Here is a 57671-nt window from a genome sequence, read left to right as displayed (position 1 = left end):
CCGCTGGGTGGCACCGATCCTGACCTTCACCGCCGACGAGCTGTGGGGCTACCTGCCGGGCACGCGCACCGGCCACGTGCTGTTCACCACCTGGTACGAGGGCCTGGCGCCGCTGCCGGCGGATGCCCAGCTCAACGCTGCCGATTTCGACCAGCTGCTGGCCGTGCGCGAGCAGGTGGCCAAGGTGCTCGAGCCGATGCGTGCCAACGGCGCGATCGGCGCCGCCCTGGAGGCCGAGATCACCGTGGCCGCCAGCGAAGAGCAGGCGGCGCGCTGGCAGCCGCTGGCCGACGAACTGCGCTTCCTGTTCATCAGCGGTGACGTACAGGTGCGTCCGGCAACCACCGACGAGGTGTTCGTCAGTGCCCAGCCGACCACCAAGGCCAAGTGCGTGCGCTGCTGGCATCACCGCGCCGACGTCGGCAGTCATGCCGATCACCCGGAACTGTGCGGCCGTTGCGTGAGCAACATCGACGGCGCTGGCGAAGTTCGGAGCTGGTTCTGATGAGCGCCGCCCGTCCGCATCCCAACGCTCTGGTCTGGCTGCTGCTGTCGGCGGCCATCATCGGCCTGGACCAGTGGTCCAAGGCCTGGGTCCTGTCGAGCCTGCCGGAGTTCCAGCCGGTGGTGGTCATCGATGGCTTCTGGAACTGGTATCGCACCTACAACACCGGTGCCGCATTCAGTTTCCTCAGCGACGCCGGTGGCTGGCAGAAGTATTTCTTCACGGCGCTGGCGATCGCCATCAGCGGCCTGATGGCATGGTGGCTGCGTGGCACCGCCCGTGGCAACTGGAAGGCCGCCGTTCCCTATGCGCTGATCATCGGCGGGGCGATCGGCAACGTGATCGACCGCCAGGTGCACGGTCATGTCGTCGATTTCATCCAGTGGTACGTTGGCAGCTATACCTGGCCGGCGTTCAACATCGCCGACTCGGCCATCGTGGTCGGTGCCATCGGCATCGCCCTGACCGGCCTGTTCGACGGCAGGTCCGCCAAAAAGGCGGATAATGCCACTCCGAAACCGTAAGCCGGCCGCTGCCGGGAGATTGAACTGATGGATGTGCTGCTCGCCAACCCGCGTGGTTTCTGTGCCGGTGTCGATCGTGCGATCGAGATCGTGAAGCGCGCGATCGAAACGCTCGGCGCGCCCATCTACGTCCGTCATGAGGTGGTGCACAACCGCTTCGTGGTCGATGATCTGAAGCAGCGCGGTGCGATCTTCGTCGAGGAACTGGACGAGGTGCCGGACAACAACACCGTCATCTTCAGTGCCCACGGTGTATCGCAGGCAGTGCGCCTGGAAGCGGAGCGTCGTGGCCTGAAGGTATTCGATGCCACCTGTCCGCTGGTCACCAAGGTGCACTTCGAAGTGGCGCGCCATTGCCGTGCGGGCCGCGACGTGGTGCTGATCGGCCACGCGGGCCATCCGGAAGTGGAAGGCACGATGGGGCAGTGGAACCAGGAAGCCGGTACCGGCCAGATCTACCTGGTGGAGGATGTGGAGCAGGTCGCCACGCTGCAGATCAACCAGCCCGAGAACTTCGCCTACACCACCCAGACCACGCTGTCCGTGGACGATACGCGCGGCATCATCGACGCGCTGCGCGAGCGCTTCCCGGCCATGCAGGGGCCGAAGAACGACGATATCTGCTACGCCACGCAGAACCGGCAGGACGCGGTACGTGACCTGGCCAAGCGCTGCGATCTGGTGCTGGTGGTCGGGTCCCCGAACAGCTCCAATTCCAACCGGCTGAGCGAGCTGGCACGGCGCGAAGGCGTCGAGAGCTACCTGATCGACGGCGCCCATGAGATCAACCCGGCCTGGGTGCAGGGCAAGCAGCACGTCGGCGTCACCGCCGGTGCGTCGGCACCGCAGGTGCTGGTCGATGGCGTGCTTGCGCGCCTGGCCGAACTGGGCGCGGGCAGTGTGTCCGAGCTTGATGGCGAGCCGGAATCGATGGTGTTCGCGCTGCCGAAGGAACTGCGCCTGCGCCTGATCGACTGACCGGGAAAGGCCTCGTCCACGCACGGCGTGGATCTACTGAAACCGCTCTGGTGGGTGCAAACCAGCACAAGGTGGGTGCGAACCTTGGTTCGCACGCTTTTGGGCATGCGCGGATGGGCAGCCCGCCCATGACCTTTGGCCATGGGGCCGCGCACCACACAGGCCTAGCATCGGAGGATTCTCCGCTGTTGGAAGCCGCCCGATGAAGACCCGTGCCCTGGTGATGTCCGTGCTGTTCGCGCTGGCGGCCACACCCGCGCTGGCGCAGAGCCCGCCGCCGGCCGATGCCGCTGCGCACGGCCTGCTGCGCATCGACGTGGACGCGCGCGATCTGGCCCGGCGCATCTTCAAGGTGACCGCCACCGTGCCGGCAAAACCCGGCCCGATGACCCTGCTGTACCCGCAGTGGATTCCCGGCAACCATTCGCCCACCGGCCCGATCGACAAGCTCGCTGGCCTGCGCGTCACGGCCAATGGCAGGCCGCTGGCCTGGCAGCGCGACCAGTACAACGTCTATGCGTTCAAGGTCGATGTGCCGGAGGGCGTCAGCGAGATCGTGGCGCAGTTCGATTTCCTGTCCTCGCAGGGCGGCAACCAGGGCCGCGTGGTGATGACGCCGGAAATGCTCAACCTGCAATGGAACGCCAATGCGCTGTATCCGGCCGGGATCGATGCCCGCCATCTGCAGGCCCAGGCCAGCGTGACCCTGCCGAAGGGCTGGAGCTACGCCACCGCGCTCGAAACAGTCCGGCGCGACGGTGACACGGTGGTGTTCAAGCCGATCACTTTCGACCATCTGGTCGATTCGCCGCTGTTCGCCGGTGAGCATTACCAGCGCATCGATCTGGACCCGGGCGCCAAGGCGCCGGTGCACCTGAACGTGTTCGCCGATGAAGCGAAGTCGCTGAAGCCGACCGAGGCACAGATCAAGGCGCACCGCGCCCTGGTGCAGCAGGCTGACCGCTTGTACGGCGCGCGCCACTACGACCATTACGAGTTCCTGCTGGCATTGACCGACCGTCTGGGCGGCATCGGGCTGGAGCATCATCGCTCCAGCGAGAACAGCGCTGCGCCGGGCTACTTCACCGAGTGGGATGACTCGGCATGGATGCGTGACCTGCTGCCGCACGAGTACACGCATTCCTGGAACGGCAAGTATCGCCGTGGCGCGGACCTGGCAACCGACAACTTCAACGTTCCGATGGGTGACAGCCTGCTGTGGGTGTACGAAGGCCAGACCCAGTTCTGGGGCCAGGTGCTGGCCGCCCGCTCGGGGTTGTGGTCCACCGATCAGGCGCGCGACATGCTGGCCAATGTTGCGGCGACCTATGATCGCGGTCGCCCGGGACTGGCCTGGCGGCCACTGCAGGACACCACCAACGACCCGACCATCGCCCAGCGGCGCACACTGCCGTATCGCAACTACCAGATGAGCGAGGACTATTACTCCGGCGGCCAGATGCTGTGGCTGGAAGTGGAGGGCAGGCTGCGCGCGCTGACCGGAAACCGGCGCAGCCTGGATGATTTTGCCCGTGCCTTCTTTGGCGTAGGCAACGGTGACTGGGACGTCAATCCATATACGTTCGACGACGTGGTGGCGACCTTGAACGCCATCGCTCCGTACGACTGGGCCGGATTCCTGCGGCAGCGCCTGGACGGCCACGGATCGCTGACCGGCGGTCTGGAACTGGCCGGCTGGAAGCTGGTCTACCGCGACGCGCCGAACGATGCCTACAAGGCACAGGAAAAACGCGCCAAGGCGGCGCTGCTGGCGTACTCGCTCGGTGCGACGGTGATGGACAGCGGTGTGGTCGGCGACGTGATCTGGGACAGTCCCGCCTTCAATGCAGGCCTGGCGCCGGGCATGAAGGTGATCGCCATCGGTGACCGCGAGTACAGCAGCGAGCGGTTGAAGGACGCGGTTGCCGTTGCCGCCACCAACAAGGCGCCGATCACTCTGCTGGTCAAGCAGTTCGACCGCATCGTGCCGATCCGGATCGACTATCACGGTGGCCTGCAGTATCCGGTGCTGGAGCGCATTCCCGGCCGCCCGGATCAGCTGGCCGAGCTGTGGAAGCCGCGATGAGACCACGCCTGGGCGGCAGTGCGGTCCTGCTGCTGGCGGTGCTGGCCATCGTCGGTGCATTCCTGCCCGGCGAAGGCCGCTGGCTGCACTGGCTGGCAAAGCCGGCAGCGACCCTGCTGATCGCGGCGATGGTATGGCAGGTGCATCCTGCTGGATCGCCGTCGTACCGGCGCGCGGTGCTGGCGGGCATGCTGCTCTCGTGCGCAGGCGACATCGCGCTCATGCTGCCGATGGATGCCTTCGTCCCCGGCCTGCTGGCGTTCCTGCTGGCCCACCTCTGCTACATCGTCGCCTTCCGCGATGGTCTGCGCGCGGGTCGCGGCCTGGTCGCCGCAGGGGGACTTCTGGGTGTGTTCGCCGCGCTCAACGTGTCCGGTCTATGGCCGCATCTGCCGGCGCCGATGCGCATCCCTGTGCTGGCCTATGTGGTGGTACTGGCGTGCATGGCGATCCTGGCGCTGGCGCGGCAGTGGACCCGCCAGCGACCGGACGCTGTCGAAGCGGGCAGTGCGCGCTGGGCAGCGGCCGGCGCCCTGCTGTTCGTCGCCAGCGATTCACTGCTGGCCTGGGACCGCTTCGCCGGTGGCCTGCCGCTGGCAAGCCTGCTGGTGCTGTCGACCTACTACGCGGCGCAGTACGCGATCGCACGATCGGTGCGCTAGCTACTCGCAACCCTGCGTCGTTATGATTTCCTGATGGATAGGGAAATCAGCGCGCTGGCTGCGATCATCGACATCATCCGGGCGGAGTGGTCACATCCTCGGATCGCGACGCATCAGCATGGAAATTGCCCGTTCCTGCTTCGATCCTCCTTTGTACGACGCAGTGCTGCAGCGCCAGAAGATCATCAATTACAGGGCTGTCCAGCGCAGTTGCTCGCCTTCTGGAGACTGTACGCATCGGCGGAATTGTTCAAGGACGATCAATTCGGTCAATGGGGCGTTGAGATGCTCAGTGCAGAAGAGGCGCAGGTTCAGACGGCCTGTCTCGCTAGTTTGCGACCAGTCGATATGCGGGATGGCGATGTCGTATTTGGCCGCTTTTATGGTGATGCAGATCTACTCGTGATGGATGCCTTTGGCGCTGTGCTGGTTTGTCTGCCATTGGACGAGCGAGAAGACTGGCCCGAAGTAGCGGGTTCGCTCGCAGGATTTCTGCTGTTGCTGCTTGACAATCAAGGCGCCAAGTACTGGGAGATCTAACTCGATGGGTGTGCCGCATTGGTCGCCTGCGCGGTCAGCGAAAGGCTGACCAGCAAAGGCGGTGCTGGGTAGAGTACCCGTGAGGGGCAGCTTCATGCACTTTGGAGATGCACGTTGTGGCAGTTCCAGGGCAGCCTCATTAATCTTGCTTCCATGCCCGCGTCGCGATACTTGAACTCTCCCGGCTATGCTGCGCGGTGGCCGTCAAAAGCGCCGATCACAATGTGCCGATGGGACGGGCATGGGAGGAGCGTGGGAGGTGAAGCGACGAGGATCAGGAGCGCGCTTCAGAGCCAGAGACGGGTTTTCATAGACCGGTAGAGATCGAAGGAACTGGGCGCGCAGGCTACTACCCTCAACGGAACTGCAGGGTCAGCAGGAAATAGCGGCCCAGCGGATCATCCAAGCCCGGCAACTGTCCGCCGTTGCCGACCAGATAGTTCACCGGCTGCCGGTCAAGCACGTTGTGCACGTCCAGCGCGGCGATCACCCGCGGCCCCAACCTGCGCGCCATGTGCAGGTTCCAGCGCAGCTGCCGTGGATTCATGCAATGGTTCATCTCGCGCTGGTCATCGGGGCATTCCGCACCGGGCAGCCAGGCGCGCGTGCGTCCCACCTGGTTGCCGCGCAATGCCACGTCCCATGCCGTGTTCTGCCATTGCACGGTGAGGATCGCGGCCATTGCCGGCGTGGCATGGCCGCGAAGATCCACGCTGCCATCCTGCCCTCGTTCGCGGCGCAGCGCCTGCTGTTTCAGCGCGTCCAGTGAGAAAAGCCACTGGCCGGTGTCATCGGTGTCGACGCGGTATTCGCCGCGCATTACCCAATTGCGCGACGTCGTGCGGCCGATGTTGTCGAATGACAGGCGAAGACTGCTCAGGCGCCCTTCGTCATCCAGCTCCCACGTGCTGCGGTTCCATGCCGCGTCGGTGGGCCTCAGGGCAAGGATCTCGTTGCGCAGCTCGACGATGTTGTGGGTCAGTGACAGCGAGAACAGGTCGTTGGGCGTCCACGTGGCTGCCAGCGAATGGCTGCGTGAACGCTCCGCCTTCAGCGCGTCGTTCTCGGCGACCTCCACGTTGACCAGGCAGCTGCCGTCGATCGCGGGCTGTGCGCAGGGCGGCAGGCCCGGCGAGGCCGGCAGCGCGACCAGGCCGAAGTAGCCAGGGGGGCGTCGCTGCTCGAACAGGCTGGGCGCACGGTAGCCTTGTCCGCTGGTCAGCAGGAACGACCAGTGGGGCGTTGGACTCCAACGCAGTCCCGCGCGTGGCGAGAACGCCAGGTAATCGCCATCGCGGTCCCAGCGTGCGGCCACGTCCATGCGCAGCGAGCGGCTGAGCGGCAGGCCGACCTCGGCATAGGTGGCTCCGCTGCGACGTGACAGGCGTCGCTGCTGCTGGGGCAGGCCCAGTGCCAGATCGCCCTGGATCAACAACGGATCGGGTAACGAGGCCCATGCTTCGTAGCGCAGATCGACGCCGGTGGCCAGCTGGGCCGGCCCTCCAGGCAACTGCATCAGTTGCCGCTGCATGCCCCACCAGCCTTGCCACTGGTCAGTGCGTCCACGATTGCGGATCGACGGGAACAGCTGTTGCGCTTTGTCCGCACGCAGCGAGGTAAAGCCGGGAAGGTAGTCCAGTGTCTCGGCGGCGTGCAGCAGCGGTTCGGTGCGCACGGTGCCCGGCGTGACCAGGGTGACCTGGCTGCGTTGCGCGCTGATGCCCGCATCCCAGCTGCGTGACTGCTGCTCGCGACCGATACCCAGGGTGATGTCGGCATCGCTGGCGCGCACGTGCGGGCGCACGCTTCCGGCCTCGCGCAGCACGCTGTTGAACGTGATGCCGTACAGGCCGATGGCAACGGCGGTCGGCCCCAGGTCGAAACGCTGCCGATTGTGACTGCCACGTGCTTCCAGATAGGCGTAGCGTCCTTCGCCACGCTCGTGCCGGTAACGCAGGTAGGCCGAGGCAGTATCCGACGCGGGCTGCAGCGAGCGCGGCCGCGCGCTGTCGAACCAGCAGCCATCCTCACGCTGCATCAAGGGACCTTCGCAGAGTTCGGCGGGGATGTACGCGCCGTCGTAGAACGCGCCGATCGGATACAACGACGTTTCCGCATGCCACGCACGGCGATCGCCGGCCACGTGCTCGATGCGATGCAGGTCCAGGCCGGCGAACCAGCGGTCCCCACCTTCGCGTACGCCGCCGTTGGCGATCTGCAGGCGATTCTGCTGCGCGTCGCCGCGGCTGCTGATGCCCGATTGCACCGTCGCCTCCGGGCCTTCGGCCTGTTCGCGCAGGATGATGTTGACCACGCCGGACATCGCGTCGGCACCATAGATGGCCGACGCGCCTCCGCGCACCAGCTCGATGCGTTCGATGAAACTCAGGGGAATGCCGCCCAGATCGGTGAGCCCGCCCTGTTCCAGCGACACCATCGGATAGCGTGGCAGCCGCCGGCCGTTGACCAGGAACAGGGTCGCACGCGGCCCCATGCCATCCAGGCTGGTGGTGGCTGCAGCGCCCACCGGCAGATACTGCGAATCGCCGCCGCGCGACGTGGTCATCGCCGGGTGGCCGTTCATGCCGGGAAGATGTCGCAACAGGTCGAACAGGCTGCCGTAACCACTGCGCAGGATGTCTTCGCGATCGATGATCGTCATCGGCAGCGTCGTCTGCACGGAGGTGCGCGGCAGGCGGCTGCCGGTGACGTGTACCGGTGCCAGTTCCACCTGCGCGGGGGCCAGTGCGACGGGCGGCGGCGGCGGCTTGGGCGACGTCACGGTCGGGGCACGTGCAGGGGGCGCGGCAGAAGCAGCGACGCGGCGGATGACGAACGCCCCCGAGGGCGTGCGCAGGATGTTCACCGGCATCCCGGAGACCAGCTGCTTGAGAGCGATCGCCGGTGCCTGTCGGCCGTCGGCGCCGGGGGTGTGCAGGCCCGTCAGCTCGCGGGCGTCGAATACCAGGGCGATGCCGCTCTGGCGTGCCCATTGCTGCAGTGCCGGTGCCAGCGGGCCGGGTGCGATGTGGTAGTCGACATTGGCGGGTTGCTGGCCGGCGTGGGCCGGCGCGGCGCTGGCAGCGCCGAACATGACCCACAGCAGCCCCCGGAGCAGCCCCCACTGCAGCGCGCCCGGTCCTGCCATCACCGCCTTTCTCCTCAGTAGGTACGCCGCAGTTCCAGCGCGCCATCCGGGCGCGCCTGGCCGGCAACCGACCATCCCAGCTCCAGCGCAGACAGCAGTTCCTCTGCGTCGCCTGCACGGAAGGTGCCGCTGACCGCGAGATTGGCGATCTCCGGATCGGCGATCACCATCTGCGTGCGGCCGTAGCGGTTCATGCGTTCGACCACGGTCGCCAGGGGAGTGGCATCGAACACCAGCCGTCCCTGCAGCCAGGCCTCAGCCGCTTCGGTCGAGGCGAGCGCAGGGCCCGGCTGGATCCGTCCGGAGGGCAGTACCTGCAGCTGCTGGCCCGGGGCCAGCGTGTGCTGCGCGCTGCCGCTGGTGACCTCCACTGCGCCTTCCAGCAGGGCGACCTCGACATGGCCGTCGCGCAGGCGCTCCACCTGGAAGGTGGTTCCGATATCGCGGATCGAACTGCTGCCCGCCTGCACACGCAGGGCCTTGCGCGACGGTGCCACCTGCAGTTGCAGCCGACCCTGCTCCAGGACCAGTTCCCGATGGCGCCAGCCCATGCGCACGGTCAACGTGGTCCCTGCGTCCAGGATGGCGGAGCTGCCATCGGCCAGCGTCTGTTGGCGGGGAGCAAGGCTGTCGTTGGCATAGATGCGGGGCGTGGGATTGCCATCGGTGGCGACCATCCAGCCCATGCCGATGGCCAGACAGAGCGCCGCCGCAGCAGCGACGCCGGGCAGCCAGCGGCGCCGGGCCGGATGCGCGGCGCGCGCCGCCGCCGTGCGCAGCCAGGGATCCTGGGCCAGGCCCGCACTCTGCTGATAGAGCGTTTCGGCCTGTACCCACGCCTTGACGTGGCGGGTGTCCTCCGCCAGCCAGTCTTCGAAGCGCTCGCGTTCCTCGGGCGTGCAGTCGCGTGCCTCCAGGCGCGCCACCCAGGCGCTGGCGCGCTCGAACACTCCCGCCTCTTCCGTGTGCCGGGTGCTGATCATTCGTTGTCCCTGTCGTTGTGCAGCGGGTGTGGCCCCAGCTCCTGGCGCAGGCCCTGCAGTGCACGGGCGATGTGTTTTTCCACGGTCTTGGCGGTGATGCCACAGTGCTGCGCGATCTGCGTGTAGCTCATCCCGGTGATCCGGTTGAGCAGGTACACCTCGCGCGCGCGCTCCGGCAGTTTGAACAGGGCCTGCCGGAGCAGGGCGAGCATCTGCCCGGATTCGGCCTGGCGCAGAGGGTCGGCTGACGTGCTGGAGGGCTCGTCGCTGCCATCGCGCTCGGCCAGCGACAGATGCGGTCTCGCCTGCGGCGAGCGGCCGCGGTCTGCCAGGCGGTTGCGGGCGATACGATACAGCAGCAGGCGCAGTTCCTCGGTGCCGTGCGCGCGATAGCGGATCAACCGTTCCATGCAGTCCTGGGCGATGTCCTCCGCATCCTCCGGGCCCACCCCACGGGTACGCAGGAAAGTGCACAACGGCGCGCGCTCTTCCCTTACGAACGTGATGAAGGCGTCCGGAGGCCCAGGCGGATCCGGTGCGCGATGGATCAGGGGGGACGAAGCGGACAGGGCTGGCCTCGGGCAACGATGGGGGGGGGCGTCACCGAGTTTTACGCGACGATGACCGGATGGGGAAGAGCCGCCAGCCTGCACGTGTCGATCATGAATTCGTTCACCTTTCACCCGGATGGCCACTGGGGGTGTTACCGCCCTTTCTGCGTTTTTAACTTTGCCGGAGGCTGTATTTCTCCTGTAAAAGCGTTCAAGAGCGCTAACTCAGCCACAGTTTTGACTGCCAACTTGATCTGAATCCGTTCATTTTTTTCCATGGCATGCAGCGGGGGGAGGGCCTCCCGCTCTGACGTTTAGCTTCCCGTCCGCGTGTTGCGGGGGGAGAGAGAACGGTATGAAGCAGTCCAAGTTGAGTCTGGCCCTGGCCGGCCTGATTGGTGTTGGCGTCATGGTCAAGGCTGATGACGCCATGGCAATGAACTATCACGTGCAGGGAGACCGCATCTTCCTCAGCGGTGGCGTCACCTTCGCCGACGTCGTTTCGCTGCCGGCGCTGCTGGCCAAGGCGCAGGCCGAGGGGCGGCCGATCCGGGAGGTGGTGCTGCGTACCTCCAACGGTGGCGCGCTGATCGCCGGCGAGTGGCTGCAGGGGGTGATCCGCACGTCCGGCCTGAACACCATCGTGTCGGGCCATTGCATCTCGTCCTGCTCGATCATGCAGTCCGGTGGCGTGGAGCGCTATCTTGCCGGTGATCTGCCGATTGTCGATTCGGTGGAGATCCATGCGGCCAACAACGGCAGCAATGTGATCTACGAGCCGTCGCCGCGCATGACCCAGATCTACACCGGCAACTATGGCGGCGGCATGGATGCTGGGCTGCTGCACAAGGCGATGTACGAAGTGGTCAAGCCCAACGGCCTGCTGGTGTTCCGCGATCCTGCGCGCACCCCCGGTACGTCGGTCACGTTCGATCCGGATGGCAGCGGCAGCGCGCTGGAGTCGTTCCCTGGGCAGGACATTCACAGCAACCGGATCATCACCGCAACCGGCTATCGTGATCCGGGCGATACGTTGAATGTCATTGCGGACGTCACCGGTGACATCAATCCGGGCTACCTGCGGACGGGACGCCAGCTGCAGACGTTCGTCGATGATGATTTCGCGCGCTGGAGCACCGATCGACCGTCGGCGTACTTTTCCTACGCACTGACCATCTACAACCTTTCCAGCACGGGTCCGCAGGGCATCGGCGCTGGTTCGGTGCAGGATTATCTGAGCGATCCCGGCGTGCAGGCCCTGCTGCTGTCCAAGCTTCGGCTGGGCGATCTGGACGCGTCCACGCTGGACGATTCGATGGGCGTGATCCGGATTGCCAATGGCGCTGTCTGGCGCTCGTCCGCAACCACCGGTGCGGACTTCATGCTGGTCGACAATGGCACCATCGCCCTGGAAGGTGGCGCCCTGCGTGCCCCGGAAGTGCGTGTGCTCGGTGCGGGCATGCTGGTCGGCCACGGCGACGTGGCGGGCACCGCGATGGACAGCACTGCATTGCTGGGTGGCACCGGCCCGTCCTGGCGCGAGGATGGCTTCAACCGCCTGCGCGTGTTCGGCACGCTGATGCCGCGCGGAGGTGATCTGGTCACCCATGGCTACGTCAACATCATGCCCGGCGGCAAAGTGCTGTTCGACGTGACCGAGAGCGGCGGCAGTGCCGGTGGTCGTGTGCGCGTGGGTAATTTCTTCGACCCGTCCACCAACAAAGTGCTCGATGGCGCGCTGGTGATCTCCAAGGGCGCTTTCCTTGAACTGAACGTGGCGCAGGGCTATTACAGCAAGGACTTCCGTCGCGATCTGGTTGAAGGCCCGATCTACCAGGACGGCTTCCAGGAGGTCGTGCGGCTGGGCGACCCTGGCTACAGCGCCAGCATCAGCGGCGGTGAGGTGTTCCGTCCGCGCCACAACTCGCTGTTGAGTTTCAATGTCAGGCAGACGGCCGATGGTCTGTGGCTGACCGCCAACCCGGGCTTCGACCAGCGGGATCTGTTCGCCAACGGCCCGTCCGGTGATGACCTGGGGCGTGTGCTGGGAGCTGCATCCGATCGCCAGGACAGTGGCCTGAAGCCGCTGCTGGGCGTACTGCAGTTCGCCGACCGCGACGTGGTCGCGCAGCAGGCCGGTGCGCTGCGTGGCGACGCGCACGCCACCCTGCGCCTGGCCGACAACGCCCTGCTGGGCAGCATCGGCAACGTGGTCCAGCAGCATCAGGCGGCGATGCGCAGTGCCGGTGGCGATGCCGATGGCCTGGCCGCGCAGGTCGCGCAGTCGATGTCGGCACAGCCGGGCACGCGCCATGGCACCCTGTTCAACCAGCTGGCAATGCATCTGGTCGAGCCGACGGCAGCAGGTGCGGGGGCCAATGGCGATGGCCAGCGTGGCCACGGACTGTGGGCACGTGGCTTTGCCAGCCATGGCCGCATCGATGCCGATGCTGGCGTGGCCGGGATGAGCCATACCGTGGGCGGCATCGTGGTCGGTGCCGATACGCGCCTGGCCGATGACCGTGTCGGCCTGGGCGTAAGCGTGGCGGCCGCGGACATGTCGACCAAGGCCCGTGGCGCCTCCAGCTTCACCGGCGACGTGCGTGCGCTGGATGTGGGCGGTTACCTGGACGCGATCTACGCGCGCGGTTATCTGTCCGCGGCGGTGCGCTACACCGACCTGCGCCACGACACCCGGCGCAGCATCGCCGGCATCGAGGGCCTGCAGGATCCGCTGCGTGCGAAGTACAGCAACGATGCGATCTCTGCGCGGGTGGAACATGCGTTCTCCTTCACCAGCGGCAAGGGCGTGGTGATCCAGCCGCTGCTGCCGGTGGTGGACTACGCGCGCACCTCCGCGACGCGGTTCAACGAAGGGCAGGGCGTGGCGGCGCTGGCCGGGCGTGGCGGCAGCCTGGAGAGCATCCGGGTCGGTGCGGGCCTGCAGCTGTTCAAGACCTTCGAGGGCAACAACGGCGAGCGCATCACCCCGCGGGCGCGGGTGGTGTGGCAGAAGGAGCTGGGGGATACGCAGGCCCGCTACAGCACCGGCTTTGCGGCGGCGCCGGATCTGGTGTTCGGCAGCAACAGCCAGACGGTGGGCGAGCAGGTGCTGAGCTGGAACCTGGGTGTGACCAGCCGGGCCAGCGAGCGGCTGTCGGTGATGGTCGACTATGTGGGCGAGCGCCGCGACGGCCAGCTGCAGAATGGTGTGCAGCTGGGGCTCGGTTACCGGTTCTGAGTGGCCGGCGGCACCGGCGATGCCCGCATCGCCGGTGCCATCCCAGGACGCACGCTGCTGCGGTATGGTTCGGCATGGAATTCCACCCAGGCCCCTCCATGCAGATCGCAGTCTTCAGCGCCCGGCCCTATGATCGCCGCTTTCTTGACGAGGCCAATCAGCGCGGCGCCGCAGAACAGGATTTCGCGTTCGTCTACTTCGATGCCTCGCTCGACCTGCATACCGCCACGCTGGCACAGGGCTGCGACGCCGTCTGCGTGTTCGTCAATGATCGTCTTGATGCCCCTGTGCTGCAGGCCCTGCACGCTCAGGGCGTGCGCGCCGTGCTGCTGCGGTGCGCCGGCTTCAACAACGTCGATCTCGCCGCTGCGACGTCGCTGGGCCTGTTCGTCGCGCGCGTGCCGGCCTACTCACCTGAGGCCGTCGCCGAGCATGCACTGGCCCTGGTGATGACCCTCAACCGGCAGACACATCGCGCCTACAACCGCGTGCGCGAAGGCAACTTCATGCTCGATGGCCTGCTTGGGCACACCCTGCATGGCCGCACCGTCGGCATCGTCGGCACCGGCAAGATCGGTGTGGCGACGGCGCGCATCTTCAAGGGCCTGGGCTGCACGGTGCTGGGCCATGATCCCTATCCATCGGCATCCTTCGCCGGGCTGGGAGAAAACGTGGCTCTGGCCGAGCTGCTGTCCCGCGCCGACATCGTGTCGCTGCACTGCCCATTGACGGCGGATACCCATCACCTGATCAACGATGCGTCGCTGGCGCAGATGAAGGCGGGTGCCATGCTGGTCAACACCTCGCGTGGCGGTCTGGTCGACACCCATGCGGTCATCCGCGCGCTGAAATCACGCCGGCTGGGCCACCTGGCCATCGACGTCTACGAGCAGGAAAGCGCGCTGTTCTTCCAGGATCTCTCCGGGGAAATCATCGACGATGAAGCGTTCCAGCGCCTGATGACCTTCCCCAACGTACTGGTGACCGGCCATCAGGGCTTCTTCACCGTGGAGGCCCTGCAGGAGATCTCGGCGATCACGCTGGGCAACCTGGCGGATTTCGCAGCCGGGCGGGCGTGCGCGAACCGGGTGGAGGCAGGCTGACCGAGGGTGGATTGACCACCGGGCAGGGGAGCCCGTAAAATCGCGTGCTCGGCCGGAATAGCTCAGTTGGTAGAGCGGCGCATTCGTAATGCGTAGGTCGCAGGTTCGACTCCTGTTTCCGGCACCATGTTTGATGAAAAGCCCCGGCCCTGGTCGGGGCTTTTTTGTGTCTGGTGGCGCCGGGCCATGCCCGGCGGAATGCGAGGGCAGGTGGCGCGATTCGCCGCCCGACTGGGGGTGAGGGCGACCTTCGGCCGTTAGTGCTTCCTGTCGTCGGCCACAGGCGCGACGGATGGCACTGCGACGTCCAGTGGCCCTGCATCGGCAGTGGCGTTGGCGGGGCGGCACTCTCTCGAACACAGGTAACCCGCATGTCGAACTCGTCGATCTCCCCCCTCACTTCCCGGTCCAGGCTGAGCATGGCGATGTCGTTCGCTCTGATGGCGGGACTCTCCACGCTCGATGCGCAGGCAAGCACCTTCCATCTGAACGGCGACACGATCTACTACTCCGGCGGCGTCGAGAGCAGCGATCCCAGGACCTTGGAGCGCATTCTCAGCGCGGCGAACCGGCAGGGACGGACCATCCGCCAGATCGTCTTCCGCAATTCACCCGGTGGTGCTGCCAGCGGTGGCGTTGGCATGGGCGAGGTCATCCGCCGCAATGGCCTGGATACCGTGCTGGACGGTGGTTGCTACTCGGCGTGTGCCGATGCGTTCGTCGCCGGTGTCAATCGTCGGATCACCCGCTTCGCCCTGCCGGTGTATGACGGTTACGACATGACCGTGCTGGGGATTCATGGCGAAGCCCGGGATGGTGTTCCCACGCCGTACCCGGGCCAGGAGAAGTACATCCAGTACTACCGGGACATGTTTGGCGCCAGGGACTTTGCCGTCATTGAAGGCCGGATCACCCAGGCCCACTACGAACTGACGGAAAGCTCCGGCTTCCTGCGCTATTTCGATCCGGCCACGATGGCCATCGCGACCCGCTTCTGCCCGACGCGCGACACCAGCGAGGACGGTGGCTGCACGGCCTATCCGGACGTGACGCTGTTCAGCGACAGGGTGGCGACCTCGATGGACTATGCAACGACCAACGATGTCCTGATCATCGATGGCAAGCAGGTGAGCGGAAACATCAATCCGGCATTCGATCCCGCGCAGTTCTCCTATGTGCGCGATGTGGATGTGGACAAGGTCGTCGGCGGCGATGCCTTTGGCGTGATCAAGCTCACCGCAGGCGCCCACTGGTCCGCGACAGAAGACAGCGGTGCGTCGATCCTGTGGGTGGACTCGGGAAGGCTGGACATCACAGCGCAGAGCAACCTGCTTACCGGCAACAGCGTGATAGGACGCAACGGTGCCGTCGATGTGAGGGACGGTCTGCTGAAGGCCGGGAGCACGATCGTGGACGGTTCGCTGTCCCTCGCCTCGACCGGCGAACTGGACAACAGCGATACGCTGCTGGTCCGGCGTGGAGGTGAGGTGGCGATGGCCGGTGGTCGAATCTCCACGGCCGTCGTGACGCTGGATCCAGGGGCCGCACTGAAGGGGCATGGAACCATCGGCGCGACGGCCTATGTCGGGGACCCGGACTATCCCGACTTCCCCTGGAATGTTCCGCAGGTGGCGCGGGTGAGGGTGGCCGGTGGCGATCTTCATCCGCAGGGCGGCCCGTTGACGGTCAACGGCTATGTCAGCTTCGCCTATCCCAATGCCGGCCGGCTGCTGTTCGACATCACCCCGGAGACGCGCCAGGCGGGCCTTGTACTGGACGCATTCGAAGTCCATCGCTGCGACAGCCAGGGCAGCTACTACTATTGCGGAAACGGGGCGGCCACCACGGCGCCGGGCTTCCTGATCGGCGGCACGGTCGGCAAGCTCGCGCTGGATATCGCACCGGGCTACTACCGCCAGGATCTTTCGATCCCGCTGGTACAGGGACGTATCTATGGCAGCAAGGAAGGCAACGAGCTGACCACCGCGCTGTTGAACGACAGTGACAGCGAGTTCGATGCCAGCGTGCCGCAGCTGCAGGCCGGACAGGTCGCCTTCACCCGTGCCGAGCGGCAGGACGGCTCGGGCTACAGTGCCGATCTGACCAGTGCCGACACGGCACAGCGCAGGTTCCATCCGCGCGAGAACTCGCTGCTCACGTTCAATATCGTGCAGACCGGCGACGGCATCTGGGCGGTCGCCAATCCGGCCTTCGATGACGTGTCTCCGTTCGCCAACGTGGCGTCGGGCGCGGGCCTCGGCCAGGCATTGAGGACGGCCGCGTCGCAGCCGGCGTCGGCGCTGGATCCGCTGCTGGGCGCATTGCAGTTTGCCGACCGCGACGTGGTCGCGCAGCAGGCCGGTGCGCTGCGTGGCGATGCGCATGCCACCCTGCGCCTGGCCGACAACGCCCTGCTGGGCAGCATCGGCAACGTGGTCCAGCAGCATCAGGCGGCGATGCGCAGTGCCAGTGGCGATGCCGATGGCCTGGCCGCGCAGGTCGCGCAGTCGATGTCGGCACAGCCAGGCATGCGCCATGGCACCCTGTTCAACCAGCTGGCAATGCATCTGGTCGAGCCGACGGCAGCAGGTGCGGGGGCCAGCGGTGATGGCCAGCGTGGCCACGGTCTGTGGGCACGTGGCTTCGCCAGCCATGGCCGCATCGATGCCGATGCCGGCGTGGCCGGGATGAGCCATACCGTGGGCGGCATCGTGGTCGGTGCCGATGCGCGCCTGGCCGATGACCGTGTCGGCCTGGGCGTGAGCGTGGCGGCCGCGGACATGTCGACCAAGGCCCGTGGCGCCTCCCGCTTCACCGGCGACGTGCGTGCGCTGGATGTGGGCGGTTACCTGGACGCGATCTACGCGCGCGGTTATCTGTCCGCGGCGGTGCGCTACACCGACCTGCGCCACGACACCCGGCGCAGCATCGCCGGCATCGAGGGCCTGCAGGATCCGCTGCGTGCGAAGTACAGCAACGATGCGATCTCCGCGCGGGTGGAACATGCGTTCTCCTTCACCCGCGGCAAGGGCGTGGTGATCCAGCCGCTGCTGCCGGTGGTGGACTACGCGCGCACCTCCGCGACGCGGTTCAACGAAGGGCAGGGCGTGGCGGCGCTGGCCGGGCGTGGCGGCAGCCTGGAGAGCATCCGGGTCGGCGCGGGCCTGCAGCTGTTCAAGACCTTCGAGGGCAACAACGGCGAGCGCATCACCCCGCGGGCGCGGGTGGTGTGGCAGAAGCAGCTGGGGGATACGCAGGCCCGCTACAGCACCGGCTTTGCGGCGGCGCCGGATCTGGTGTTCGGCAGCAACAGCCAGACGGTGGGCGAGCAGGTGCTGAGCTGGAACCTGGGTGTGACCAGCCGGGCCAGCGAGCGGCTGTCGGTGATGGTCGACTATGTGGGCGAGCGCCGCGACGGCCAGCTGCAGAATGGTGTGCAGCTGGGCCTGGGTTACCGGTTCTGATGCAGGGAGGACGTCCTCGCCCGCCGGGCGGGGGCGTCCACCGGCGGCTCATCCGCCTCTACCGCCCGCACAGGTTGGCGCAGGAGTGTCTTGAGTCGCGAAGGAGCGGTCTTCCGTGGGTCGCTCAGATAGATCTCATGGTGCGGGCCGGCAAACGTGTAGCCCAGCGATGGCATCACCTCCTGGTGCAGCCTCGCGAGTGTCGGGCCTTCATCCTCATAGGGGCCCACGTGCAGCGTTTGCAGGCAGAGACCCTCCTCCAGCCGCTGCAGGCGCAGGCTGGAGGGTGGCGCACCGAGCTTCGCCCTCACCTTCTCCGTTGCTGCAGCGAACCGCGGCGTGTCGACGGCATCCGGGGTGCGGATCATCAGGGTCCAGGTCCATTCGTCCTTGCGGCGGGCGACGAAGCTGCCCGGATCCTCAGCGCTCCAGAGCCCCTCCAGCGGCGCAACCACATGGTCCTGTCCCACCGCCTTGAGGGCGAACTTCAACGCATAGCTGACGGAGTAAAGCCAGCGTACGGCCTCGGCGTAGGCGATTGCCGTGTTGGGGTCGCCGCGGCCGTCAATCATCACGAACGGCAGGGAGGGCACTTGGAGCAGGACGAAGTCGCCGGTCGGCGCCCGGTACAGGGTGCGGTCAGGCGTCTTGAAATCGACTTTGCCCATTGGAGATCTCCAGTAGACGGAAAGCATCGCACGCGCGTCAGCATGCCACAGTTCCTGAATGCGTTCATTCGACTTTGCCGAACGAGGGATTCCGGCGCGGCGACACCTGCGGCTGCGATGCCCCGGGCCCCATCGCTCGCACGGTGCGACAACGTGTCGCAGCCAGAATGGGGCCTTTCCTGCGGTGGATCATTGTCAATGCCTTTCTTAAATGGTGGGTGACGGCCTAAAATTGCAAGGCTGACTCGACCCCACCTCCCTGCCTGTCTCCGGACGGGTGGGACCGGCTTTGGCCGGAGCGGGCAGGACGGGGAACGGCATTCCCTCGCAATTGGATCGACCGATGATTCCGTTGAAAACCCTTGGGCGCTGGTTGCGCCCGGGCCTGCTGCTCGCAGTGCTGGTGATGCTCACCGGCTGCGATGCCGTGGCCATCCTCAGTCCGAAGGGCCAGATCGGCCAGGATGAGAAGACCCTGCTGATCACGGCCACCGTGCTCATGCTGCTGGTCGTCATCCCGGTCATCATCATGACCCTGACCTTCGCGTGGAAGTACCGCGCTTCCAACACCAAGGCCCGTTACGAGCCGAAGTGGTCGCACTCGACGGCGATCGAGGTGGTGGTGTGGTCGATCCCCTGCATGATCGTGCTGGTGCTGGCCGTGCTGACCTGGCGCTCCTCGCACGCGCTGGATCCGTACAAGCCGCTGGAATCGGACGTCAAGCCGGTCACCATCGAGGCGATCTCGCTGGACTGGAAGTGGCTGTTCATCTATCCGGAAGAGAAGATCGCGGTCGTCAACGAGATCAAGTTCCCGGTCAACACTCCGCTGAACTTCAAGATCACCTCCGACACGGTGATGAATGCCTTCTTCATCCCGCACCTGGGCAGCATGATCTATTCGATGGCGGCGATGGAGACCAAGCTCCACCTGATCGCCAACGAAACCGGTGAATTCCCGGGCATGTCCTCGCACTACAGCGGTGCGGGCTTCGCCAAGATGCACTTCACTGCCTATTCGGTCACCGATGCCGAGTACCGCCAGTGGCTGGACCAGGTCCGCGCCGGTGAGCAGACGCTGGACAAGACTTCGTTCAAGGCCCTGGGTGAAGCGCGCAATGCCGAGTGGTATCCGGTGACCTACTACGGCCGGTCCGAGGAGGGCCTGTTCGACTGGGTCATCGCCAAGCACATGGGCGACAACAAGCACTACGGCATGAAGCACGCCCATGCGGGCGCCGCTGCCGCCGATGCTGCCAGCCATGAAGGGCACGAAGGCCACGCCCCGAGCGAAGAGCACAAGTCCAAGGAGTCCGGGGAAAACCTGGATGCCACTGAACACGAGCACGCCGGCCACGCCGGTCATGCGGGCTCGGGAGAATGAACATGCTGGGAAAACTCTCTCTTGAGTCGATCCCCCACGATCCGATCGTGCTGACCACACTGGTCGGTGCGGTGCTGGGTGGCCTGGGCGTCGTCGCCCTGATCACCAAGTTCAAGCTGTGGGGCTATCTGTGGAAGGAGTGGTTCACCTCGGTGGATCACAAGAAGATCGGCGTGATGTACCTCATCGTCGCCTTCGTCATGCTGCTGCGCGGTTTCTCCGACGCGATCATGATGCGCACCCAGCAGGCCATCGCCGTCGGTGGCTCCGAGGGTTACCTGCCGCCGCACCACTACGACCAGATCTTCACCGCCCACGGCGTGATCATGATCTTCTTCGTGGCGATGCCGTTGATCACCGGCCTGATGAATCTGGCCGTGCCGCTGCAGATCGGTGCGCGCGACGTCGCGTTCCCGTTCGTCAACTCGCTCAGCTTCTGGCTGTTCGTCGCCGGTGCGGTGCTGATCATGCTGTCGCTGTGGATCGGTGAGTTCGCCGCCACCGGCTGGCTGGCATTCCCGCCCTTGTCGGGGATCGAATACAGTCCAAGCGTAGGCATGGACTACTACATCTGGGGTCTACAGGTGGCGGGTCTGGGTACCACGCTGAGTGGTATCAACTTCTTCATCACCATCCTCAAGATGCGCACGCCGAGCATGAAGCTGATGCAGATGCCGGTGTTCACCTGGACTGCCCTGGTGACCAACGTGCTGATCGTCGCTGCCTTCCCGGTGCTGACCATCACCCTGGTGCTGCTGACCCTGGACCGTTACCTGGGTACGCACTTCTTCACCAATGACGGTGGCGGCAACGCCATGCTGTACATCAACCTGATCTGGATCTGGGGCCACCCGGAGGTGTACATCCTGGTCCTGCCGGCGTTCGGCGTGTTCTCGGAAGTGATCGCCACGTATTCGCGCAAGGCCCTGTTCGGTTACAAGGGCATGGTCTACGCCACCGCCTGCATCGGCGTGCTGTCGTTCATCGTGTGGCTGCACCACTTCTTCACCATGGGTTCGGGTGCCAACGTCAATGCCTTCTTCGGCATCACGACGATGATCATCTCCATTCCCACGGGCGTGAAGATCTTCAACTGGCTGTTCACCATGTTCCGCGGCCGCGTGCAGTTCACCACGCCGGTGCTGTGGACGATCGGCTTCATGGTCACCTTCACCATCGGCGGCATGACCGGCGTGATGCTGGCCATCCCGGCCATCGATTTCGTGCTGCACAACAGCCTGTTCCTGATCGCGCACTTCCATAACGTGATCATCGGCGGCGTGGTGTTCGGCATGTTCGCGGGCATCACCTACTGGTGGCCGAAGATGTTCGGCTTCCGCCTCAACGAGTTCTGGGGCAAGTGCGCGTTCTGGTGCTGGTTCATCGGCTTCTACGTGACCTTCATGCCGATGTACGTGCTGGGCTTCATGGGCATGACCCGTCGCCTGCAGAGTACGGTCAATCCGGCCTATGAGCCGCTGCTGCTGGTTGCTGCTGCAGGTGCCTTCATCGTCGGTGCCGGCATCCTGTGCCAGATCATCCAGGTGGCCGTGTCGATCCGCGACCGCAAGAAGACCGTCGACCTGACCGGCGATCCGTGGGATGCCCGTACGCTGGAGTGGGAAACCTCTTCGCCGCCGGCGTTCTACAACTTCGCCACGCTGCCGGACGTCACCGAGCTGGACGATTTCTGGGAGCGCAAGCAGCGCGGTGAGGCCTGGCCGAAGCCGGCGAAGTACACCGACATCCACATGCCGCGCAATACCGGCACGGGTGTTGTCATCGGTGCCTTCAGCCTGGTGTTCGGCTTCGCGATGATCTGGCACATCTGGTGGCTGGCCATCGTCGGCTTCGTCGGCATGATCGCCACGTTCATCTACCGCACCTTCGACCAGGACGTGGACTACTGGGTCCCGGCCGCCGAGGTGGAACGCATCGAGAACGAACACCGTAAGCACCTGGAAGCCCAGGGCCTGGTGAAGTCGGAGCTGAAGGCATGAGCACCAATACCTCGACCCTGAGCCACGGGCACGCCGCGCATGCGGCGGCCCATGGCCATGACGACCACGAGCATCACGACACCGGCGGCAACACCGTCTTCGGTTTCTGGGTGTACCTGATGAGCGACTGCCTCATCTTCGCGTCGCTGTTCGCCACCTATGTGGTGCTGGCTGGCGGCACCGATGGTGGCCCCGGTCCGAAGGACCTGTTCGAACTGTCGTTCGTGGCCTGGGAAACCGCGCTGCTGCTGACCTCCTCGCTGACCTTCGGTCTGGGCATGATCGCCCTGCACCGCAAGCAGGTGGGTCAGATGTACCTGTGGCTGGCAATCACCTGGCTGCTGGGCTTCGGCTTCATGTGCATGGAAGTGTGGGAATTCCAGCACCTGATCCACCAGGGCTATGGTCCGGACCGCAGTGCCTTCCTGTCGGCGTTCTTCGCCCTGGTCGGTACCCACGGCCTGCACGTCAGCGCCGGCCTGCTGTGGCTGCTGGTGATGTTCGTACAGCTGAAGAAGTACGGCCTGACCCCGACCAACAAGACCCGCATGGCGTGCCTGAGCCTGTTCTGGCACTTCCTGGACCTGATCTGGATCGGCGTGTTCTCCGTCGTCTACCTCAATGGAGCGCTGTAATGGCACATGACAACCACGCACACGATCATGGCACCGGTGGCGAAAGCCACGGCAGCGTGAAGTCGTACCTGATCGGCTTCGTGCTGGCAGTGGTGCTGACCGTCATCCCGTTCTGGATGGTGATGTCGGGCGACTTCTCCCGCACCGTCAACGGTGTGGTGATCGCGATCACCGCCGTGCTGCAGATGCTGGTCCACCTGGTGTTCTTCCTGCACCTGGACCGCTCCTCGGAGAGCCGCTGGAACGTCAACGCTGCTGCCTTCACCATCGTGGTGATCGGCATCATCGTGGTCGGCACCCTGTGGGTCATGCACAACATGAACGTGCATATGATGCACTGACGTCCCCGCGACGTTGCCACGCAGAAAGGCCGCCCCCGGGCGGCCTTTCTGTTGTCGGGTGGATGGGGTCGGATCCCATGTCGCAGGCGAGGGCTCCGAACTCGCACGCCGGGCCTCACCCCACCTTGCGCAGCCTCACCCCACCTTGCGCAGGAACTCCTCGGCATCCATCGGCCGACCCAGGTGGTAGCCCTGCAGCTGGTCGCAGCCCAGTTCGCTCAGGTACTCGCGCTGGGCCTGGGTCTCCACGCCCTCGGCCACCACCTGCAACTGCAGCGTACGGCCCAGGGCGATGATCGAGGAGACGATCGCGGCGTCTTCGGCATTGCGTTCCAGGTCGTGCACGAAGGCCCGGTCGATCTTCAGCTCGGTGGCCGGCATGCGCTTGAGGTAGAGCAGGCTGGAATAGCCGGTGCCGAAATCGTCGATGGCGATGTGCACGCCCATCGCGGTGAGATCGTTGAGAATCGCCAGGCTCGCGTCGACATTCTTCATCGCAGTCGTTTCGGTGATCTCAAGCGTCAGCAGAGGCGGATCGATGGCGTGTCGTTCCAGCGCCGCACGCACGCTGGCCAGCAGCGTCGGCGAGGCGAACTGCAGGGGAGACAGGTTGACCGCCATCGTCCAGCCGCGATGGCCGGCATCATGCCACGCACGCAGCTGGGCGCAGGCGCGATCCAGCACCCAGTCACCGATCGGCAGGATCAGCCCGCTGCGCTCGGCGATCGGGATGAACACGTCCGGTGCCAGCAGGCCCAGTTCCGGGTGCTGCCAGCGCAGCAGCGCTTCGGCGCCGCTGGCGGGGGCATCGGCGGCGGGAAATTTCGGCTGGTAGTGCAGCACCAGTTCGTCCCGGGCGATGGCCTTGCGCAGATCCTGCAGCAGCCGCAGCTGGCGGTTTGCACTGAGCTGCATCGAGGGAGTGAAGAACGTGTAGCCGTTCCGGCCAGTGTCCTTGGTGTGGTACATGGCTGCATCGGCGTGGGCCATCAGCTCGCGTTCGTTGCCGGCGTCGTCCGGGTACAGGGCGATGCCGAGGCTGGCGCTGACCTGCAGCTCGGCCGCGTCGAGAATGAAAGGCTCGCTGGCCGCGGCGATGATGCGCTCTGCGACGACCACGGCGTCATCCGGGATGTCGATCGCCAGCACGATCACGAATTCGTCCCCGCCCAGGCGCGCGAAGGTGTCCTGCGGTCGCAGCAGGCCGCCGATGCGTTGCGCGACGGCGACCAGCAGGCGATCACCCAGTTGATGACCGTAGGCGTCGTTGACCGCCTTGAATCCGTCAAGATCGCAGAACATCACGGCCACCGCGTGCTGGTGCCGGCAGGCTTTCTCGATGGCCTGTTCGATGCGGTCCTGCAGCAGCATGCGGTTGGGCAGCTGGGTCAGCGGGTCGTGCAGCGCGGCCTGGATCAGCCGGTTGTTGGCGTGCGCCAGCGAATCGGCCAGCAGCCCGGTACGGACCCGCATCTGGCGATCGAACAGGGAGGCCACCAGCGCAATGCCAAGCGTCGCCACGGTGGTGACGATGACCAGTACCGCCAGCCAGCGGGCATCGATGCCGCCACTGACCACGGCACCGCAGATGCTGCCGTCCGCAAAGCGTGCGGCCGCCATGCCGGTGTAATGCATGCCGACGATGGCCAGCCCCATCACCAGCGAGGCGAGCAGGCGCAGGCGCAGCGTGTTGCGCTGCTCGGTGCGCAGGCGGAAGGCGATCCACAGCGCAGCGCCGGCTGCGCCGATGGCCACCACGATCGATGTCGCGAACCATCCTGGGTGGTAGTCGATGCCGGGCTGCATGCGCATGGCGGCCATGCCCAGGTAATGCATGGCGGCGATGCCGGTGCCCATCAGCACCGCACCGGCCAGCAGCCGCCGTCGCGGCAGGCTGGGGCGGGAGACCAGCCACAGCGCATAGGCCGATGCGGCGATCGACACCGCCAGGGAGTAGAGGGTGATGGCCAGGTCGTAACCGATCGGGATCGGCAGGTCGAACGCCAGCATGCCGATGAAGTGCATCGACCAGATGCCCAGGCCCATCGCGGCGGCGCCACCGGCCAGCCACCAGCGGGCGACGCGTCCCTGCGCGCTGGCGACACGCCCGGCCATGTCCAGGGCCGTGTACGAAGCAAGAATGGCCACCAGCAGAGAGATGGCGACCAGGCTCTGACTGTAACTTCCAGTCATGTTGAATCCAGTGGGAAAGGGAGGGGCGCCCGCAAGGCGCACGCCCGCGACCCCTATCGGCGCAGGTGGGCGGTACTTGAGCGGTCGCAGCACCTGCGACCGGGCTCGGCTATCCTGCCACGCCCGTCCCCGCCGCAGGAAATTCCCAGATGGCAAAAGCCCGCACCGCCTACGTCTGCAATGAATGCGGCGCCGAGTACAGCAAATGGCAGGGCCAGTGCACCGAGTGCAATGCCTGGAATTCGCTGTCGGAAATCGTCCTGGAAAGCGCGGCGGCGGCCAAGGCGCCGGCATCGCGGCGGGCCGGCTGGGCGGGCAAGGTCGATCCGCCGAAGATCACCGCCCTGAAGGACGTGGAGCAGACCGAGCATCGCCGGGTCAGCACCGGCATCGGCGAGTTCGACCGTGTGCTTGGCGGCGGCCTGGTGGAGGGGGCGGTGGTGCTGGTCGGCGGCGATCCCGGCATCGGCAAGTCGACCCTGCTGCTGCAGGCGGTCGCCAGGATGGCGGCCGAGCTGCCGGTGCTCTACGTCACCGGCGAGGAGTCTTTGGCCCAGGTGGCCGGTCGCGCGCATCGGCTGGAACTGCCCCTGGATGGCGTCAACGCGCTCGCTGAAACCGGCGTCGAGTCGATCCTCCAGCACGCGGCCAAGGCCGGCCCGCGCCTGATCGTGGCCGACTCGGTGCAGACGCTGTGGACGGAAAGCCTGACCGCCGCACCGGGGTCGGTCAGCCAGGTGCGCGAGAGTGCCGCACGGCTGGTGCGTTTCGCCAAGGAAACCGGCACCGCCGTGTTCCTGGTCGGCCACGTCACCAAGGAAGGTGGCATCGCCGGCCCGCGTGTGCTGGAACACATGGTCGATGCGGTGCTGTACTTCGAAGGCGAAAGCGGCAGCCGCTTCCGGCTGCTGCGTGCGTTCAAGAACCGTTTCGGCGCGGTCAACGAGCTGGGCGTGTTCGCCATGGGCGACAAGGGCCTGAAGGAGGTCTCCAATCCGTCGGCCATCTTCCTGTCCGGTGGCAGTACGCATCAGCCCGGCAGCTGCGTGATGGTGACCCGTGAAGGAACCCGTCCGCTGCTGGTGGAGGTACAGGCGCTGGTCGACGCGTCGCCGCTGTCGAACCCGCGCCGTGTCGCCGTAGGCCTGGAGCAGAACCGTCTGGCCATGCTGCTGGCGGTGCTGCACCGGCACGGCGGTGTGCTGGTGGGCGACCAGGATGTGTTCGTCAATGTCGTCGGCGGCATCCGCGTGCAGGAGACGGCCGCCGACCTCCCGGTGCTGCTGGCGGTGCTGTCGTCGCTGCAGGACCGGCCGTTGGCCGAGAAGACCATCGCCTTCGGCGAAGTGGGCCTGTCCGGCGAGATCCGCCCGGTGCCCAATGGTGAGGACCGGCTGCGCGAGGCGGCCACCCATGGTTTCAGGCGTGCGATCGTGCCGAAGGCCAATGCGCCCAAGGGGGGCTCGGTCAAGGGCATGGAGGTGATCGCCGTGGAGCGCCTGTCCGAGGCGATCGACGCAGCGTGATTCCATCGGAGGCGCGCCGGCGGCCGCGATCCTGTTGAGCCGGGCCACGCGCGTCTGCTTCACCGGCGAAGGACCGCCGGGCATGGGCCAGACCCTGCAGACGTCAGATGCGGCTACGGTCAGCCTCGCTGTGCTAGTTTTTCCCGCTCGACGAAGGCGCCCTGTGGCGCCTTTCCGCGCCCAGGAGTAAACGATTACATGCAGGACCCCGCGCTTACCGCCCCCGCCGCCGAAATCCGCCGTGCGGGCGTCGACCTCAATGGACTGATGACGGTGCTGGGCAAGCACCTGTACTCCACGCCGATGGTGGCCCTGCGCGAGCTGGTGCAGAACGCGCATGACTCGATCATCCGCCGTCGCATCGAGCAGCCGGGCAGGGACGTGCCTTCCCGGATCTCCGTCCAGGTCGACGCCACCGCCGGCGTGCTGCGCATCAGCGATACCGGGGCGGGCCTGACCCGCCAGGAGATCCACGATTACCTGGCGACCGTCGGTGTCGGCTACACCCGTGGCCTGCGCCAGGGCGGCGCCGACGAGGATGGCCTGATCGGCATGTTCGGTCTCGGCTTCCTGTCCGCCTTCGTGCTGGCGCGTCGGGTCAGCGTTCGCACCACCTCCTACCAGACGCCGGAACTCGGCCATCTGTACGTGTCCAGCAATGCCGAGCAGTACACGGTCAGCGAAGTGCCCGCGCGCGAGATCGGAACCGAAGTGGAGCTGGAACTGCACCCCGACTTCCTGCCGCTGGCCAACGAAGCACGCCTGCACGAGGTGCTGGGGCGGTACTGCGCGCTGCTGTCCGAACCAATCTTCATCGGTGCCGCCACCTCGGCGATCAATCCGGAGCCGCCGCCGTGGCGGGCGCAGGGCGAGGTCGCGCTGCACCCGGTGCAGGCGCGCCGGCAGTCCCTGCAGTTCGCCGCGCGTTTCGAGCATGACTTCGAGCCCATCGTCACCCTGCCGCTGCGCGCCGATGGCGTCAGCGACGCCACGGGCCTGTTGTGGGTGCAGGATGGCGCCACCTATGGCACCAGTGACAACCGCAATCTGTCGGTGTTCGTGCGCGGCATGCTGCTGGACGACGATGCACGTGACCTGCTCCCGCCCTGGGCCGGCTTCATCGGTGGCGTGATCGAGTCCTCGCGGCTGACGCCCACCGCCAGTCGTGAGGATCTGCAGCGCGATGATCATTACCGCGCCGTGCAGCATGCCCTGCTGGAGGCGTTGATCGATGGCCTGGCCGAGGTCGCACGGCAGCAGCCTGAAGCCTGGCGCCGGGTGCTGGCCCGCCACAACGAAGCGCTGCTGGGCGCGGCGCTGTGTGATGACCGCCTGTTCGAACTGCTGGTGGAGCACGTGCGCGTGCCGACCTCGCAGGGCGATCTGCCGGCCAGCGCGCTGCCGGCACGCGGCGCCGTGCATGTGATCCTCGACAACGGTGGCGGTTTCGAAGAGATGCTGTTCCGTGCGATGGGGGTGCCGGTCGCGCATGGCCATCGTTATGCGGTGGTTCCGTTCCTGCGTCGCTGGGCCCAGGCCAAGGGCCTGCGCCTGGTGGAACTGGGCACCGAGCAGGGCAACCGCGCGCTGTTCCGTACCGATGACAGCCTCGATGAGGCGCAGCTGGCCTGGCTGCGTGAGCAGTTGGGCGATGGTGAGCAGCTGCTGCCGGCGCGCTTCAGTCCGGAGGCACTGCCGGTGGTGGTGGTGCCCGACCGCGAGGCCGAACTGAAGCAGCGGCTGGAGGACGACGAGAACGACAAGCGTGTGTCGATGGCCGCGCTGCGGCTGGCCCGCCAGTTCACTGCACGCATCGAATCGCGTGCACCGTCGCGGCTGTATCTCAACCTCGACAACACCGCGGTGCAGGCGCTGCTGCGCGCACAGCGCGAAGGCCACCCGCAGGCCGAAGCGGCTGCACGCCTGCTGCGCTCCCTGAAGATCATCGTCGCCGCGCAGGGCAGGCCCCTGGCGCGGACGACGGCAACCGCAGGCCCCGACCTCAATGGAGCCTTCACCGACATCGCGGGCGCGCTGCAGCAGATGCTGCGCTGACGCCCGCTCTCATCCAGCCTTCGCTAGACAGGAGCACGTAATCCCATCATGGACATCTGGAACTGGGTAGAAAAACTGCAGGGCGACCTGCGCCAGGCCGGGCAGGCGCAGAACGCGCACCTGCTGAACCGCCTTGCAGACGACGTCAGCGAGCTGCAGGTCGACCGCGTCGATGCGCTGTTGCCCGAGGCGCGTGCGCTGGGCAAGGCGCTGGACAATCCCTGGGTCGATGTCTACGTCGGCCACTGGGCGCTGCGCAACCGCGTGGGCAACCGCGTCGAAGGTGAAAGTGCACTGGGCGAGGCGGTCGCGCTGTTCGAGCGTGCGCATCGCGATGACACCCTGGAGTGCCCGCAGTCGATCTGCGTGACCCAGGATCTGGCTGCCTGCTACGGCAACATCGACGGCCCCGGCTGGGTGCCCGAACGGGTCGAGGTCTGCGACGAGACCCTGGCACGCATCGATCCGAGCTGGGCCTGCTTCCAGTGCCTGAGCTGCGAGAAGGCGGACGCGCTGCTGGACGACGGTCGGGGCCAGGAGGCGCTGGATTACCTGCAGGCACAGGCCGACGCGATCGAGGCCTGCGGCAAGGAGGTGTTCGACAGCTTCCCGGAGATGCAGATCAAGATCCTTCTGGGCCTGGGCCGCGCTGAGGAAGCGCTGGCGCTGATCGAAAAGCGGGAGGCCGAGGTGGTCGCTTCGGGCGAGTATGAGCCGGCCAACTGCACCGTGCCGCGCCGCCTGTCCAAGGCCTGGGCGCTGGCACAGCTGGGCCGCGACGAAGAAGCGCTGCAGCAGATGGTGCCGTGGAGCGAGCTGACGCCGAACTACTGGCGACTGTGGGCGAACACCGCCGCCGCGTTGTGCCGGCGCGATCCGGCGCGCAACACCTGGGACCTGGGTACGCGCTTCAACACCATCATCGAGCATTTCGCCCGCGTCGGTTCGCACCGGTTGTTGATCGAGGTGGCTGCACTCAGCCTGGAGCTGGCGCTGCAGCGGGGCGCGCGCTGGGTGGCGCAGCGGCAGCTGGGCCTGGCCCGTGCCCACCTTCCGCAGCTGCGCCAGGATCGCGGCGCGTCCGCGCTGGTGGCCGCCCTGGCCGCACGCGTGGAAAGCCTGCCGGAGGTGCCACCGTTGCCGGTGCCGGCCACGGAGCTGCTGGCGTGGCTGGAAGCGCGCGCGGAGCAGAGCCACCCGCGCGATCCCGAGCAGGAGGCGCAATGGTTGCTGCAGGCCCACGCACAGTGTCCCGATGATGAGCCGTTGGCCGACACGGCGGCTTCGGCGCTCAATGCCTGCGGCGCGCAGGCCGAAGCACGCGCACTGCTGTGGGACTTCGTGGCGGCGCATCCGCAGCACGATGGTGCAGCGGCCTACACGCTGATGCGGTGGCTGGCCGAACAGGGCGATGACGCGGGCCTGCGCCGGTTGGCGGATGTCTTCCGCGACAGCGTGCCGGTGTTCGCCCACTGGTGCGAGGTGCAGCGCGCGCGCCGGGTGTCCGACTGGCCGGCGTTGGAGCAGGCGGCAACGGCGCTGCTGGAGCTGTCGCCGGGATCGCATGGCGCGCGTGGCACGCTGGCCCGCATGTACATGGAGACCGGACGCTTCAGCGATGCCCAGGCCTGCTACGCGCAGCTGATCGAACTGCTGGAGGAGCCCAATGCCGCGCATTGGGACCACATGAGTGCCGCCAGCGCCGCGCATGACTGGGACGCCGTGCGGGGGTCGGCGGCGGCGATCGGCATGGAACTGTCCAGCACCGAGGGTGTGGTCGAAGAGCCGTGGGGCTGGGTGATCATCCGCAGCGAGGAAGAGGGCGAGCCGATGGAGTACTACGCCCGGCGCAGTGGCCCGGTGACCGCCCGCATCGTCGAGAACGCGCCGGCCAACCGCGCCCAGCAGGTGGGTGACTGGGTGGTGTTCGACGCGGCGCTGGTGCATCCGGCACCGGAAGACGAGGAGGCACGCGAGCACTTCATCCCGACCTACGCACAGGTGCATGTGCTGGAGCGTGGCGGCTTCGCCCGCAGCTGGCTGATCGACGGCGCCCATCCGGGTGAGGACGCCTGGAATGCCCTGGTCGAGGCGGTGGAGGCGCAGGGCTGGAAAATCTGGGCCCACAGCCGTCCCGACTACACCGTGACCGACCCGGAGGCCGAGGATGGCACGCTGCCGGGGCTGCTGTTCACCATCGCCCAGCCTCAGGATCACGCACCGCTCGCGCTGCACCGGTTCCTGCAGCAGGCCACCGCCGGCTGGGCACATCCGCTGTGCTGGCTGCGCCTGGCCGAAGCCTGCGACCAGGATCGCCAGCCGCATCTGGACGTGATCGAGCGGTACGGCCTGTAGGCACGCCTCGCTCGCCGGGGCATGGCCCGGCGCCACTGCTCTGCGCCGCCGGGCGATGCCCGGCGGACCTGTCATCCGATCAACGGGAGTGTCCGAACACCAGCTCGATCGCGAACTGGCTGCCGAAGAAGGCCAGCAGCAGCAACAGCATGGCCGTCAATGTCCAGTGCACCGCCTTCACCCCGCGCCAGCCGTAGCGGCGGCGGCCGATCAGCAGCACGCCGAAAACGATCCACGACAGCACGCTCAGTACGGTCTTGTGCACCAGCTTCTGTGCAAGCAGGTCATCGACGAACAGGACGCCGGTGACCAGGGTCAGCGTGAGCAGGGCGAAGCCCACCGCGATGACCCGGAACAGCAGCGCTTCCAGATCGGCCAGCGGGGGCAGGGCGCGCAGCCAGGGCCGGAATTCGCGGCGGCGCAGCGCGCGTTCCTGCAGCCACAGCATGATCGCCAGCAATGCCGCGATGCTCAGCGTGGCGTAGGCCAGCAGGGCCAGCCAGGCATGGCTGGCCAACCGCCAGCCCAGCACCTTGCTCGGCTCGTGGCCATAGCCGTGATAGGCCAGCAGCAACAGTGCCGCGAGCGGAAACACCACCACGCCCAGCGCGGACATGCGGCCGCGTGCACCCACCAGCGACGTCAGCCAGGCCATGCCCAGGCCGACCAGCGACAGCGCCGCGAAGAAATGCATGTCCGGCCCGCCGTTCGTGCGCATCGCCACCATCACGTGATAGCCGCCATGCAGCACGATGGCTGGCAGCGCCGGCCACAGCCAGGCGGGCGAACCTACGGCACCATCGCGGCCGAGCGCGCGCACCAGCAGGACGCTGGCGGCCAGGTAGAGCAGGACGGCGATGAGAACGATTGTCATCGTGGCAGTTTCGCATACCCCCGGGGTGCTGGCGACGGCCGCCGTGTCGCAGCCCGGGAGCAGGGGCGGACCGGCTATACTGTGTGCCTTATTGTCCCCCGTTTTCAGACAGGTCGCACCGCATGTTCGAGTCCCTGACCCAGCGCCTTTCTGGCACCATCGAGCGCCTGCGCGGCCGTGGCCGCCTGACCGAGGAGAACATCCGCGAGGCCACCCGCGAGGTCCGCATCGCGCTGCTCGAGGCCGATGTCGCGCTGCCGGTGGTACAGGCGCTGATCGAGCGCATCAAGGTGCGCGCCGTTGGCCAGGAAGTGTTGAAGTCGCTGACCCCCGGCCAGGCGCTGATCAAGGTCGTCCGCGACGAGCTGACCGCGGTGATGGGCGCTGAAGCCAGCGACCTGAACCTCAACGTGCCGGCGCCGGCCATCATCCTGATGGCGGGCCTGCAGGGCGCCGGCAAGACCACGACCGTGGGCAAGCTGGCCAAGCACCTGAAGGAAAAGCGCAAGAAGAAGGTGATGGTGGTCTCGGCCGACGTCTACCGTCCGGCGGCGATCGAGCAGCTGAAGACCCTGGCCGAACAGGTCGGCGTGCTGTTCTTCCCGTCCAGCGCCGACCAGAAGCCGGAAGCCATCGTCCGCGCCGCCATCGACGATGCGCGCAAGTCGTTCGTCGACGTGCTGCTGGTCGATACCGCCGGCCGCCTGGCCATCGACGAAGCGATGATGGCCGAGATCAAGGCCCTGCACGCAGCGGTCAACCCGGCCGAGACTCTGTTCGTGGTCGATGCCATGACCGGCCAGGACGCGGCCAACACCGCCAAGGCCTTCGGGGATGCGCTGCCGCTGACCGGCGTGGTGCTGACCAAGACCGACGGTGACGCCCGTGGCGGTGCCGCCCTGAGTGTGCGCTACATCACCGGCAAGCCGATCAAGTTCGTCGGTGTCAGCGAAAAGCCGGACGGCCTGGATGTGTTCCATCCGGACCGCATCGCCAGCCGCATCCTGGACATGGGCGATGTGCTGTCGCTGGTCGAGCAGGTAGAGCAGCAGGTCGACAAGGACAAGGCGGCCAAGCTGGCCGAGAAGGTCGCCAAGGGCAAGAAGTTCGACCTGAACGACATGCGCGACCAGCTGGAGCAGATGCAGAACATGGGCGGCATCGGCGGCCTGATGGACAAGCTGCCGGGCCTGGGCAACATCCCGGACCACCTCAAGCAGCAGGTCAGCCAGGGCAAGGAAGTGCCCCGCATGATCGCCATCATCAGTTCGATGACCAAGAAGGAACGGCGCAACCCGAACCTGCTCAACGGCTCGCGCCGCGCGCGCATCGCCAAGGGCTCGGGCGTGACTCCGGCCGACGTCAACAAGCTCATGAAGCAGTACATGCAGATGGAAAAGATGATGAGCAAAATGGCTGGCGGCGGCATGAAGGGCATGATGCGCAGCATGAAGGGCATGATGGGCGCCATGGGTGGCCGCGGCATGCCGTTCCGTTGATCAACATCGGGGGCGGAACCTGTTCGGATCCGACCCCGCCTGCAACGACTGGCGTATGCTGGGCGGCGACCTCTCCCGCAGGTATGTCGCGTGAACGCATCGCCGATTCTTGAACGCGCCGACGCCTTCTGTCGGCGTTTTTCATTGCAGCTTCCGATCCTCCTCTCCCCCATGGCCGGTGCCTGTCCGGTGCCGTTGTCGGCGGCGCTGGCCAATGCCGGCAGCATGGGCGCAATGGGCGCGGTGCTCTCCTCGGCCGCCGATATCGGGCGGTGGATGGATGAGTTCCGGGCCATCTCCACCGGCCCGGCGCAGGTGAACCTGTGGTTGCCGGACCCGGCGCCGACGCGCGACGTGGTCGCCGAATCCGCCAGCCGTGCCTTCCTCGCGCAGTGGGGACCGGAGGTGCCGGCCAGTGCGGCCGATGCCACGCCAGCCGATTTCGAGGACCAGTTCGCTGCGTTGCTGGCCGCGCGCCCGGCGGTGGCCTCGACCATCATGGGCGTGCTTTCCCCCGCGCATGTGCAGCGGTTGAAGGACGCCGGCATTGCCTGGATCGCCTGTGCCACCACGCTGGCCGAAGCGCGGGCTGCACAGGACGCCGGGGCCGATGCGGTGGTGGCACAGGGGGCTGAAGCCGGTGGCCATCGCGGGGCCTTCGATCCGGCGCTGGCCGAACGCCAGTTGGTCGGCCTGTTCGCACTGCTGCCGCGGCTTGCGGACCATCTTCAAATTCCGGTGATCGCGGCCGGTGGCATCGCCGACGGGCGTGGCATCGCCGCGGCATTGACGCTGGGTGCCAGCGCGGTGCAGATCGGCACCGCGTTCCTGCGCACACCGGAGGCAGCACTGGCGCCGGCCTGGGCCGACGCGCTGGCGATCACGGAACCGGAGGATACCTGGCCGACGCGTGCGTTCAGTGGCCGACTGGGCCGCGGCCTGGCAACGCCCTATGTACGCGCCGCTGCGGCGGCCGGTGCGCCGGCTCCGCGCCCGTACCCGGTACAGCGTGGACTGACCGGGCCGATGCGCGCGCAGGCCACACGCGAGAACCGGCTGGCGGCAATGCAGGCCTGGGCCGGGCAGTCGGCGTGGATGGCACCGGCGCGGCCGGCCGCTGACGTGCTGCGCGGCATGTGGGAACAGGCGCAGGCGCTGCTGCGATGATGCTGACCTGCAACGGCCAGCCGGCGCAGGTGGAGGATCTGCTGCCGGCGCTGGTGAATTACGGTCACTTCACCTCGCTGCAGGTGCGTGGCGGAGCAGCGCAGGGATTGGACCTGCATCTGGCTCGACTGTCGCAGGCCACACGCGACCTGTTCGGCAGCGAGCTGGACACGGCGCAGGTGCGGGGCTGGATGGCGCAGGCGCTGCAGAGGGCCGGTCTTGCCGACGCCTCGCTGCGGGTGACGGTGTTCTCGCGTCACTTCGACTTCCGCGATCCACTGGCCCGCGTGGCGGTCGATGTGCTGGTGGCGGTATCCGCGCCGGTATCGCTGTCCGCGCCGCGGCGCGTGCGCAGCGTCACCTGGCAGCGGGAGCTGCCGCAGATCAAGCACGTCGGCACGTTCGGCCTGTTCGCGCAGCGGCGTGCGGCGATGGCCGACGGGTTTGACGACGCGCTTTTCGTGGACACGCAGGGGCACGTCAGCGAGGGCACGACCTGGAACGTGGCCGTGCATGATGGGCACCAGCTGATCTGGCCACGCGCCGCCGCGCTGCGGGGTACCGCAGAGGCCCTGCTGCGTGCGCATTGGAACGGACCGCAGGTGTGCCGGCCCTTGCCGGCAGGCGCGTTGCAAGGCGTGCAGGCTGCGTTTGCCTGCAACGCCAGCGGACTCTGGGCGCTGCAGAGCATTGATGGGCGGGCCCTGGGTGGCTCGCTGGCGTTGGCTGAACAGGGCAGGGCGGTACTGGCCGGTGTGCCCTGGCAGCCGCTTTCCTGAACGGATGCATGGCCTGCCGGCCGCCGGGCATGGCCCGGCGCTACCGTGACGCGTGGGGTTGGCTCGGCCACGCTCTGCCGCTATAATCGCCCGCTTACCTCGCCATCCTGGCGACTGGGCAATAGGAAAACACACCATGGTCAAGATTCGACTGACCCGCGGCGGCGCCAAGAAGCGTCCGTTCTACCACATCATCGTCACCGACGTGCGCAGCGCGCGCGACGGCCGCAACATCGAGCGCGTTGGCTTCTACAACCCGGTCGCCCAGGGCGCCGAGAAGCGCATCGAGCTGGATCTGGCCCGCGTTGACCATTGGGTCAAGAACGGCGCCCAGCCGACCGACAAGGTCCGCAACCTGATCAAGGAAGCGACCAAGTCCCAGGCCGCTGCGGCCTGATCCTGACGGGCCACGCTCCGGCGTGGCCCTCCTGGTTGAAGCAGATGAAAGATATCGAGCGCCGCATCCTGCTGGGCAGGATTGTCGGCGCTTTTGGTGTGCGCGGCGAGATCAAGCTCGAGTCCTGGACCGAGCCACGTTCCGCCATTTTCCGTTACCAGCCATGGATCGTGCGCAGTCCGTCCGGCGTGGAAACCACGATTGAAGGTGTGCGGGGTCGCGACAGCGGCAAGCACCTGGTCGCGCGTTTCCCCGGCGTCGAGGACCGTGACGCGGTCGAAGCCATGCGTGGCACCGAGATCTACGTGCCGCGCAGCGCGCTGCCGCCGCCGAATCCGGATGAATATTACTGGGTCGACCTGGAAGGCCTGGACGTGAAGACGACCGAGGGCGTTGCCCTGGGCCAGGTCTCGCACCTGTTCAGCACCGGTGCCAACGACGTGGTGGTGGTCCGTGGCGACCGCGAGCGGATGATCCCGTTCGTGCTGCCGGACTTCGTCGTTTCGGTGGACTTCGAGGCGAACCTGGTCGTGGTCGACTGGGATCCCGAGTTCTGAGCATGCGTTTCGACGTCATCACCCTGTTCCCCGAGTTCCTCGCCCAGTCTGCTGGACTGGGCGTGGTCGGACGCGCGCAGGAGAAAGGGTTGTTCAGCCTTCACGGCTGGAATCCCCGTGATTACGCCGAAGGCAACTACCGCCGGGTGGACGACCGTCCCTTCGGCGGTGGCCCGGGCATGGTGATGCTGATCGAACCGCTGCAGGCCTGCCTGCAGGCGATCCGCAATGCCGATCCGACTCCGGCCAGGGTGATCTACCTCAGCCCGCAGGGGGCGCCGTTGACCCAGGCCAAGGTCCGTGAACTGGCGGCGCTGCCGCGCATGGTCCTGCTCTGTGGGCGCTACGAGGGCATCGACGAGCGCTTCCTGGAAGCCAATGTCGACGAGGAGATTTCCCTCGGCGACTACGTGCTGTCCGGCGGCGAGCTGGGCGCAGCGGTCATCATCGACGCCGTGGCCCGCCTGCAGGAGGGGGCCCTGAACGACGCTGAATCGGCGGCACAGGACAGCTTCGAGGGCGACCTCGGCCTGCTCGACTGCCCGCATTACAGCCAGCCGGCCCAGCACCCGCTGGGTGACGTGCCGGAGGTGCTGCGCTCGGGCAACCACGCGGCCATCGCCGCCTGGCGCCGCCAGCAGTCCCTGGTCCGTACCGCCCAGCGGCGCCCGGACCTGCTGGATGAACAGGCGCTGGGCAAGACCGACCGCAAACTGCTGGAGCAGGGCCGTCAGGCCCGGAAACAAAAGGCCAGCCCCTAGCGCAGGGCTGGCGTTATCGGCTATCATGGCCAATTCCCGCCGGCCCCGGCTGGCGTGCGCAGTACCCAAAACAAACGTGCAGCACAGTCCGGTGACTGCATGAGCCTATGTTGTCGAATCGACACGCCCACCCGAACAAGAATCGGTGTAACCCATGAGCAAGCTGAACAAGTCCATCGTCGCGGAATTCGAATCCGCCCAGATCACCCGCGAACTGCCGAAGTTCAGCCAGGGCGACACCGTTGTCGTCAACGTGAAGGTGAAGGAAGGCAACCGTGAGCGCGTGCAGGCCTACGAAGGCGTTGTGATCGGCACCAAGAATGCCGGCCTGAACTCCTCGTTCACCGTCCGCAAGATCTCGCACGGCTACGGCGTCGAGCGCGTCTTCCAGACCCACAGCGCCATCATCGACTCGGTCGAAGTGAAGCGCCGCGGCAAGGTCCGCGCCGGCAAGCTGTACTACCTGCGTGGCCTGGAAGGCAAGGCTGCCCGCATCAAGGAAGACCTGGCTGCCGCTGCGCAGGCCAAGGCTGCCCGTCTGGCCGAAAAGGCCTGATAGACAACTCCGGTTGTTGCCGCGACGGCCGCCTTCGGGCGGCCGTTTGCGTTTGTGCTCCTGCATCCGCTAGGTTCGTGCGATGAACAAGAACGACCTGCGCTATCCCGACCGCATCCGCGCGGCGCTTCGTCTGCTGGACGACAAGGGGCTGCCGCGCGCGCAGTCCGCACCGTTGCTGCATCGGATGCTGTGGCGGATGGGCGTCGCTGTGCCGCCGCCGATCCTGGCCGGTTTCCGCATCAACGCGCTGGTGCAGGGGCTGCTGTTCGGCCTGTTCTGGTGCGCCCTGATGTGGCTGCTGCTGTGGCAGGGCGGTGAGCGTCCACTCGGCCTGCTGCTGGGTGCCGGATTGCTGGCGGGCGGCCTGTTCGGTGTGGTGATGGCGCTCCTGATGCGCTCGCTTCAACGCCAACGACAGCTGCCCGAATGGCGCCAGTTCCTGGCCTCGCTGGCGGACTGAAGCGATGGCGCAGTGCGCCGTGACCGCAGGCTGCCGATGGCGCTAGTCTGCGGCTTCATTCCCATGCATGCGCCGTGCGATGCCTTCCAAGCGAGCCGCACCTTCCACTGCACCCAGGCTCCTGTCCGGGGGAAATCCGCAGATCGCCAAGGGCGAGGGTGATGCGCCGGTGCAGGCGTACATCGCCGCCATGCCGGACTGGAAGCAGCCCATCGGCGCACGCCTCGACGCACTGATCGGCCAAGCCGTGCCCGGCGTGCACAAGGCGGTGAAGTGGAACTCGCCGATGTACGCGGTGGCCGCCGATGCCGGCTGGTTCCTCAGCTTCCATTGCTTCGCCCGTTACATCAAGGTTGCGTTCTTCCGCGGCGCGGCCCTGCAACCGATGCCACCGGAGCCGTCCAGAAGCGCCGATACCCGCTACCTGCACATCACGCAGGAGGGCATGCTGGATGAAGCGCAGTTCCTCGAGTGGGTCCGCCAGGCCGCTGCATTGCCCGGCGAACGCATGTAAGCCCGCCATTCCGGACGTTCCGCCGACGAGAGCACACGATGACCACGCATGCACCGAACCCCGACGACGCCGGAACACCCGCGGCCGCACTGATCGATGCGCGCATCGCGGAACTGGGTGACTGGCGCGGTGAAACGCTGGCACGCGTTCGGGCGCTGATCCATGAAGCGCTGCCGGAGGTGCAGGAAACCTGGAAGTGGCGGGGCACACCGGTATGGGAGCATCACGGCATCCTGTGCACCGGTGAGACCTACAAGCAGGCAGTGAAGCTGACCTTCGCCCAGGGGGCGGCCTTGCCGGACCCGAAGCGCCTGTTCAACGCCAGCCTGGAAGGCAACACGCGGCGCGCGATCGACATCCATGAAGGCACCATGCCCGATGCCACGGCGTTCAAGACCCTGATGCGCGCGGCGGCCAAGCACAACGCCGCGAAGAACAAGCGGTAGCACCGGGCCATGCCCGGCGCTACCGGGTCACGGCATCCGGGTCCGCCACCGGTGACGGTGGGCAGGCGGGAATCTCCGACGGTGTGGCAATCGCCTCGGCCTTCGCGGGTGTGCTGATCATCTTCGCCTTGCGCCACCCCCCCCAGCGGTAGTACGCCAGCGACAGCAGCATCGACACCAGAGAACTGACCGGGAAACTCCACCAGATTGCATCTGCGCCCCAATAGGGCTGCAGCAGTTCGGCGAACGGAACGCGCACGCCCCACAGTGACGCGGCCAGGATCAGCAGTGGTGGAATCACCGCACCCGTCGAGCGCACCACGCCGGAAATCACGAAGCTCACGCCGAAGAACAGGAACGAGCCGACCACCACATGGTTGAGGTGGCGCGCGATCTGCAGCGACTCGCTGCCCTGCGGCAGGAACAGGGCCAGCGAGTACTGGTCCAGCAGCACCAGCGGCAGGATCAACGCACCGGTCAGCAGGAAATTGAACAGCACGCCCTTGCGTGCGGTGCCGCGGACGCGATCCCACTGCTGGGCACCCACGTTCTGTGCGGCCATCGTCGAACAGGCCGCGCCGATCGCCATCGCCGGCATCTGCACGTAGTTCCACAATTGCAACGAGGCGCCATAGGCCGCCGCGGTTTCGGTGCCGTACTGGTTGACCATGGTCATCAGCAGGATCACCGACAGCGAGATCAGCACCATCTGCAGGCCCATCGGCACGCCTTTGACCACCAGTGCCTTGAGGATGGTCAGGTCCAGCTTGAACAGGCGCATGTCGGCGCGACCCAGCCACAGCGTGTGGCGCTTGTGCCGCATGTACAGCAGCAGGCCGCCCAGCGAGAGGGTCTGCGACACCAGCGTGGCCCAGGCCGAACCGGCGATGCCCAGCTCCGGGAACGGCCCCATGCCGAAGATCAGTACCGGATTCAATGCGATGTCCAGCACCACCGACAGCAGCAGGAAGCGGAACGGCGTACGCGAGTCACCGGCACCGCGCAGCGCGGCGCTGAGGAAGGCAAAGGCATACAACGTCGGCATTGCCAGGAAGATGATGCGCAGATAGGCCTCGGCCAGTGGCAGCGAGGCCGCCGGCGTGCCCATCGCCGCCAGCAGCGGATGGGCCATGAACCAGCCGGCGATGGCGATGATCGCCGACAGGCCGATGAAGAACGTGGCACTGGTGCCGACCACGCGCCGTGCCTGGGCGATATCCCGTGCACCGATGGCCTGGCCGATCAGGATGGTGGAGGCCATGCCGAAGCCGAACACCGAACCGATCAGGAAGAACATGATGTTGTTGGCGTTCGCGGTGGCGGTCAGTGCCGCTTCGCCGAGGAAGCGCCCGACCCATACCGCGTTCACCGAACCGTTCAGCGACTGCGCGATGTTGCCCGCCAGGATCGGCAGCGAGAACAGCAGGAGATTGCGGCCGATCGGGCCGGCGGTCAGGTCAAGCGGCGCTTTGGCCATGGGGTGGTGATCGAATCCCGGGAGGCGCACACTAGCACCAAGCCGGTTCGCGGGATGTGGCAATGCATCAACGACAGCAGGTGAGGTCGATGACGTTGGCCTTGATTGGCGGCCTGTTGGCCGCATGTTCGTCGGGAGACCGGCTGGGCGATACCCAGGTGCGGCCGACCGACCGCCCTGAATGTCTGGTCGGCAGCCAGCGCCAGGATCTCGCTGCCGGAGCACCGACCCTGATCGGGGGCAGCGGCTGCCGCACCGACCCCGACAATCCGCGTCCCCTGAACAAGCGAACGGAGTAGTACCTGCCGATGCCTGAGCTTTCCCCGCTGTCGCCCAGTGTCCGTCTGGACATCTGGTTGTGGGCGGCCCGCTTCTTCAAGACCCGCAGCCTGGCCAAGCAGGCCATCGAAACCGGCAAGGTCAGCGTGGCCGGTCAGCGGCCGAAGTCCTCGCGCGCGGTGCGCGTGGGTGAGCACCTGCAGGTTGATCGCGGCGAGGAGCATTTCGAGATCCAGGTGATGGGCCTGAGCGACCAGCGCGGGCCTGCCCCGGTCGCGCACCAGCTGTATGCCGAGAGCGAGGCCTCGAAGGCACGGCGCGCCGAGCAGCGCGCATTGCGCATCGCCGCGCGCGACGGCTTCCAGCCACCGGAGCACAAGCCGGACAAGCGCGCGCGGCGTCTGATCCGCGCGCTGGGCGACATCGACGCGCTGTAACGCGAACGCCCCCAAGGCAGCGCCGGGCCATCCCCGGCGAGCCCTTCAGTGGTAGCGCCGGGCCATGCCCGGTGGGCCTTCCGACAGCAGCGCCGGGCCTGCCGGTGATCAGCCGTGCAGGTCGTAGCGGTCCAGCTCCATCACCCGGGTCCACGCCGCGACGAAGTCCTGCACGAACTTCTTCTCGCCGTCTGCACTGCCATAGACCTCTGCCAGCGCACGCAGCACCGCATTGGATCCAAATACCAGATCAGCACGGGTGGCGGTCCAGCGTGCGGCGCCGTCGTTGCGGCTGCGGCCTTCGTAGGTTTCACGACCGGTGGCCTTCCACTGCGTGCCCATGTCCAGCAGGTTGACGAAGAAGTCGTTGCTGAGTGTCCCGGGCCGATCGGTGAAGACGCCGTGCGCGCTGCCATCGGCATTGGCACCCAGTACGCGCAGGCCACCGACCAGCACGGTCAGCTCCGGGGCGGTCAGCGTCAGCAGTTGCGCCCGGTCGATCAGCAGCGCTTCGCCCGGAACGCTGTAGGCGCCCTTGAGGTAGTTGCGGAACCCATCGGCAGCCGGTTCCAGCACCGCGAACGATTCCACGTCGGTCTGCTCCTGGCTGGCGTCGGTACGGCCCGGAGTGAACGGTACGCTGATGTTGTACCCACCGGCCTTGGCGGCCTGTTCGATGCCCACGCCACCGGCCAGCACGATCAGGTCGGCCAGCGACACCTGCCTTTCACTGCCGGCATTGAACCCGCTCTGCACCTTTTCCAGCGCGGCCAGCACCTTGGCCAGACGGGCGGGCTGGTTTACCGGCCAGTTCTTCTGCGGTGCCAGGCGGATGCGCGCACCATTGGCGCCGCCCCGCTTGTCCGAGCCACGGAAGGTGGAGGCCGATGCCCAGGCCGTGGAGACCAGTTCAGGGACGCTCAGGCCGCTTGCGGCGATCGCCTGCTTCAGCGTGGCCACGTCCCTGGCATCAATGAGCGGGTGCTTTGCGGCCGGCAGCGGATCCTGCCAGATGAACTCTTCGGCCGGCACTTCCGGCCCCAGATAGCGCGCGCGCGGCCCCATGTCGCGATGGGTCAGCTTGAACCAGGCGCGCGCGAACGCATCGGCAAACGCCTGCGGATCGGCCAGGAAGCGGCGCGAGATCTTTTCGTAGGCGGGATCCATGCGCAGCGACAGATCGGTGGTCAGCATGGTCGGGCGGTGCTTCTTCGAGGCGTCGTGCGCATCGGGAATGACCGCCTCGGCATCCTTGGCCACCCATTGATGCGCGCCGGCCGGACTCTTGGTCAGTTCCCATTCGTACTTGAACAGGTTCTCGAAGAAGTCATGGCTCCACTGCGCTGGAGTACGGGTCCAGGTGACTTCCAGGCCACTGGTGATGGTGTCGCCGCCCTTGCCGCTGCCGAAGCTGTTGGCCCAGCCCAGGCCCTGGCTCTCCAGATCGGCCGCTTCAGGCTCCTTGCCGACGTTGTCTGCCGGGCCGGCGCCATGGGTCTTGCCGAAGCTGTGCCCGCCGGCGATCAGCGCCACCGTTTCTTCATCGTCCATCGCCATGCGGCCGAACGTGTCACGGATGTCATGTGCAGCCAGTACCGGGTCAGGATTGCCGTCGGGGCCCTCGGGATTCACATAGATCAGGCCCATCTGCACTGCGGCCAGCGGGTTCTCCAGCTTGCGCGAATGCACGTCGCCATCGGCATCGTCATCGGACACCAGCACGCCGTGGGATTCCACCACGCCTTCGGAGCCGTGCTTGTAGCGCACGTCACCGCCCAGCCATGTGGTTTCGCGGCCCCAGTACACATCCTGATCCGGTTCCCAGGTATCGGGACGGCCACCGGCGAAGCCCAGTGTCTTGAAGCCCATCGACTCCAGCGCGACATTGCCGGTCAGGATCAGCAGGTCGGCCCAGGAGATGGCCTGGCCGTACTTCTGCTTGATCGGCCACAGCAGGCGTCGCGCCTTGTCCAGGCTGACGTTGTCCGGCCAGCTGTTGAGCGGAGCGAAGCGCTGCTGGCCGCGGCCGCCGCCACCGCGGCCATCACCGATGCGATAGGTGCCGGCGCTGTGCCACGCCATGCGGATGAACAGGCCGCCGTAGTGACCGAAATCGGCCGGCCACCAGTCCTGCGAGTCCGTCATCAGTGCTTTCAGGTCTGCCTTCAGCGCGGCATAGTCCAGGCTCTTGAACGCCGATGCGTAATCAAAGCCGGCATCGAGCGGGTTGGAGCGCGCGGAATGCTGGTTGAGCAGGTCCACGCGCAGCTGGTTCGGCCACCAGTCGCGGTTGGTCGTCGCGTCACCGACGACGGCATGGTTGAAGGGGCACTTCGCTTCGCTTTTCATGGGTCTGTACCTGTGGACTGGCGAAAGGTGGAATCGGGGGAGGCCCGACCCACATTAGGTGGCGCCTGTGGATCGGTAAATTCGATTGATTCAACCAATGCGATAGTGGCTGTCTATTAAATCCAGCGCTTGTACGGGTGTGTGCGATCAGCGCTTGAGCAACCCCGAGCCGAGCTTCAGCAGGTCGCTGGCCCCGAACTGGCCGTCGCCGTCCTGATCGAGCACCCCGCCCAGCATGCTGCCGATGCCGCCGGACTGCTGCGCCTCCTGGCCGAGGGCGCTGCTGAGTTCGCTGGCGTTGCCCTGCTGGGCGAAGCGCTGGGCCAGGAAGGACATGACGATGGGCGCAAGGATCGCCAGCAGCTTGCCGGAGGTGCCGCTGTCCAGGCCGGTCTTCTGGCCAAGCACCTGCGCGGCCTGCGGCTGCTGGCCACCGAAGATGTGGCCGAGGATGCCGGCCCCATCGGTGGCGCCGCTGCCGCCGCCACCCATCACTGCGCCGAGGATGCTGCCGAGGTCGAAGCCGCCACCCCCACCACTGCCCAGATGGTCACGCTGCAGCGCATTGAGCAGGGACTGCGCGCCCTGCGGCTCGCTGGCGTTCTGGCCCATTGCGCCCAGCAGCAGCGGCAAGGCGCTGCCCACCGCCTGGGTGGTCTGGCTGCTGTCCAGGCCGAGCTGCTGGGAAACCTGCTGCAGGCCCTGCCCCTGCTGCAGCTGCTGGAAGAGGGATGCGGCGAGGGATTCGGTGTTCATGGCGGTCTCCGTTCTGTGAAGGAAGGACCGCCCGAGCATAACGCCGCCTGCACGACGGAAATGCGAAGGCTGCCGGGCGCAGGCTCGCTCTGACCGGGGGCGGGAGGGGGGGGCGGCGTTGCGCCGGTCCCATGCCGGTTACAGCAGTGACTTCAGCCGATACAGCGCTTCCAGCGCCTGTTTGGGCGTCAGTTCGTCCGGATCGATGGCGGCCAGCGCCTCCTGCGCCTTGCTGGACGGGGCATTGAACAGGCCGAACTGCTGCGGGGCATCCAGCGCCTGAGGGGCCAGCTCCGCCGCGTGGCTCTCGCTGCCCCGTTGTTCCAGTTCGGCCAGGCGCCGCCGCGCCTGTGCCACGGTCGATCGAGGCAGGCCGGCCAGCGCGGCCACCTGCAGTCCGAAGCTGCGGTTGGCCGGGCCGTCTTTCACAGCGTGCATGAACACCAGCGCTTCGCCATGCTCGACCGCATCCAGGTGCACGTTGGCGATACCGCTGCGGCCGCCCTCGTGCTGCTCGTCGGCCAGCGCGGTCAGCTCGAAGTAGTGGGTGGCGAACAGCGTGTAGCAGCGGTTCTCGTAGGCGAGGTGGCGGGCCACCGCGTCGGCCAGGGCAAGGCCGTCATAGGTGGAGGTGCCGCGGCCGATCTCATCCATCAGCACCAGCGAATGTGGGCTGGCGTGATGCAGGATGTAGCTGGTCTCGGCCATTTCGACCATGAAGGTCGACTGCCCGCGGGCGAGATCGTCGCCGGCGCCGATGCGGGTCAGGATGCGGTCGATCGGGCCGATCACGGCGCGGCTGGCCGGTACGAAGGAGCCGATGTGGGCCAGAAGCACGATCAGTGCATTCTGCCGCATGTAGGTGGATTTACCGCCCATGTTCGGGCCGGTGATGACCAGCATCCGGCGGTCCGGGTGCAGGTCCAGATCGTTCGGCTCGAAGGGCTGCTCGCGCACGGCTTCCACGACAGGGTGACGGCCGCGCTCGATCTTCAGGCAGGGTGCCGTTTCCAGTTCCGGGCGCGACCAGTCCAGTGCCTGCGCGCGCTCGGCGAATGCGGCCAGCACATCCAGTTCGCTCAACGCGGCGGCACACTGCTTCAGCGGCTCCAGCTGTGCGCCCAGCGTGTCCAGCAGCTGCTCATACAGGAACTTCTCGCGCGACAGCGAGCGGTCGCGCGCGGACAGTACCTTGTCCTCGAACGCCTTCAGTTCTTCGGTGATGTAGCGCTCGGCGTTGGTGAGGGTCTGGCGGCGCGTGTAGTGCACCGGTGCGCGGTCGGCCTGGCCCTTGCTGATCTCGATGTAATAGCCGTGCACACGGTTGTAGCCGACTTTCAGTGTGGCAATGCCGCTGCTTTCGCGCTCGCGCCGCTCAAGGTCGACCAGGAACTGGTCGGCGTTGGTGGAGAGGCGTCGCAGCTCATCCAGCTCCTCGTCGAAGCCATCGGCCAGCACGCCGCCATCGCTGAGCTTCAGCGGCGGCATTTCAGCGATGGCACGCGCGAGCAGCTGCGCGCAGTCGTCATGCTCGCCCAGCGCGGCGTACAGCGCCTGCAGGCGTGGCGAGTCCAGCGGCGCCAGCACGTCGCGCACCGCCGGCAACAGGCCCAGGCCATCGCGCAGTGTCGAGAAATCGCGGGGGCGTGCCGAGCGCAGGGCGACGCGGGTGAGGATGCGCTCGAGGTCACCCAGGCGACGGAACTGTACGCGGATGTCGCCATCGCTGCCGCGATCGATCAGCGTCGCTACCGCATGGTGGCGCTGTACCAGCACCTCGCGCAGGCGCAACGGGCGATGCAGCCAGCGACGCAGCAGGCGGCCGCCCATCGGCGTGACGGTGCTGTCGAGCACGCCCAGCAGGGTGTTGCGGGTATCGCCGTCGACCCGCGTATCCAGCTCCAGGTGGCGGCGGGTCGCAGCGTTCATGGCGATCGCCTCGCCGGCGGTTTCCATCGCGATCGAGGTCAGATGCGGCAGGCGCTGCTTCTGGGTTTCTTCGACATAGCCCAGCAGGGCGCCTGCGGCGGCCGTGGCGCGTGGCTTGTCGTCGATGCCGAAGCCGCTCAGGTCATGCAACTTGAAGAAGGCCAGCAGCTGCCGACGACCGCTGTCCGCATCGAACAGCCATGGCGCGCGGCGACGCACACCGCTGCGCTGGCGCAGGAAGTCCGGCCAGTTCTCCTCGTCCGGCACCAGCAGCTCGGCCGGCTCCAGGCGCGCCAGCTCGGCTTCCAGCGCGTCGTCGGTGTCGACCTCGTTGACCAGGAAGCGGCCACCGGCGAGGTCGGCCCAGGCCAGGCCGTAGCCCTGACGGGTGCGCGACAGGGCCATCAGCAGGGTGTCGCGGCGTTCGTCGAGCAGTGCTTCGTCGGTGACCGTACCGGGGGTGACGATGCGGACCACCTTGCGCTCGACCAGCCCCTTGGCCAGGGCCGGGTCGCCGATCTGCTCGCAGATCGCCACGGATTCGCCCAGCGCCACCAGCCGTGCCAGGTAGCCTTCGTAGGCATGCACGGGCACACCGGCCATCGGAATCGGGGCGCCGCCGGAACTGCCGCGCTGGGTCAGGGTGATGTCGAGCAGGCGTGCAGCCTTGCGTGCATCGTCGTAGAACAGCTCGTAGAAGTCGCCCATGCGGAAGAACAGCAGCAGATCCGGGTACTCGGACTTCGCTGCGAAGAACTGCTTCATCGCCGGGGTATGTTCGGCACTGGCCTTGGCCGACGAGGGTTTCACTTTGGAATCAGCGGTTTGCAAGAGAGCTTCCTACCGGTTGTAGCGGTCGATCCGGGGCCACGGCGGCGGCAGTGACTCAAACAGGATCACATTGATGGCGCGACAGGCACACAGCGGAGCGACCATGGATACGGTTGTTGCGACGCAGGCAGTTGCCCGGCGCCGCCGACGCACCAAGTTTAAGCCGACCTACCGGCAAATCTGCCAACTGGGCATTATCGGCCGAGACATCACGCAGGAGGTGGAGCTGTGACGCGGCGATTCGGTCCATTGTGGGTAATTGCAATCCTCTTCGCGCCCCTGGCTGCCAGCGGTGGGGCGCCCACTGACCCCGAGCTGCGCGGTGAGCTCCTGCGGATGAAGGATGCCGATCAGGCGGTGCGGGACCTCCCGCTGACCACCGAGGGCGAGGAGAGGGTGCTCAGTGCCGTCGATGCGGTGCACACCGCTCGGCTGAAGGCGATCGTTGCGGCCCATGGCTGGCCGACCGTGGCGCAGGTGGGCCAGGACGGGGCGGACGCGGCCTGGCTGCTGGCCCAGCATGCCGACAAGGATCCGGCGTTCCAGCGCTCTGTTGCCGAAGCCATGGAGCCCTTGGTAGCGACGGGGCAGGTCAAAGCGTCCAGTTACGCCTACCTATGGGACCGCACCCACGACCCCCAGCGCTATGGAACGCAGGGGCGTTGTGCAGACCCGGGGCGTTGGGAACCACGCGCGGTTGAAGCTCCTGGGACGCTTGACGAGCGTCGCGCTCGAATGGGCCTGGCGCCCATGGCGGAGTATCAAGCGATGGTCTCCAGGCATTGCGAGCAGTTTGGGCGTTAAGATCGGATCAGCAGTTGGGGCACTGCGCGCGGAGAGGCAGGGGTGAGGCCTGCTTTTCTGGAATGGACCTTGGCAGCCCCAGACAACTCCGGTGGATGGCAGACACCATGGCGGAGATTCAGAGGGATTGCGAGGTCCGCTGACAGGTTGACGTGGGTCGTGGTGGGTGACCTGTCCCGTGTCGAGGCACCCGTGCGCGCCATGGGCTTCGGGGAGGCAACAGTGGTTGACTCACAAGGACGTCGTATCGGCGGGCGGCCCGACGAGAAGCGCTGAGTCGCACACTCCTTCGGTTCAGGCCGATGGTGGAGGGGAGCGAATGCCGGCCAGCGGATCCCGCAGGATGCCGAGCCAAGGCTCGACGATCTGCTCGAATGCAAACACGTGTTCCCGGTGCAGGTCCATGCCGCTGAGGTAGTGGCGGATGCTGCGTTCGAATTCATCGGCCGCGTCCAGATTGCCTGCGTTCGTGCGGAGCAGAAGAACGGTGGCCGCTTCCAGTGCCGCCACGCGGACATGCATCCGGTTCATGGCCCCCTGGAGGCGCAGCAAGGCATCCCGCGTCTCAGTGTTCATCGGACCTCCCGGGGAAGATCGCTGCATCGGTCCGCGAACCTGCGAGCCGCCGCTGGAGAGTGAGAGCGACACTCGGATCAATGAGGGCAACCTCCTGGTTGGATGCCAGGCAGACCCGGTGGCTGCAGAGCGGCAATCCCTGCCCATCGTTGCTGATGGGGTGGACGTGGCCGAGCGGGACACTCTCGATGGTGAGCACCTCGTCAAGCGCCAGGGCGACAAGCTGGACGCCAGCCTGCACCAGCAGCATCGCCGGGCAGCGGGCACCGCAGCGGGTGCCGCCCGTGACAAGGCCAAGATCCACGACGGGCACCGTCTGCCCGCGTACGGACACGCTGGACAGGCCGTCCGTACCCCGGGTCAGAGCCTCCGGACCACGTATTTCCACCGCCGATTCAACATCGATCCCGAACAGCGCCGCACCGGCACGAACAACCACAAGTTCCAGGAACGGCTGCGGTGACGCGTGGTGAGCGGGAGCGGCGGCAAGCGGGAGGGCACTGTGGTCGATGGCATCCGCGCGGGGCAACCGCTTGACGAACTCCTCGAAGCGCATGCGGCTGACCGCCTGCCGGTTGTGGCAGCAGGGGCAGACCAGGATCCCTGCGCCACGCAGATCGGTCAGGCCTGCGCCCGCCTTCAGCATCGAGGTGTGGTTGCATGCACGGCATGTTGCTTGCACTGCGTGCAGGCGTGTCAGCGCTCCTTCAGTGGTCAGGTCTCCCTGAACAAGGCGAAGCAGAAAGGAACCTGTGTTGGCCACTGGCAGACTTCTCGGATGGATCAGGAGCAGGCAACTGCCCCGGGATTCTCGGCGGCTTCCATGAAGGGATCAAACGCACGCCGCGTAGTCCATCCGCGGGTGCAGGCCTGGCTCATTCGAGCAGGTGGGGTGCAACAGTGAGTCTATCGGTCAGTTCGGTCGCACTGATGGGCCTGCACAATGCAAAGCCCTGGATCTGGTCGCATCCGAGCTCCCGCAGCGTGGTGACCTGGTCGGCGGTTTCAGCCCCCTCAGCGACGGCGGTGTAGCCCATATCATGGGCCAGGCCGATGATGGCACGGACTTTCAGGCGGGCCCGCGTGTCGGTCGAGATTCCATCAATCAGCGATTTGTCCAGCTTCAGCGTGTGGATCGGCAGTTCGGTCAGGTATGCGAAGTTGCTGTAGCCGCTGCCGAAGTCGTCCAATGCCAGGCGGATTCCCGCCGATGCCATCCGCCTGAGCTGCTCGCCGGGCACGGAGTTCACCCTCAACCATTCTCCTTCGGTGATCTCGATCTCGAGGTCGCTGCAGCGCAGCCCCTCGGCATGGATCCTGGCGACCAGCGCATCGGCCATGCCGGCACGGGCCACATTCCGTGCAGACAGATTGATCGACAGGCCCAGCGTGATGCCGTCGCGTCTCCAGCATGACAGCTGCTCCAGCGCTCGGTCGACGACCCACTCCGTGACCTTCTCCATCAGTGCGTTACGTTCGAATACCGGGATGAATTCGGCAGGGCTGACCGGGCCAAGCCGAGGATGATCCCAGCGGATCAGCGCCTCCGCTGACACCGCACTGAGATCAGACCCGCGGAAACGAGGCTGGTAGAGCAGATGGAATTCGTCGTGGCGCAGGCCGTCGCGGGCGCCGGCAAGCAGGTAATACTCGCGCCGCAGACTTTCATCGCGGGGGGCGGAGTACCAGCAGTAGGTGACCTGGCTGGACACTGCCCAGTGAAGTCCCACGAACATCCCGCGGATGATGTCGTCGGCGCTGTCCTTGCCGGTTTCGGCCTGGCAGAGGCCGACGTGGACGAGAGGCCGGAGGGGCTGCGCTGCACCCTCCCTGGGCTGCGTCAGGCGCAGGTGCAGCGCTTCCACCAGGCGCTCGACGGCGTCACGGGTGGGCAGCTCCACGATGAAGGCGAAACGGCTGCCGCCCATATGGTGGACGTCCGCCTGGCCGTCCAGGGCGGCCTCGATGCGTGCTGCGTCCTGCCTGACCCGCGTCTCCAGCGAGGCCATGCCGAAGGCCTGACAGGGCTCGGCATTCGGCAGGTCAAGGACATCGACGAGGACGGCGACGGGCGATCGGCCCGGTAACCGGGGTGATCGTGTGGTGTAGTCGATCGTGAAGGTATGTCTGTCCAGCAGCCCGCTGGAGGTCCCGTGGCGGCTGGACAACGCATGCGGCCGCAGGGGGCGTGTCACCGCCCCGATGAGGGACGGCAACGTGCGCCGATCAGTCAAGGAGAGTTTCCTGGGCAGGCTTTCCATCGAAGGACCCCGGGCATCGAGGGCGGCGCGGAGTGGCGCCGCCCTTGAGGCTTACTGCCGGGCTACCAGGGTCAACCCGGAATATGTTCCCGTGAGGCGGATCATGTAGGTGACCGCCGAGGGCGAGCCGATCCGCACCGACTCCGAATTGGTCGGTCGGGTTGATTTCGCATCGTAATCGGAGGCACTGGGGACGCGCTGCGCCGCTACATACAGCGATACGTCGCCTTTGCCGCCCAGCGTCATGATGGTCAACGGTGTGCCGGCCCGGGCGGTGAAACTGTAGGTCCGCTCTGCGGAGGTGCTTGACAGCCCGCGCAGTTCGACTGCATTGCTCAGTTCCACATTCGGCGGGGTGCAGCTCTCGACGGTGGGATCGCAGGGTTCGGTGGTCGCGGCGGTTACCAGTGCATTGGCGTCGAGGATTCCCGCGCCCATCGGTGTGCTGGTGGGAATGCTGGCCGGGAAAGGACGCGCAGTGGATTTCAGCAGGTCCCGCATCTGATCCCAGCGCAGCGGCGTGGTGGCCACGCTCTGGACCAGCGCTGCTGCTGCGGCCACATGGGGCGATGCCATCGAGGTGCCGGTATATCCCCCGATGCCGAACTCGGTCGTGGGGCGGGTGGTGCCCGTGTTGACGATCTGGAAGATGTAGCCGTTCGGGTCTCCATCAACACCTCCACCGCCACCCGGCGCGGACAGATCCACCCGGTTGCCCCAGCTGGAGTAGCTGGCCTTGCCGCCGGTGACACGCGTGGCGCCGACGCTGATCACATCCTTGCAGGAGGACATCGTGTAGGTGCCGGCATCGGCGTTGGAGTTGCCGGCTGCCACCACCACCATCGCACCGCGTCGGTTCACTTCGTCGATGGCGTCCTGGTAGATCTGCGGGCAGGCGTCGGGCCCATTGCTGCCCAGGCTCATGTTGAGCACTTCTGCCGGATTGGCATTGACCGGCAGGCCGGCAACGGTCGCACCGACCGCCCACAACATGCCATCGGCAATGTCGCTGCCGTACCCGCCACACGAACCCAGCACACGCACCGGCAGAATCCTGGCGTTGTGGGCCAGACCGGCCAGACCGACACCGTTGTTGGTCTGCTGCGCGACGGTACCGGAGACGTGGGTGCCGTGCCAGGAGCTGTCGCGGGCGGCGTGCGGAGGCGCGCCCAGCGCGGTGCAGTAATTGGCTTCCATCCAGTCGCCCTGGTCCCAGCCACCGGCGACGCGGGCGTCGGTGTCGCGACGGGAGATCAAGCGGTCGGAGATCATGTCATAGCCCGGCAGCACGTTGTCCTTCAGGTCGGGCGTGTTTTCCACGACGCCGGTGTCGATCACCGCCACCACGACGCCTGCGCCGGTGGAGATGTCCCACGCCTGGTCGGCGCGTACTCCACCGGTCTGATCGTGGAAGTTCCACTGCAGCTGGGCATATTGAGGATCATTCGGGATCAGTTTCGGCTGCACCATGCCGCGCCCGGTGTCGAGCGCCTGGTAGAGCCGGTCCACTTCGACCGACGTCACGCCGGGTTCGGCCGCCAGCTCGCGGACGAAGGCTGCCGTCTCGGCGGAGTTGAGCCGGCGTGAGGTCTGCACCACGTACCAGCCAGGTACGGCCATGTTGCGCAGGACACTGGCCCGGGCGGCCGGACGGGCGGCTGCGCGTGCCGTCGCCGCAGCCGCCGTGGTGATGCCTGAACGCTGCGCCGAGCTGGCGAGCGACTGCGTCAACAGGCTGCGTGACTGGGTGGTGGTGCCGGTCGTCTTGACGATGAAGCGCTGGCCGACCGACGGCTGGGCGGTCGATGTGGCGGCAGCCACGTTGCGCTTGATCACCTTGCTGGTATCCAGGCGTGGTGCGGCATGGGCGGCGCTGGTGGTGATCAACACCGAAGCGATTGCAGCGGCCAGTGAGGTGTGGATGGACATGGTGGGTCTCCAGGAAAAGGGTGAAGCGCGTCGGAGCGGGAGTGGTCGGTGTCGCTCTGTCACAGGTCGATGCCGAAGCCCACGCCTGCGGAGGATTCGCCACCACTGAAGGCCCCGCCCAGACTGAAGGAGCCGCGTTCCCCGATCTTCCGTGCATAGCCCACCGACAGCGCCTGCTCGCCGCTCTGGAAGCCCGCACCGACCGCGATGCGCCCGCGTTCGCTGCGGGTGCCTGCGGCGTTGGTCGCCATGTTCAGCATCGCCGCGCTCATCGCGCCCTGGCGGTCCAGGCGGCGATCAACCGAGCTGAGGCGGCGGTCCACGTCCGTACGATAGGTTTCGAAGGAATCGTTCAATGCGGTGAACCGTGCATCGGTATAGGATTTCGCCGCGTTGACACCGGCATTGACCTGGCCCACGTTCGCCGCATCGGTCGCCTGGGTACCGGCGGCCACATGGGTGATCTGGCGCTCCGCACCGCTGGCACCGACCGACACCGTGTCGGCGCGATCGGCGACCGAGCCGCGCCCCAATGCGACGGCGTTGTCGGCGGTGACGCTGGCACCTTGGCCGAGTGCGGTGCCGGAAGCGCTGCTGACGGAGGCCGACTCACCCAGGGCCACGGCGTTGCTGGCCTGGGCACTGATGCGGCTGTTGGCACCGACGGCCGTGCTGCCGTCGGCATTGACCCGCGCGTTGCCGCCCAACGCCGTGTCGTTGGGTCCATGGGCGTAGGCGCCGGCGCCCAGCGCCACGCTGTTGTCCGCGTTGGCGGTCGCCCCGGATCCCACTGCCACGGCGTTGGTCCCTTCGCCCGCCTGGGCTGCGGAATCGCCTCCCACGGCGACCTGATCGTTGCGGCCATGACCTGCACCGACGTCCGTCTCGATGTCATCCAGTCGGGTGGTCAGCCTGCCGATCTGCACATCGATGGCTGCGAAACTGTCGGCGAAATTGCCGAGCGCACCCGACACCGCATCCAGCTGTGCCTTGTTGACCGCATCGGTTGCCGCCGTACCGGCCGCCACGTTGACGATCTGGCGTTCGCTGCCTGCGCGTCCCACCGAGATGGTGTTGTCACGATCGGCGTAAGAGCCTGCACCGAGCGCCACCGCGCGGTCGACGGGGTGGGTCACGCCGTCGACGAACGACGGGTCGCCCACGGTTGCACCGCCGCCGATCGCCACCGACTCGCTGCCCCACACATCCGAATCCGTGCCGATCGCCACGCTGTTGGTGAACAGCCGCGGTGTATCCCCCCAGAAATCGCCATTCCAGGTCATGCCGTCACCGACCACCACGCTGCCTTTGCCGGCGGCCCAGGCGCCATAACCGACTGCGGTGGCGCCCTCGATCAGGGCCAGCGCGTTGGCGCCCAGGGCCGTGGTGTTGAGCGCGCCCGCCCGGGCATTGCTGCCCACGGCCACGGTCAGGTCGTACAGGGCCAGTGCGCCCGAACCGAACGCATTGGAGAACTCGCCCAGAGCCTGGGCCCGGTCACCGACGGCCATGGCGTCATACGCGCTGGCCACCGCGCGGTAGCCGATCGCGGTGGAGCGGATAGCGCTGGCACTGGCCAGCCCGCCCAGGGAGATGGCTGCATAGGCGGTGGACTGCGCGCCGCCGCCGACGGCCACCGAAAGGCGACCGGTGGCCTGCGTGTTCTGCAGCAGCTGGCCGGCAAAACCTTCCCCGATCTGGTCCTCCAGATCGTCGGCAATGCCGCCGATCGCCACGCTGGATTTGCCGCTGCCCAGGGCGCCGGCGCCCCCGGCAGTGGCAAAGTCACCTTCGGCCTGCGCGCCGGCGCCCAGCGCCGTGGACGCCACGCCGGTGGCGGCGGTCTGCTGGAACAGCACTACGCCATACGGGTTCTGCGACTGGTAGTCGATGTCCAGCATGCCGCCGATCGCGGTGCTCGAGTCGGCGATGGCCAGCGCTTCATTGCCCACCGCGGTGGCGCGGTTGGCGTAGGCCACGCTGCCGGCGCCAAGCGCGGTCGTGCCTTCCCCGACCGCGGCGCTCGCCTCGCCTGCGGCCAGCGCGTTGTCGCCGTCGGCGTAGGCGCCGGCATTGCTGTCCTCGCTGCCGGTGGCGGCGAGGTAGGGCACTGGATCAGCCTCGACATCGGCGGCGTACACGATCTGCTCCGGCGCGGACACCTGCTCGACGCCCAGCGCCGTGACGATCCCGCTGGCCAGGGCGGAGCAGGACACCAGCAGCGAGCCGGTGGCCAGCAGCGCCGCGACCTGGCGACGGCGCCCGGACCGCGTCCGGCTGCACGCGATTTCGGACACAACCACCTGCCGGCCCAGCGCGGCGTTCCACACGATACGGTAAATCCGGTTCATTGCTCTGATCCTCGATCTGGAGTGCAGGCCCTTCGTCGTGGCTGCCCGCAGGGGGTCGACGAGTGGGGCGGTGTAGTCGTCGTGTCACGGCAGTGGCGTAGGCGCCCGCCGACAACATGAACGTAGGCCCACCGAGGGGGCATGTCGACTGCAACTCCTGACAGAAATATGATCGGTTTCTCGCCATCTCTTCACGCCGCCCATGCTCCGTTCATTCCTGCGCTGGCTGGACCGGGCGCCGATCGAAGACCCGGTGGACCGCCGCAACGCGCGCGTCATCCAGCTGCTGCTCCTGTTCCTGGGGGTGACCATCCCGGCGACCCTGGCCTTCGCGGTGATAGTGGCCTGGTCCCAACTGGTCTCAAGCGAGGTGCACTGGTCGACGCATGCCTCGTTGGCGATGAGCCTCTCGATCGGTGCAGCCGCATGGATCGGACTGGTACTGACGCGACGCGGTGCATTCGCTGCGGCGGTCAAGCTGTTGATCGGTGCCATGCTGCTGGTCACCACGATCAATCTGGGCGTGAACGGCCTGCAACGGCAGATGCCCGACCAGCTCGCCCAGATGCTGGTGCTCGTGCTGAGTGGTCTGGTGCTTGGTCGCGGCGCGCTGTGGACCACGCTGGCGGTCCTGGTGGGCAGCGTGGTGCTGGGTGCAGGACGCGATGCGATGAGCGTCTTCGCCGATGCTCCCGCGCGTGCGTTCTACAACCTGCCCCCACTGCTGTTCACCTACCTGCTGGTCACACTGCTGATCGACCGGACGACCCAGGCTCTGCGCGAAAGCCTGCGCGAGTCGAACGAGCGCGGGCGGCAACTTGCCGAAGAGATGCGCGAACGCGAGCGCACCCATGCCCAGCTGATCCATGCGCAGAAGAAGGAGATCACCGAACGCATGGCCAGCGGCATGGCGCATGACTTCAACAACATCTTCGCGGTGATCGTCGGCTTCGCCAACCAGCGGCATGAAGACGACGGCGAAGGCAGCCGGCAGCGTCTGGTGCAGCTTGAAGGCCACCTGTCAGACGTGGAGGAGACCGCGCGGCGTGGCATGGCCATCAGCCGGCGGCTGCTCCGTTTCAGCCGTCGTGATGGCGAGCAGGCCGTCGTGTTTGATGCCGCGCAGGCGGTCCGGGAACTTGAGTCGATGCTGCGCCAGTTGCTTGGGTCGGGGATCGTACTGTCCGTGCGCAGCGATGGTGAAGCGGCGCCGGTGCGGATGGACCGCAGCCAGTTCGAGCTGATGCTGTTGAACATTGCGTCCAACGCCCGCGATGCGCTCAGCGATCACGGGCGGTTCGAGATCGACATCGACCGCGATGGAGATCGCGTCCGCATCCACCTGCGTGACAATGGCAGCGGCATGCGCGCCGAGGTGGCGGCCCGGATCTTCGAACCCTTCTTCAGCACCAAGCCGGCGGATTCGGGCACGGGACTGGGGCTGGCGGTCGTGAACGAGCTGGTGACAGAGGCCGGCGGTGGCATCGGCGTCGAGAGCATCTGTGGCGAAGGAACGACGTTCCTGATCAGCCTGCCGTGCGCCCGGCAGGATTCAGCATGTATCCCCGGCCATGAACCACCGTAAGAGGCAGTTCCATGCCACAGCGCTTGCGTGCCTTCACGCGCAGCCGGTAGACCATGGCGTCGAGCCGGTGCGCATCGAAATCGTCTGAATCATCTGCAATGGCCAGGATCAGCTGCTCGCGTGACACCAGCGCTCCGGCGTGCTGGAACAGTTCCGCGCACAGGCTGCGCTCGCTGCGGGTGAGCGCGGCCGAGGTGCCGTCGGGCGCGATCAGGCCCCATTGGTCCTCACTCATCCTCCAGCCGGGCAGTGACCGGTTCGCTGTTGCCGGCGTGGCGATCCGTCGTGCCAGGCTGTGCAGTGCCGCCGCCAGCAGATCGATCTCGATCGGCTTGGAAAAATACACGTCGGCACCTTCGGTCAGGCCGCGGATGCGATCACTCACATCGGCAAGGCTGGTCAGCATGATGACGCCGAGGCCCGGTTGTCGTTGGCGCATTTCGCGCGCCAGGCTGAAGCCATCGCCGTCAGGCAGGCTCACGTCGAGCACGAGCAGGTCGGCGGGCTGTCTCTCCATTCCGGCGCGGAAGGCGGCGACGCTGGCGTAGCCGGTCGCCAGGAATCCATAGCGCGCCAGGCCTGGCAGGATGATGCGCTCGCGCAGGGCAGGCTCGTCCTCCAGTACCGCTACCCTCAAGCTTTCTGATTCCTGCACATCCACGTCCAGATGCCTGCGCCCTTTGTCGGTTGATCATAGCCGCATGCGCGCTGCCCCCGGGAGGGGCCGCGCGGGTCGGCGCACCGATGCAGGGGGCCGATTCCCTTCGCGGCGACCGAACGGAAGCCTCTGCCAGGCGCTGGATCGTTCCATGGCCGCGGTTCTCTTCATGAACGACGCATGGCCGATGAAGTCCTGATGACACCGATTTCACTCGTAGTTGCCAGCGGCAGGCGGAGACTGGACCCATCCCGGAAGACAGGAGCTGGCCATGAAGACCTCGACCCGACTGCTCGTGCTGGGCACCCTGATGGCGGCATCGTCGATGGCGGGTGCGCAGACCTACGGGCCCCGCGATGAAGGCCGCAAGTTCAACGACGGCAGCCGTGTGGAATGCAGGAACGTTGAAGTCCAGCGCAACTCGCGCGATCCGAACCGCATTGCCGGTACTGCCACAGGTGCGGTGGTGGGCGGCCTGCTGGGCAACCAGGTGG

47 protein-coding genes, 1 tRNA gene and 1 pseudogene (1 of these 49 running past the window's edge) are annotated in these 57671 nt (G+C 66.7%); 33 read left to right on the top strand and 16 right to left on the bottom strand.

Features of this window, described 5'->3' with window-relative positions; genetic code table 11:
• The 6 genes from ileS to N5J29_RS14285 all read left to right on the top strand — a co-directional run.
• Window positions 1-505 carry the final stretch of an isoleucine--tRNA ligase gene (gene ileS, locus N5J29_RS14310; protein WP_065174615.1) on the top strand. Its footprint begins 2327 nt before the window's first position, so 505 of the gene's 2832 nt are visible here — the last part of the coding sequence; the start codon falls outside the window, past its left edge; the stop codon is at window positions 503-505.
• The gene (lspA, locus tag N5J29_RS14305) at window positions 505-1029 is read left to right on the top strand and encodes a signal peptidase II (RefSeq protein WP_065174616.1); all 525 of its coding nucleotides are present in this window, start codon (window positions 505-507) and stop codon (window positions 1027-1029) included. Before ileS ends, lspA begins: the two co-directional genes overlap by 1 nt.
• Window positions 1030-1056: 27 nt before the next feature.
• Window positions 1057-2007: a 4-hydroxy-3-methylbut-2-enyl diphosphate reductase gene (ispH, locus tag N5J29_RS14300; RefSeq protein ID WP_065174617.1), complete on the top strand. Its 951-nt coding sequence runs from the start codon at window positions 1057-1059 to the stop codon at window positions 2005-2007.
• 202 nt (window positions 2008-2209) lie between these two features.
• Entirely contained in the window at window positions 2210-4093 is a 1884-nt protein-coding gene (locus tag N5J29_RS14295; RefSeq protein ID WP_111185713.1) for a M61 family metallopeptidase, read from the top strand.
• Window positions 4090-4755 carry a lysoplasmalogenase gene (locus N5J29_RS14290; RefSeq protein ID WP_164150717.1) on the top strand — a complete coding sequence of 222 codons (666 nt, stop codon included), beginning with the start codon at window positions 4090-4092 and terminating at the stop codon, window positions 4753-4755. Before N5J29_RS14295 ends, N5J29_RS14290 begins: the two co-directional genes overlap by 4 nt.
• 33 nt (window positions 4756-4788) lie before the next feature.
• Window positions 4789-5295 (top strand): hypothetical protein, encoded by a 507-nt coding sequence (locus tag N5J29_RS14285; protein ID WP_164150719.1) that lies wholly within the window; start codon window positions 4789-4791, stop codon window positions 5293-5295.
• A gap of 355 nt (window positions 5296-5650) precedes the next feature.
• Here the strand turns inward: N5J29_RS14285 and N5J29_RS14280 are convergent, their stop codons facing one another.
• From N5J29_RS14280 to N5J29_RS14270, 3 genes are read right to left on the bottom strand one after another with little or no spacing between them, the layout of a single operon-like run.
• The gene (locus tag N5J29_RS14280) at window positions 5651-8443 is read right to left on the bottom strand and encodes a TonB-dependent receptor (protein ID WP_164150721.1); all 2793 of its coding nucleotides are present in this window, start codon (window positions 8441-8443) and stop codon (window positions 5651-5653) included.
• 14 nt (window positions 8444-8457) lie between these two features.
• Window positions 8458-9426 carry a FecR domain-containing protein gene (locus N5J29_RS14275; protein WP_164150723.1) on the bottom strand — a complete coding sequence of 323 codons (969 nt, stop codon included), beginning with the start codon at window positions 9424-9426 and terminating at the stop codon, window positions 8458-8460.
• Complete coding sequence (locus N5J29_RS14270) at window positions 9423-9902, bottom strand: RNA polymerase sigma factor (protein ID WP_229765781.1); 480 nt, start codon at window positions 9900-9902, stop codon at window positions 9423-9425. Before N5J29_RS14270 ends, N5J29_RS14275 begins: the two co-directional genes overlap by 4 nt.
• 430 nt (window positions 9903-10332) lie before the next feature.
• Here N5J29_RS14270 and N5J29_RS14265 point away from each other — a divergent pair, with 430 nt between their 5' ends.
• The 4 genes from N5J29_RS14265 to N5J29_RS14250 all read left to right on the top strand — a co-directional run bounded on the left by N5J29_RS14265 (window position 10333) and on the right by N5J29_RS14250 (window position 17785).
• A complete protein-coding gene (locus N5J29_RS14265) occupies window positions 10333-13218 on the top strand; it encodes an autotransporter outer membrane beta-barrel domain-containing protein (protein ID WP_279924457.1) in 2886 nt (961 codons plus the stop codon).
• Between the two features lie 98 nt (window positions 13219-13316).
• Window positions 13317-14321, top strand: coding sequence for a 2-hydroxyacid dehydrogenase (locus N5J29_RS14260; RefSeq protein ID WP_065174624.1), 1005 nt, complete (start codon window positions 13317-13319; stop codon window positions 14319-14321).
• A 51-nt stretch (window positions 14322-14372) separates the two neighbouring features.
• Window positions 14373-14448 (top strand) — tRNA-Thr (locus N5J29_RS14255).
• Between the two features lie 298 nt (window positions 14449-14746).
• The gene (locus N5J29_RS14250) at window positions 14747-17785 is read left to right on the top strand and encodes an autotransporter domain-containing protein (RefSeq protein ID WP_239519744.1); all 3039 of its coding nucleotides are present in this window, start codon (window positions 14747-14749) and stop codon (window positions 17783-17785) included.
• Here the strand turns inward: N5J29_RS14250 and N5J29_RS14245 are convergent.
• Window positions 17773-18453 (bottom strand): GyrI-like domain-containing protein, encoded by a 681-nt coding sequence (locus tag N5J29_RS14245; RefSeq protein ID WP_164150729.1) that lies wholly within the window; start codon window positions 18451-18453, stop codon window positions 17773-17775. The genes N5J29_RS14250 and N5J29_RS14245 overlap by 13 nt on opposite strands.
• A gap of 343 nt (window positions 18454-18796) precedes the next feature.
• Between N5J29_RS14245 and cyoA the strand changes: the two genes are divergently transcribed.
• The 4 genes from cyoA to cyoD are packed head-to-tail and all read left to right on the top strand — an operon-like array spanning window position 18797 to window position 22813.
• Window positions 18797-19837: a ubiquinol oxidase subunit II gene (cyoA, locus tag N5J29_RS14240; RefSeq protein WP_164150731.1), complete on the top strand. Its 1041-nt coding sequence runs from the start codon at window positions 18797-18799 to the stop codon at window positions 19835-19837.
• Between the two features lie 2 nt (window positions 19838-19839).
• Complete coding sequence (gene cyoB, locus N5J29_RS14235) at window positions 19840-21837, top strand: cytochrome o ubiquinol oxidase subunit I (protein ID WP_053518988.1); 1998 nt, start codon at window positions 19840-19842, stop codon at window positions 21835-21837.
• Window positions 21834-22472: a cytochrome o ubiquinol oxidase subunit III gene (gene cyoC / locus N5J29_RS14230; protein WP_065174633.1), complete on the top strand. Its 639-nt coding sequence runs from the start codon at window positions 21834-21836 to the stop codon at window positions 22470-22472. Before cyoB ends, cyoC begins: the two co-directional genes overlap by 4 nt.
• Window positions 22472-22813, top strand: a complete 342-nt coding sequence (gene cyoD / locus N5J29_RS14225; protein ID WP_053518984.1) for a cytochrome o ubiquinol oxidase subunit IV — start codon at window positions 22472-22474, stop codon at window positions 22811-22813. Before cyoC ends, cyoD begins: the two co-directional genes overlap by 1 nt.
• A gap of 135 nt (window positions 22814-22948) precedes the next feature.
• Here cyoD and N5J29_RS14220 read toward each other — a convergent pair whose 3' ends face one another.
• Window positions 22949-25006, bottom strand: a complete 2058-nt coding sequence (locus tag N5J29_RS14220) for a bifunctional diguanylate cyclase/phosphodiesterase (RefSeq protein WP_164150733.1) — start codon at window positions 25004-25006, stop codon at window positions 22949-22951.
• Between the two features lie 149 nt (window positions 25007-25155).
• On the opposite strand from N5J29_RS14220, the gene radA reads away from it, so the two are divergent.
• From radA to N5J29_RS14205, 3 genes are all read left to right on the top strand, one after another.
• A complete protein-coding gene (radA, locus tag N5J29_RS14215) occupies window positions 25156-26532 on the top strand; it encodes a DNA repair protein RadA (protein ID WP_053518980.1) in 1377 nt (458 codons plus the stop codon).
• 198 nt (window positions 26533-26730) lie between these two features.
• Complete coding sequence (locus N5J29_RS14210) at window positions 26731-28587, top strand: ATP-binding protein (RefSeq protein ID WP_164150734.1); 1857 nt, start codon at window positions 26731-26733, stop codon at window positions 28585-28587.
• Between the two features lie 48 nt (window positions 28588-28635).
• Window positions 28636-30942: a tetratricopeptide repeat protein gene (locus N5J29_RS14205; RefSeq protein ID WP_164150736.1), complete on the top strand. Its 2307-nt coding sequence runs from the start codon at window positions 28636-28638 to the stop codon at window positions 30940-30942.
• Between the two features lie 79 nt (window positions 30943-31021).
• On the opposite strand, the gene ccsA is transcribed toward N5J29_RS14205, so the two are convergent.
• Window positions 31022-31816 carry a cytochrome c biogenesis protein CcsA gene (ccsA, locus tag N5J29_RS14200; RefSeq protein WP_053518974.1) on the bottom strand — a complete coding sequence of 265 codons (795 nt, stop codon included), beginning with the start codon at window positions 31814-31816 and terminating at the stop codon, window positions 31022-31024.
• Window positions 31817-31938: 122 nt separating this feature from the next.
• Here ccsA and ffh point away from each other — a divergent pair, with 122 nt between their 5' ends.
• From ffh to N5J29_RS14150, 10 genes are all read left to right on the top strand, one after another.
• Window positions 31939-33315 carry a signal recognition particle protein gene (gene ffh, locus N5J29_RS14195; protein WP_053518973.1) on the top strand — a complete coding sequence of 459 codons (1377 nt, stop codon included), beginning with the start codon at window positions 31939-31941 and terminating at the stop codon, window positions 33313-33315.
• 90 nt (window positions 33316-33405) lie between these two features.
• The gene (locus N5J29_RS14190; protein ID WP_053518971.1) at window positions 33406-34482 is read left to right on the top strand and encodes a nitronate monooxygenase; all 1077 of its coding nucleotides are present in this window, start codon (window positions 33406-33408) and stop codon (window positions 34480-34482) included.
• A complete protein-coding gene (locus tag N5J29_RS14185) occupies window positions 34479-35261 on the top strand; it encodes an aminotransferase class IV family protein (RefSeq protein ID WP_164150738.1) in 783 nt (260 codons plus the stop codon). Before N5J29_RS14190 ends, N5J29_RS14185 begins: the two co-directional genes overlap by 4 nt.
• A 136-nt stretch (window positions 35262-35397) precedes the next feature.
• A complete protein-coding gene (gene rpsP / locus N5J29_RS14180; RefSeq protein WP_005415733.1) occupies window positions 35398-35658 on the top strand; it encodes a 30S ribosomal protein S16 in 261 nt (86 codons plus the stop codon).
• Between the two features lie 44 nt (window positions 35659-35702).
• On the top strand, window positions 35703-36215 hold the full coding sequence (gene rimM / locus N5J29_RS14175) for a ribosome maturation factor RimM (RefSeq protein ID WP_053518968.1): 513 nt from the start codon (window positions 35703-35705) through the stop codon (window positions 36213-36215).
• Window positions 36216-36217: 2 nt separating this feature from the next.
• The gene (gene trmD / locus N5J29_RS14170; RefSeq protein WP_053518966.1) at window positions 36218-36976 is read left to right on the top strand and encodes a tRNA (guanosine(37)-N1)-methyltransferase TrmD; all 759 of its coding nucleotides are present in this window, start codon (window positions 36218-36220) and stop codon (window positions 36974-36976) included.
• A 154-nt stretch (window positions 36977-37130) separates the two neighbouring features.
• Window positions 37131-37532: a 50S ribosomal protein L19 gene (gene rplS / locus N5J29_RS14165; RefSeq protein WP_053518963.1), complete on the top strand. Its 402-nt coding sequence runs from the start codon at window positions 37131-37133 to the stop codon at window positions 37530-37532.
• Between the two features lie 82 nt (window positions 37533-37614).
• Complete coding sequence (locus N5J29_RS14160; RefSeq protein WP_065174641.1) at window positions 37615-37995, top strand: DUF6404 family protein; 381 nt, start codon at window positions 37615-37617, stop codon at window positions 37993-37995.
• Window positions 37996-38074: 79 nt separating this feature from the next.
• Window positions 38075-38509, top strand: a complete 435-nt coding sequence (locus N5J29_RS14155) for a DUF1801 domain-containing protein (protein ID WP_053518995.1) — start codon at window positions 38075-38077, stop codon at window positions 38507-38509.
• A gap of 38 nt (window positions 38510-38547) precedes the next feature.
• A complete protein-coding gene (locus tag N5J29_RS14150; protein WP_053518959.1) occupies window positions 38548-38955 on the top strand; it encodes a DUF1801 domain-containing protein in 408 nt (135 codons plus the stop codon).
• Between the two features lie 19 nt (window positions 38956-38974).
• On the opposite strand, the gene N5J29_RS14145 is transcribed toward N5J29_RS14150, so the two are convergent.
• Window positions 38975-40432, bottom strand: coding sequence for an MATE family efflux transporter (locus N5J29_RS14145; RefSeq protein ID WP_053518957.1), 1458 nt, complete (start codon window positions 40430-40432; stop codon window positions 38975-38977).
• Window positions 40433-40494: 62 nt separating this feature from the next.
• Here N5J29_RS14145 and N5J29_RS14140 point away from each other — a divergent pair, with 62 nt between their 5' ends.
• Window positions 40495-40731: a hypothetical protein gene (locus N5J29_RS14140; protein WP_053518955.1), complete on the top strand. Its 237-nt coding sequence runs from the start codon at window positions 40495-40497 to the stop codon at window positions 40729-40731.
• A gap of 9 nt (window positions 40732-40740) precedes the next feature.
• Complete coding sequence (locus N5J29_RS14135) at window positions 40741-41148, top strand: RNA-binding S4 domain-containing protein (RefSeq protein ID WP_053518953.1); 408 nt, start codon at window positions 40741-40743, stop codon at window positions 41146-41148.
• A gap of 108 nt (window positions 41149-41256) precedes the next feature.
• Here the strand turns inward: N5J29_RS14135 and katG are convergent, their stop codons facing one another.
• From katG to mutS, 3 genes are all read right to left on the bottom strand, one after another.
• Window positions 41257-43497, bottom strand: a complete 2241-nt coding sequence (gene katG, locus N5J29_RS14130) for a catalase/peroxidase HPI (RefSeq protein ID WP_164150740.1) — start codon at window positions 43495-43497, stop codon at window positions 41257-41259.
• A 147-nt stretch (window positions 43498-43644) separates the two neighbouring features.
• On the bottom strand, window positions 43645-44253 hold the full coding sequence (locus N5J29_RS14125) for a DUF937 domain-containing protein (protein ID WP_065181132.1): 609 nt from the start codon (window positions 44251-44253) through the stop codon (window positions 43645-43647).
• Between the two features lie 138 nt (window positions 44254-44391).
• On the bottom strand, window positions 44392-46947 hold the full coding sequence (gene mutS / locus N5J29_RS14120) for a DNA mismatch repair protein MutS (protein WP_239519753.1): 2556 nt from the start codon (window positions 46945-46947) through the stop codon (window positions 44392-44394).
• Window positions 46948-47116: 169 nt separating this feature from the next.
• Here mutS and N5J29_RS14115 point away from each other — a divergent pair, with 169 nt between their 5' ends.
• A complete protein-coding gene (locus N5J29_RS14115; RefSeq protein ID WP_275576336.1) occupies window positions 47117-47245 on the top strand; it encodes a hypothetical protein in 129 nt (42 codons plus the stop codon).
• Window positions 47242-47817, top strand: coding sequence for a DUF6624 domain-containing protein (locus tag N5J29_RS14110; RefSeq protein WP_343168244.1), 576 nt, complete (start codon window positions 47242-47244; stop codon window positions 47815-47817). The genes N5J29_RS14115 and N5J29_RS14110 overlap by 4 nt, the downstream gene beginning before the upstream one ends.
• 294 nt (window positions 47818-48111) lie before the next feature.
• On the opposite strand, the gene N5J29_RS14105 is transcribed toward N5J29_RS14110, so the two are convergent.
• The 5 genes from N5J29_RS14105 to N5J29_RS14085 form a co-directional block, all read right to left on the bottom strand.
• Window positions 48112-48393 (bottom strand): hypothetical protein, encoded by a 282-nt coding sequence (locus tag N5J29_RS14105; RefSeq protein WP_146256219.1) that lies wholly within the window; start codon window positions 48391-48393, stop codon window positions 48112-48114.
• Window positions 48383-49039: a chemotaxis protein CheW gene (locus N5J29_RS14100; protein ID WP_164150746.1), complete on the bottom strand. Its 657-nt coding sequence runs from the start codon at window positions 49037-49039 to the stop codon at window positions 48383-48385. Before N5J29_RS14100 ends, N5J29_RS14105 begins: the two co-directional genes overlap by 11 nt.
• Window positions 49040-49268: 229 nt before the next feature.
• On the bottom strand, window positions 49269-50654 hold the full coding sequence (locus N5J29_RS14095) for a GGDEF domain-containing phosphodiesterase (RefSeq protein WP_164150748.1): 1386 nt from the start codon (window positions 50652-50654) through the stop codon (window positions 49269-49271).
• A gap of 51 nt (window positions 50655-50705) precedes the next feature.
• Window positions 50706-52583, bottom strand: coding sequence for a S8 family peptidase (locus N5J29_RS14090; RefSeq protein WP_164150750.1), 1878 nt, complete (start codon window positions 52581-52583; stop codon window positions 50706-50708).
• Between the two features lie 59 nt (window positions 52584-52642).
• Window positions 52643-54934 carry an ESPR-type extended signal peptide-containing protein gene (locus N5J29_RS14085; protein WP_164150752.1) on the bottom strand — a complete coding sequence of 764 codons (2292 nt, stop codon included), beginning with the start codon at window positions 54932-54934 and terminating at the stop codon, window positions 52643-52645.
• 202 nt (window positions 54935-55136) lie between these two features.
• Between N5J29_RS14085 and N5J29_RS14080 the strand changes: the two genes are divergently transcribed.
• On the top strand, window positions 55137-56519 hold the full coding sequence (locus N5J29_RS14080; protein WP_164150754.1) for a HAMP domain-containing sensor histidine kinase: 1383 nt from the start codon (window positions 55137-55139) through the stop codon (window positions 56517-56519).
• Here the strand turns inward: N5J29_RS14080 and N5J29_RS14075 are convergent.
• Complete coding sequence (locus tag N5J29_RS14075; RefSeq protein ID WP_227255210.1) at window positions 56461-57156, bottom strand: response regulator transcription factor; 696 nt, start codon at window positions 57154-57156, stop codon at window positions 56461-56463. The two genes, N5J29_RS14080 and N5J29_RS14075, sit on opposite strands and share 59 nt — an antisense overlap.
• 292 nt (window positions 57157-57448) lie before the next feature.
• On the opposite strand from N5J29_RS14075, the pseudogene N5J29_RS14070 reads away from it, so the two are divergent.
• Window positions 57449-57671, top strand: a pseudogene (locus tag N5J29_RS14070) (hypothetical protein); the annotation flags it as partial.

The organism is Stenotrophomonas sp. GD03680 (assembly GCF_029844625.1).
Classification (GTDB): domain Bacteria; phylum Pseudomonadota; class Gammaproteobacteria; order Xanthomonadales; family Xanthomonadaceae; genus Stenotrophomonas; species Stenotrophomonas maltophilia_P.
The sequence above is the reverse complement of the archived record's forward strand: the minus strand, read 5'-3'. Positions and strand labels throughout refer to the sequence as shown.

Coding starts and splice junctions, on each gene's coding strand:
- lspA (WP_065174616.1), top strand. CDS start 505: ATGAGCGCCGCCCGTCCGCATCCCAACGCTCTGGTCTGGCTGCTGCTG.
- ispH (WP_065174617.1), top strand. CDS start 1,057: ATGGATGTGCTGCTCGCCAACCCGCGTGGTTTCTGTGCCGGTGTCGAT.
- N5J29_RS14295 (WP_111185713.1), top strand. CDS start 2,210: ATGAAGACCCGTGCCCTGGTGATGTCCGTGCTGTTCGCGCTGGCGGCC.
- N5J29_RS14290 (WP_164150717.1), top strand. CDS start 4,090: ATGAGACCACGCCTGGGCGGCAGTGCGGTCCTGCTGCTGGCGGTGCTG.
- N5J29_RS14285 (WP_164150719.1), top strand. CDS start 4,789: ATGGATAGGGAAATCAGCGCGCTGGCTGCGATCATCGACATCATCCGG.
- N5J29_RS14280 (WP_164150721.1), bottom strand. CDS start 8,443: ATGGCAGGACCGGGCGCGCTGCAGTGGGGGCTGCTCCGGGGGCTGCTG.
- N5J29_RS14275 (WP_164150723.1), bottom strand. CDS start 9,426: ATGATCAGCACCCGGCACACGGAAGAGGCGGGAGTGTTCGAGCGCGCC.
- N5J29_RS14265 (WP_279924457.1), top strand. CDS start 10,333: ATGAAGCAGTCCAAGTTGAGTCTGGCCCTGGCCGGCCTGATTGGTGTT.
- N5J29_RS14260 (WP_065174624.1), top strand. CDS start 13,317: ATGCAGATCGCAGTCTTCAGCGCCCGGCCCTATGATCGCCGCTTTCTT.
- N5J29_RS14250 (WP_239519744.1), top strand. CDS start 14,747: ATGTCGTTCGCTCTGATGGCGGGACTCTCCACGCTCGATGCGCAGGCA.
- N5J29_RS14245 (WP_164150729.1), bottom strand. CDS start 18,453: ATGGGCAAAGTCGATTTCAAGACGCCTGACCGCACCCTGTACCGGGCG.
- cyoA (WP_164150731.1), top strand. CDS start 18,797: ATGATTCCGTTGAAAACCCTTGGGCGCTGGTTGCGCCCGGGCCTGCTG.
- cyoB (WP_053518988.1), top strand. CDS start 19,840: ATGCTGGGAAAACTCTCTCTTGAGTCGATCCCCCACGATCCGATCGTG.
- cyoC (WP_065174633.1), top strand. CDS start 21,834: ATGAGCACCAATACCTCGACCCTGAGCCACGGGCACGCCGCGCATGCG.
- cyoD (WP_053518984.1), top strand. CDS start 22,472: ATGGCACATGACAACCACGCACACGATCATGGCACCGGTGGCGAAAGC.
- N5J29_RS14220 (WP_164150733.1), bottom strand. CDS start 25,006: ATGACTGGAAGTTACAGTCAGAGCCTGGTCGCCATCTCTCTGCTGGTG.
- radA (WP_053518980.1), top strand. CDS start 25,156: ATGGCAAAAGCCCGCACCGCCTACGTCTGCAATGAATGCGGCGCCGAG.
- N5J29_RS14210 (WP_164150734.1), top strand. CDS start 26,731: ATGCAGGACCCCGCGCTTACCGCCCCCGCCGCCGAAATCCGCCGTGCG.
- N5J29_RS14205 (WP_164150736.1), top strand. CDS start 28,636: ATGGACATCTGGAACTGGGTAGAAAAACTGCAGGGCGACCTGCGCCAG.
- ccsA (WP_053518974.1), bottom strand. CDS start 31,816: ATGACAATCGTTCTCATCGCCGTCCTGCTCTACCTGGCCGCCAGCGTC.
- ffh (WP_053518973.1), top strand. CDS start 31,939: ATGTTCGAGTCCCTGACCCAGCGCCTTTCTGGCACCATCGAGCGCCTG.
- N5J29_RS14185 (WP_164150738.1), top strand. CDS start 34,479: ATGATGCTGACCTGCAACGGCCAGCCGGCGCAGGTGGAGGATCTGCTG.
- rpsP (WP_005415733.1), top strand. CDS start 35,398: ATGGTCAAGATTCGACTGACCCGCGGCGGCGCCAAGAAGCGTCCGTTC.
- rimM (WP_053518968.1), top strand. CDS start 35,703: ATGAAAGATATCGAGCGCCGCATCCTGCTGGGCAGGATTGTCGGCGCT.
- trmD (WP_053518966.1), top strand. CDS start 36,218: ATGCGTTTCGACGTCATCACCCTGTTCCCCGAGTTCCTCGCCCAGTCT.
- rplS (WP_053518963.1), top strand. CDS start 37,131: ATGAGCAAGCTGAACAAGTCCATCGTCGCGGAATTCGAATCCGCCCAG.
- N5J29_RS14160 (WP_065174641.1), top strand. CDS start 37,615: ATGAACAAGAACGACCTGCGCTATCCCGACCGCATCCGCGCGGCGCTT.
- N5J29_RS14155 (WP_053518995.1), top strand. CDS start 38,075: ATGCCTTCCAAGCGAGCCGCACCTTCCACTGCACCCAGGCTCCTGTCC.
- N5J29_RS14150 (WP_053518959.1), top strand. CDS start 38,548: ATGACCACGCATGCACCGAACCCCGACGACGCCGGAACACCCGCGGCC.
- N5J29_RS14145 (WP_053518957.1), bottom strand. CDS start 40,432: ATGGCCAAAGCGCCGCTTGACCTGACCGCCGGCCCGATCGGCCGCAAT.
- N5J29_RS14140 (WP_053518955.1), top strand. CDS start 40,495: ATGCATCAACGACAGCAGGTGAGGTCGATGACGTTGGCCTTGATTGGC.
- N5J29_RS14135 (WP_053518953.1), top strand. CDS start 40,741: ATGCCTGAGCTTTCCCCGCTGTCGCCCAGTGTCCGTCTGGACATCTGG.
- katG (WP_164150740.1), bottom strand. CDS start 43,497: ATGAAAAGCGAAGCGAAGTGCCCCTTCAACCATGCCGTCGTCGGTGAC.
- N5J29_RS14125 (WP_065181132.1), bottom strand. CDS start 44,253: ATGAACACCGAATCCCTCGCCGCATCCCTCTTCCAGCAGCTGCAGCAG.
- mutS (WP_239519753.1), bottom strand. CDS start 46,947: ATGAAGCAGTTCTTCGCAGCGAAGTCCGAGTACCCGGATCTGCTGCTG.
- N5J29_RS14115 (WP_275576336.1), top strand. CDS start 47,117: ATGGATACGGTTGTTGCGACGCAGGCAGTTGCCCGGCGCCGCCGACGC.
- N5J29_RS14105 (WP_146256219.1), bottom strand. CDS start 48,393: ATGAACACTGAGACGCGGGATGCCTTGCTGCGCCTCCAGGGGGCCATG.
- N5J29_RS14100 (WP_164150746.1), bottom strand. CDS start 49,039: ATGCTGAAGGCGGGCGCAGGCCTGACCGATCTGCGTGGCGCAGGGATC.
- N5J29_RS14095 (WP_164150748.1), bottom strand. CDS start 50,654: ATGGAAAGCCTGCCCAGGAAACTCTCCTTGACTGATCGGCGCACGTTG.
- N5J29_RS14090 (WP_164150750.1), bottom strand. CDS start 52,583: ATGTCCATCCACACCTCACTGGCCGCTGCAATCGCTTCGGTGTTGATC.
- N5J29_RS14085 (WP_164150752.1), bottom strand. CDS start 54,934: ATGAACCGGATTTACCGTATCGTGTGGAACGCCGCGCTGGGCCGGCAG.
- N5J29_RS14080 (WP_164150754.1), top strand. CDS start 55,137: ATGCTCCGTTCATTCCTGCGCTGGCTGGACCGGGCGCCGATCGAAGAC.